Here is a 55,180-nt window from a genome sequence, read left to right as displayed (position 1 = left end):
AAACTCGACACGACGGTTCTCGGTACGACCTTGTTCCGTGGCGTTGCTGGCAAGCGGGCGGGACGCACCGGCGCCCTGGTAATAGATGTCCTGACGAGCGATGCCCGCATCGGCCAGGATCTGGCCCACTGCACGAGCGCGTTGCTCGGAGAGTTTCTGGTTGAATTCAGCAGCACCTGTCGCGTCGGTATGCCCAACTACCAGGATTTTCTTCAGCGCCTTAGGCGTTTGTGGCGCTGAGCCTGGTTGCTTGTCGGCTAACGTGGCAGCCAGGCGAGTCAGTTTCCGACGACCATCGGGTGTCAGCTCGGCCGACCCCACGGCAAACATTTCGGAAGACTGCACCTGCGCTTCGACACCAACGGCTTGCATGCTTGGCGCGGCAGTAGGCGTGGCGGCGACGTTGGCATTCAGCTCGTTGACCTGCATCACCAGGCCTTCTTCTTTAGCCACTGCCTGCAGCTTCTGCACGCGATCGCGGTACAGCAGCGCAACGCCACAACCCGCACCCGCGCCGATCAACGCGCCTTTGGCATAGGCGTTGGCGTCACCTTTGCTCAAGGCAGCAACGGCCACACCCAACACGGCACCGACAGCGCCACCGGCCACACAGGCACTCGTCCCCGAGGACTGACCCATGTAATTATCGACGTGCGCGCAACCACTAAGGCCAACAGCAATCGCAACGGCGAGCGCAGTGGGTCTCAAGACACGATTCAAAAGCATCTGGCAACTTCCATGGAATTACAGGCAAGCAGAAGCCCGAGCGGTGTGCGATTAGCACGGCTCCAGGCGCAGGAATGAGATTTTTTGCGAGGCGAAAGCCCATGTCGGGAATATCCATATAAGTACAGGCATGACGCCGTGACACATCCGTGTCTTTTGGTGTCGCTCAGCGTGCGACGTATCGGGTGAAGCGGGAAAGCCTTTGGGGTGGGGCGAAGCTTCCTTGGGCATGATACTTCGGAATTGAGTGGTGATGGCACTGTGATATGCAGAAAAGCGGTGGAACTGTTCTGTGAATGCGGGTGGGGGGATGCGGTTCCGAATGCTGGAGGGGCAAGCGTGGGGTCGAAACTGTGAAGCCCTCGTCGTTTTGCGAGGGCTTCGTTTTTGTAGGGTTGAAAAGAGAGCTGTCGCTTTTGTTTGCGGCGTTTTAATCAATAGGGTCGAGTTGGTCGAGCGCCCGATTCACTGAGAGTTCTGCAACCATCAGGATCTGGTGAACACCCAGCAGAGAGTTGCGACTTGTCCCGGTCTCACGGTCTGCAACATCCATGGTGATGACGCTGGCGGATGCCAGTGACTCGCTCACGCAGCCCAAAAGGGTTTGGACGTCGATATCCGGGTTGACGATTAACATCGTGGAAGGTGTGCGCGGTGTGGCTTTGATATTGGCGACGCAGGAGTGTCGTTCATTGCAATTGCAGTAAGGGGCTTGTTCGAGCGTTTCAGATTTGGGGTTTTCGGGCTCGGAGGCGTTGCTGTTATTCGGGGGATCAGGTGTCAGCTTGCGCATTTCAAAGTTCCATAAAGGGTGCCATGCCTTTTCTTCCGCTAAGAGAAAAGGGTGGCAGCTGCACGCAGGTTAGCGGACCGGGGAACTTCGCAAAGCCGGTGCGCCCGAAGGCGCCCTGCGTACAGCCACCATCAAACCGCAGGTATGTGGAACACCTTTGGGATGGATGCACGTGCAAGCGAAATACCGCGAGCCGCTAAGCCCGACCACTGATGAGCAGCGGCAGGTCAACGATAGAACTCGGGGTATAGCCGCACAAGCCGGCGGATTCTGGAGTAACCGTAAGCAATGCCGCAAGGTTTTGTAGCTTTCTGGAAGTGACGGGGGGCGGGATTAAACAAACTGCGCTAATCGCGCGGTAGATATGTCATTTGAGAAACTCGGCGAACATTTCTGACAACTAATAAAGAAACTTCCTACGTTTTTTGATTTTCCAGATTATGGATTGAGTGTCGCGTTTTAATCTCTGCGTAAGCGTTCCGGGAACACACCTTCCGAAGCCGCTCCTATAGCACTCGCGTTACTCGTGACTATCCAGAACAAATGTATTGCCCCCAACTCTCTGTTTCCCCACAAACAGGTTGTGTACGTTGGATGCACTGCAACCCCATGAGGACGCCCCCATGCTCAATCGTTTGATATTGCCTTTTGCTTTGCTCTTCACCGTCAGTGCTGCCCAGGCCGCGGATGCCGAAAAGTGGTACCCGTCGAAATACGGAGCCAATGATGAAATCGGCGCGCTTAACCTGCTGAACGCCGACTCGGTGCTTAACGCCGCCAAATTGATCAAGACCGGCAAGACTTATCCGCTGGCCGTACCCATTGACAAGACTCTCCCTGCCTTCCGCCATCGTAGTTTCAACCTGACTAACGTCCAGCCGGGCGAGGCGGGCGGCACGACAATGGGCCCGAACAAATTCACCTTCAATGATGAACTGGTGGTGGGCTGGACAGGCGTTGGCACCCAGCTCAACGGCATCGGCCATATAGGCATCGACTACGTCTATTACAACGGCAATCGCGCCGCCGATTTCGTGACCGTAGAAGGCGTGACAAAACTCGGCATCGAGAAGGTCCCGCCCATCGTTACACGTGGCGTGGTGCTGGATATGACCGCCGTGTACGGCACGCCAATCGTGCCGGAGAAAACCGAATTCACCGTTGCCGACATCCAGAAAGCGCTCGACCTGCAAGGCATTACCATCCAGAAGGGCGATGTGGTGTTGTTCAACACCGGCTGGCTGGAACTGCTGGGCAAGGACAACAAAAAATTCCTCGCCGTAGAGCCGGGCATCGGCATGGCAGCCGCCAAATGGCTGGTGGATAAGCAGATCGTCGCGTTCGGTGGTGACACTTGGGCCTCAGAAATCTACCCGGCCAAAGACGGCCAGGAATTCCCGGTCAACCAGTACATGCTGGCCAAGAACGGCATCTACAACCTGGAACTCATCGACAGCCGCGCGCTGGTGAAAGACAAGGTTTGGGAGTTCATGTTTGTCCTCGGCCAGCCACTGTACAAGGGTTCGACCCAGGTCAACATTAACCCGGTCGCCATTCACTGACAGACCGTACGCCAGGGGATGACGGAAAAGCCGTTCAACTCCCCAATCCCCGATTTGGTGTGGGACAGCCGGGTGTTTGTCTTCACTGGCGTCATGGCCTATGGGCCGCGTAAGGATTGTCAGGCGCTGGTCGAAGAACGAGGGGGGGTGATTGGGGGAGGTGTGAGTAAAAAGGTGCATTACCTGGTGGTGGGTAGCGTGGGTAATGAGCAGTGGCGCCATAGCACTTACGGGACGAAGATCATGAAGGCTGTGGAGTTACGGGAGGCGGGGGCTTCGATTGCCATTGTGGGTGAGGATCATTGGCAAAAGGTGCTGTTTGGTTGAGGTTGGTTTGTTCCAGGTGTCTTGGGTAGGGTAAACCAGTGTTTTGGTCGGCAGATTGGCGGTGGGTTTGATGGCCTCATCGCGAGCAGGCTCACTCCTACAGGGGCGCGTGGGTGGATAGAAATTGATATTCCAGAAACAACAAAGCCCCTGCATTTCTGCAGGGGCTTCGTTTTGTATGGTGCCGGCACCAGGAGTCGAACCCGGGACCTACTGATTACAAGTCGCGGGAGTCGGGCGTATTCCCAGTGTTTGCTCTATCCCTTCCTGTATCCCTTAGTGTTTACGGTGCTTCCAGTGTTACCCTGAGATAATTCGGGGTAACAGGAGATAGTGCCGTGGCAGGTGTTAAAAAGGTGCTTACAGATGCGTTTCTGAGGACGGTAAAGCCAGCAGAAACGCGGTTCGATATTTGGGATGAGGGCAATACCGGTCTGGGCGTGCGCGTTTCCAAGGTCATTAGCTGGTGTTACATGTATCGCCATGAGGGCCGGGTGCGGCGTTTGACCCTCGGGAAGTTCCCCGGAATGAGTTGCCGGGAGGCGAGGCTCGCGTACGCGAAGGCCGCTGAGGCGGTGAAAGACGGCAGGGACCCCGCCGCCGCAAAGATAGCGCTTCGAGTCGAGAACAAGGAGGCGCTGACAGTTCAGGAGTTGTGCACCAGCTACATAGAACGGTACGCGAAGCCGCGTAAACGTTCGTGGCGTGAGGATGAACGGCAACTACTGCGCGACGTGGTGCCCACGCTGGGGCGCACGCTGGCGAAGAATGTTCAACGGCGTGAGATTGTCGCGCTGATAGACAAGAAGGTGGACGCCGGGGCCGGGGTAGCGGCTAACCGGTTATTGGCCGTGGTGCGCAAGATGTTTGCATGGGCAGTGGAGCGGGGCGAGTTGAATGAATCGCCGGTCGCTGGCGTTAGCCGTCAGCATCGGGAACGTAGCCGAGAGCGCGTGCTTTCATTCGAGGAAATCCAAACGTTCTACGCTGCTGTAACCGCGACTGACTGGATTAAGGCGACTCCCCCGGTGCGGAAATCCCTTGGCGTGATGCTTCTCACCGGGCAGCGTAAGGGTGAAGTGCTGGCGATGCGGTGGGAGGATATTTCAAATGAATCCGATGGGTACTGGTGGACTATCCCCGCCGCTGTAGCAAAGAACAGAAGAACACACCGCGTACCACTCGATAACCTGGTACTGGATCTGATCGGAAAGCCCGAGACGGGTAAAACCGGCCCCGTGTTCGAGAGCCTGCGCAAGCCCGGTAGCCCGGTCATCGACACTGCCCCCGCGCACGCCCTCCGCGATGAGTTCGCCCCTGATCGGTTCTTCAATAACTTGGCGCCATTCACCCCACACGACCTGCGCCGCACCGTAGCGACTGCATTGTCATGCCTTGGGTATCCCCGTCTGATCCTGATGAAAGTGCTGAATCACACTGACCCGTCCGTCTCGGCGGTGTACGACCGGTACAGCTACGATCAAGAGAAACGCGAAGCCCTGACGCGATGGGGCGAGATGCTGTACGCGACTCAAGACCCGATGCATGGGTATGACAAGGACACTGGGCAGGAGCTCACCGAGTATCGGTTCGTGGATGAGTGGCGCCGGATGCTGCCCGCGTAGGACACCGCGTGAGCTGCTGGAGAAGGTGCGGGCGCTGATCCCAAGCTGAGGGTGCACACCCAGCAACGCACCGGTCTAGAGCCTTCGCAATAGAAGGACACTCCGCAGTGGGGAGAAGGCTAGCAATAGAATCGCATTTAGTGGAAAGGGAAGGATGACGAGGCAGCTACAAGACACGTATTACAAGGGCTATAGCCGTTTTGTCGTTTGCCTAGTTACTTAGTGGAAGGGAGAGGCTAGCAACGACTCTGCAATAGCTAGTGCCTTGAAGGGAGAGAAGGCTAGTAACCGCTTCGTTCGATCCGCAAGCAATAGATCCGCACTCAACGTCCCAGAGAAAGCGACTGCACTGCGCTGCGGCCCACCCTCTGCAAGAACCACCGACCGAGAGGAAGACCAACGCAAGGAGACCGAAGAATTGACCGAATTAAACACGAACGACCTGGAGCCGATGTTTGCAGATGACCCGATGTTCGAGGCGTCCGCACCGCCGGACGGACTGAACTACATGGAAACGCTGTTCTGGAATGAGCTAGTACAAGGCAAAGCAATCAACATGCAGCTCCTGTCACAGTCGCCTGAGTACAAGCGAGCCGTGGATCTGTTCGCCGGTGAGTCGGGCAAGGCAATGCACAACGGGCAGACGTACTGGCAGCGCCGCCAAGAGCGTGTACGCCAGCGCAGCGCCGAGAACAAGCAAGACGCGGCTGACTTCGGATTGAAGCGCCGCCCGTGGTTGAGTCAGGAAGCCCACACCCGAGTTATCAGCCAAGGCTTGGACGACATTCAAGCGGGCACCCGCCTGCGCACGAACCATTACCTTGAGCGAGTCGGCGTATCCGCTGATGACGCCAGAGCAATCGCCCGGTACGACCGTACCGCCATGAATGAAACCGCGCTTGAGTCGCTGAAAGGGCATGACGTTATGAAGACAGTCGAAACTGGAATGCAGGCAGCAGCAGGCATGCACCACGGCACCACGGCAAGCTGCCTTGGCAAAGTCCGCGACTGCTATCACGCTGGTCTAGGTGTGCTGGCCGCGATTCAAGCCGAGCAGAAACGCATGGCCGCTGAAGTTGCCGATTTGAAAGCAAAGCTCGCTAGCCATGATAAGCGTATCGAGATGGTCGAGGATGGTATCGACTGGAAGACCGAGGCTTTACGGTTGAAGGCGACAGGAAGGAACGCGTCTGAGATTGGTCGGGCGCTGGGCCAGAATCCGGCCACTGTTCGCAAGCATCTGAGTCGTGCCAAGGTGTGACGCTGTCACACTTGTCACACCCCAAAACCGTCGAGTTTCATTGTAAAGAACAAGAGCAGAACTCACTTCCCTGACCCGAGGATACCGAATGAACACCCGCCAAAGCCTTGCACACGATTATGCCGAAAGCCTTACCAGCCTTGCCCAGCCGCTAGCCGTCCTGATTCACTCGATGGAGCAAGAGGGGTGCGTCTCTGCGGAATGCATGGATGCGCAGTACGAGCACCTAACTGCGATCCTGTGTGAGCGGGACAGAGCTGTATGGGCTAGTGCAGGACCGGGGATGACAGCCCGTGAAGTCCAGAACTCAAACGCGTACCTGTTCGACCTGAATGAAGTTGCCAATGCTGAGCTGGTCGCCCTGTACGGAACCGCCGCTTAGCATCCACTGGAGCAAACGTATGAAACGTACACCCGTAGTAATCATTGACGACTCGGGTATCTCACAGGATGCCCAAGCCCGGCGACTCATCGCTGACGGCCTGAGCATCACCGAGTTGCAGTCTGCCTTAGGCTGCTCGGTTGAAACCGCTGTGGAGTACTTCACGGAGCGTAAAGCCGGGTTCATCCCATTCAAGGCCAAAGGCTGACCGGCACCCTTTCTCCGCTATATCCGATTGGTCGTCGGATGTAGCCGCCAGAGACGCGTACTCCTTCGCGGGCTCTGGCACCTATTCGCACGGAAGCCAACGCGGCTTCCTGTTCGCCCTGACCACCTGCTTGATCCCAATCGCTGAATACGCCTGACGTATACCCCGCCGATTGATCGAAACACCCCAGTTCCCGGCTGTCGCTGCACAGCCTGCTGCGCTGTAAACCCCTGATGTACCTATCTATGTCCTACGAGTCAGCGCGTCTAATCGTGCTGTGAGGGCCAGTAACTACCCATAATTACGAGGTAACAGAATGCACTACACAACCGGCTGTGCCGTCCCCGCTGCAAGAATCCAAACCCCATCCCGATTCACTGTCACGTACTCCGTGAATCGCCGGCAGAACCTTGATACCTGCCTCGCCAATGCCGCACGGCAAAGAGCTCAGGACTACGCCCGTGAGAACCTGAAACTCGACTTCGCTGACAAGACGCACTGGCGAGAGCTGGCGGGTGCCCGTGGCATTCATCTCCCTGCATGGTACGTCACCGGTGGCCGCCTCGGTCGATTCGCTGAGCGACTCGGCCTGACCATCCGTGACGTGTACGCCGTAACGGGGTGTCGCTCGTTCCGTGCGTTCGTGGATCAGAACCCGACGTGGCCCCTGTTCGCCCACGTCGGCGTGCTGCTTGAGATTGCCGTGGAACTGGATACGCAAGACTGACCGTCACCGATTCACCCTGGCCCCGGCTCTCACTCTTACAGCCGACTGGCCAACCTCTGCTGTACCAAACCAATCCCGAACAAATCACCTGATAAGGAGGCCCACCTATGGCCGCTAAATCCAGCCTGAACTACACCGAGCGCCGTCGCATCGAGTTCCTCACCAGCCACCTGCGCAGCTCAGCGCGACCCTCTGTGAAGGCCCGCTATGAAGACGAGCTGATGAAGATTCTGGAAGGCAAAGAACTGACCCGAAGCGATTACGCCTTGACCGCGTACTACCTGAAGAATTCAGGAACTGATCCTGAATCTGTCGACGTGTCGGACGCATTCGCCCAAGCGTACCGCGAGACCCCCACTCCGTAATTCCACCCCTGAAAGGAGATTGACCATGACCGCTTTTAATCCTACCGCTGCACAGCTCGCCGCACTGGCGAACCTGTCCGATGACGATCTAATGGCCCCGCTGACCTTCGACGGTGCAGCCCCCGTCCCGTCACCTGTACTTGCACCAGTTCCTGCCGAGCGCCTAGGCGGTGTCCCTGAGGTTCCGGCCTTGGAAGCGCTGCTGGCTCAGGCACGCAAGGTGCAGGACATTTCAGTAGCCGCTGATCTACCAGCACGCACCGCCCGCATCTCTGGCGTCCCGGCTGGCGAGACTGTTTCCCCAAGCATGCGTGCCACTGGCGGACGCTTGAGCGAGGCTTTGCGCACCGCGGCTGGTGAGCATATTAAGTCCGCCGATGATCTTGAGTACGCCTTGCGGGTGCTGGCCGCTCACGCCTTGAACAGCCTCCTGTTGAACCGGCGCAGTGATCTGGCTTTCCGTGAACGCACCGCTGCGGAAACGATCCACACCAACTGGCAGGACCGCTTGCGGATTGCCGCTGTCGGGGAGCTGGCTGCCATCGACGCGGGTCAGCATCTGAGCAGTGAGGAATTCCAGTTTCTGTTGGAGCTAGTAGACACCGGGCGGGCGGGCATGGCCCAGAACCTTGCAGGCCCTGCCGTGAATGTCCCCGCGCTGGTTGCTGGCAGAACCCAAGATTGGCGTGTGATTGCCGGGGAGTGGGCAGATGCCTGCCAGTCCCGAGGGACCGTTGCATTCGAGGGACCGGGCACTGCAACTGCTGGCTGCTCTTACAACGTCGAAGTCCAACCCGGTCTGGGTTGGGTATTGAGTAAATACGTCGGGCAGACTTGGGTGCCGGTTGAAGCCTGCTCCGCTGGTCAAGACCGTGCGGTTGCTGAGCGTCGCCGTATAGCTCGCGATTGCGCCAGCGCAGCACGTCCTGCTCCGGTAATTGGCGCGGGCTTCGCTGACAAGCTCCGGGGCTTGGTGTGAGCACTCATAAGCCTGCGCTCCGGCGCGGGCAGCACCCATCCGCCGACGACCTCATAAAGATGCGTCTCGGGTATCAGGGGTATGAGGCGAGGCTACAGAGCATGCGTGCGATGAAGCCTGCCCGGTACGCCGCTGTCATGTCCGGTGCCAAGACCTTTCTCGATGAAGGCTGGAATTGCACAGAGTGCGGAGGGAATGAGCGGCACACCCGGAACCTGACGTGTCGGGCCTGCAACGGTGCTCGGGTTCCTAGCGTGTTCAAGACACTGCCGAACGGGCAGATCGTGTACGTGCCCAAGGATGAGAACGCCTCGGATAACTGGCAGCAACGGCACCTCAGAACCCAACGGCTACTAGATCAGAAAGCGATCCTGAACCGCTTGGGGTCTGTCGTTGTTGGTCGGTACTGCCTCGCTGGTGGATGCGTGATGCGTGCCGGGTCTGTGGCGCTCGACACCGAACCGCTGATGCTCGCCGTCGATGCCCTGTTGTCTGGTGATCCTGAGCAGTCCCGCGCTGCAATCGAACCGCTTATCCAGCAAGACCGCGAACTGGCGCTGTGCGTTCGCACCGTCGCCCAAGCCCTTGCGGCACCTGAAATGAATCGACCTTAGAGCCTGCCCACTGGGCGGGCCGCACCCATTGGAGAACCAAATGAAAGCACGAATTACAAAGTCCGTCCTGACCGCATTCAAGGACGCATTCAGCCCTGACCTGTCCAGCCCTAGCGGACTGCGCTGGAACCGCTGGAACGGCACTACAGGCACCCGTAGCCGTGAAGCTGGCGACGTGGCTGGTAGCTGCACAAACTCCGGCACGTACGTCGTCACATTGGAGGGCAGCAAGTACCTGGCTGCGGACGTTCTGCTTGCACTGCACCGCGCCCAGCATCGCACCGCTGTGGTGTCGGTATGAGCCGCGCCCGGAGCAAGATGCCGGAGATCAAGCCTTGGCATGAGGAGTTCATGCTGTCGGACACCTCGCCCAGCGGCCTGCGGCTTCTGGTGAACGGTACACCCAGCGTGCTGGCTGGCTGCCCGAGTGAGCCGACTTGGCCTCATGATAAGAGCATGGCGCGGCACTGCATCTGGCCCCGGAATTACTGCGTGTCGGTGATCGTCGGCTGGGAAGGCGAAGACCTTGGCGGATTCACGACGTGGGATATGCAGCTCGAAACTGTCCCTGCTGGCGTTGTCCGTGAAATCCTGCTGGAACACTACGAGCGAGAGCAGCAGATCCAGTTGCTGGAGCAGCACGTACAGCAGCAGATGGAAGTGGCCTAACGGCTGCTTCCCTTTTTCGGCTCCGGGCTGCGACCTAAAAATATTGTATCCACCCGAGGGGGTCCCTCCACTGAAAGCATCGCCATTGCCCCCATAGGGTGGGTCTGGACGCTCCTTAACGCGCGGGCTCAGGTGCGCGTGCACGTACTGATCCTGCGCGGGCGTGCGGTGTTGATCGCGGGCGTGCGCGGACGCGTGCGCTGAACTGCTGGGCTGATGGGCTGATGTTTTACCCAGTGTCATATAACGTCCGTTAAGTGCTACCGCCTGTCGGTGTCTGTAGCTGGTGTCATAAAACCTGCTTGACGAGTAAATGACACCGCTGTACCGTGACACCACATTAGATGACACCAGCACTGGAGACATAGCATGAGCCGCACATTCCTGTATGCCCGGGTATCGACCACTGACCAGACCACTGCTAACCAAGTGCTGGAAGTGCGCAGCGCTGGGTTCGACGTACAGCCCCAGCGTGTCGTACAAGAGACGATCTCGGGTAGCACTTCTGCTGCTGAGCGTCCGGGGTTCATGAAGCTGCTAGAGCGTATGGAGAGCACAGACGTGCTCATCGTGACTAAGCTCGACCGTCTAGGCCGCAACGCCATGGACGTGCGCAGCACAGTAGAGCGACTGGATGCGATGGGTGTCCGTGTGCACTGCCTCGCCTTGGGCGGTGTAGACCTGACCAGCGCAGCGGGCAAGATGACGATGCAGGTGCTCGCTGCTGTCGCTGAGTTCGAACGTGACCTGCTGATTGAGCGTACACACGCTGGGCTTGAGCGTGCAAAGGCAGAGGGCAAGACTCTAGGCCGACCTGCGGCTACCGGCACCACGTCGGCTGTGCAGGCTCAGAAGGCCGCTGGCGTGAGTCAGTCGCAGGCAGCAACTGCGCTGGGCATCAGCCTTGCCACTGTGAAGCGGCATTGGAACGTCGCAGCCTGATGGCACCAAGGGTCGAGCTTTGGCGTGTTCACTTCAAGGAGTGAGCGCGCCCGATGAAGGCACCACTGTGCACCGTCTGAAACAACGGAAGCGCTGGGCAAGGATTGCCGCTCATCTGGATTCGTTGGGTTTGAAATAACCCCAGTGCACCACTGCCAAGCAATGCTGAGAGATTGGCTCAGGGTAGCAAAAACGAGGGTTTGTTACCCCAGATGTTACCCCGGCAGAAACGACAAGGGCCTGCATCGCTGCAAGCCCTTGTTTTGTATGGTGCCGGCACCAGGAGTCGAACCCGGGACCTACTGATTACAAGTCAGTTGCTCTACCAACTGAGCTATACCGGCGTGTTGGGCGACGATTATAGCGATTGGATTGGTTCTGTAAACCCCTGAATTCAGACTATTTTTGCACATGCTTCGTGTCAGGCTCGGCGCAGTGCTTTCTTGAGTTTATGCAGGGCTTTCCAGGTGCGGCTGTTTTGGATGGCGTGCAGCTGCGCTTCGGCCTGTTCGGCGCGTGCCAGAGCGGCGGCGAGGTGGTGTTCGGCGTCGCTGACGGGGTGGCTGAACTTGTGGCCGCGGCATAACTGGAAGTTGTCCAGGTTGCAGGGCGGGATATCGAAAGCGGGTTTGAGGTTCAGGTGTTCGTCGGCCAGGTAGTAGGTGTTGATGCCGTCGAACAGGATGGCGTGGTAGCCGGCATCGGTGACGAGGGTTTCCCAGGTCTGGTTTCGCTCCCAGGGCGTTTCGATGAGGATGATCCACGGTCGCCATTGGGTGAAGTCCATGCCGCGCAGGACGGTTTCTTCGTGGCCTTCGACGTCTATTTTCAAAAAGTGGATTGGCCGGCCATGTGCGTGTTCTTCGCAAATGGACGACAGCGTGCGGGATTTCACGGTGTGGGTTCGAACGTCCATGCCGGCGTCTTTGTGCAGTTGCGCCATGGCCGGTTCCAGGGTCGACAGGCCGGTGCCGGCGATGCCGTAGAAGGTCAGGTCTTGCGCGTTTTCACCGGCGACGCATTGCAGGTTGATGTCTTTGGGGCGCTGTTCGCAAAGCGCTTCGTAGTAATTGGGCATTGGCTCGACATTGATGCCGGTCCAGCCATTGTCGTAGAAGGCTTTGGTCACGGAGTCATGGGCAGGGTCATTGGCGCCGATGTCATGTAGAAGCCGTTCTCTATGTTTCTGAGCGCGCGCCACAGGCGAATGTCTTCGAAATTCTGTGCGTAGGAAATAAACGTCACTGTCGCCTCCTGCCAGTTGGTTTTCTTGTTTTTTGGCTGCGATGTCGGCGCCTGGTTGCTTGTATAGCAAGGGGAGCGGGTAGGCGCAATTTCCTGTTGATGAGGTCCTGTTTTCGGCGGTTATGTCCTTTTCACCAATTGCTTATGCACAACTGGCTTGTCCCGCGCCGGTGCTCATTACTGTTTCTGTGGACCCGTTCTCATTTGATCGCAAATGACTGTTTTACGGGTTTTTTATTCATGTGTACGAAAATTGTACAGTGGTGTTTCAACCCCGAAACAGCCGTATATATTGGATCCACGAATATTCCATCAACAGAGTTATCCACAGGCTGCACAGGTTAAGAGCGTTCACCAAGCAACAGGAAGTTACGCGGTGTGAGGGCGCTTTCGCAGAAGGTTCCGAGCCTGACGGAGTAGCCTTGCTCGAAAAGGAAAAGTGCCCGGTCGAGCACCAGCCAAAGCTCCAGTGGCCGTCGGAAAAGTCCGCGCAACAGCTCCAGGTTGCGCACGTGAGAGAGGCGCTGCCATCCGGTGGCCTCCAAAGCGGACCAGTCCTGATCGCCGATTGTGGATAACTCCTTTAAGGCGGCCAAATGATGGCAGTACTCAGGGAAGGATTTATCCAGCCATGCAGCAGGCAGCGAGGGAGTGGGCAGGTATTCATCAATGCCGCGCAGTTGCCGTTGCAGCAGGTCGAAGGCCAGACGGCGGGCCATGGATGTGTCGCGCTGGCGGCGCACGCGCGCGCCAGCGGTAACGGTTTCGCTGGCGGGCAGTGACAGGTCGTCGAGGGAGAGCCGCAGGCTGGATTGGCTGGCCGCCGAGGACATTGCCTTGTAAGTCGGAAGGTTGATCCGGTTATAGCAGCACGGTGCAACGGCCAATTGTTTGCAGCCCATCGCGCTGGCGAGCTGGATCAGTCGGACGTGCAGATCGCCGCAGGCGTGTAGCGCAACGGGTGTGTGGGACCGATCAAGTAGAGACGCGGTATCAGGGTCGAGTACATCGCGTTCAACGTGCAGCGCATGCAGTTGATGACGCTGGCTGAGTGCCTGGCCGCTGATGACCAGTGCCGGGTCGTATTCCAGGCAGGTGAGTTGTTGCCCGGCTTGCAGCAGGCGTCGTCCCAGATGCCCTTTGCCTGAGCACCAGTCCAGCCAATGTGTGGGCGTTTGCGCGAACGTTAATCGACTGGCGAACGCCTCGATTTGCTGCCATTTACGCCCCGGTACATCGACGTTCAGCCGATGCCCGGCCTCTGCCAATGCTCGAGCCGGCAATTCGGCCACGGCGCTCAGTTCCAGTGACTTCGCGGCTAACGAGGCGAACGGTTCGGGGGCATCGAGAAGAGCAGGGTGGTTGTGTGCGTGTTCCGCTTCGTCCAGGGATCGCTCGCGTAGCCAATGCGCGAGTTCCGGGTAGGACGTTTCCCAAGGAAGCTCAAGATGGGTAAACGGTCGGGGCTTCCATAGCGCTTGATGCTCGATCAGAAAAGCATCCAGCGCCGTGAAGCGGGCGAGTAGGTCCTCGCCCGTCAGCACTTCGCGATCAGCGCCCTTGGCAGGCATCGACGCGCAGCCAGCGCTCCAGCAGCTTGAAGCCGCGAACCAGCACGTAAGCCATCAGCAGATAGAACATGCCTGCGGCCAAGAAGATCTCCACCGGCAAGTACGTCCGGGCAATGATGGTGCGCGCCATGCCGGTCAGTTCCAGCAGGGTCACGGTGCTGGCCAGGGCGCTGGCCTTGAGCATCAGGATCACTTCGTTGCTGTAGGCCGGCAGGCCGATACGCGCCGCACGGGGCAGGATGATGTAGAACATCGCTTTGGCGCGGGACATGCCCAGCGCCCGGGCGGCTTCGATCTCACCCTTTGGAATCGCCTGGATCGAGCCGCGCAGGATCTCGGCGATGTACGCCGCCGTGTGCAGGGTCATGGTGGCGGTGGCGCACCAGAATGGATCGCGCAGGTACGGCCACATCGAGCTGTTGCGTACGGCATCGAACTGCGCCAGCCCGTAGTAGACCAGGAACAGTTGAACCAGCAACGGCGTGCCGCGGAAAAAGAAGATGTAGGCGTAGGGAAATGCGCGCACGTACCAGTGGCGCGACGAGCGCGCGATGCCCAGCGGAATCGCCAGCAACAAACCGGCAATGACGGCAATGGCGACCAGTTCCAGGGTCAGGGTGGCGCCTTGGGCCAGCTTCGGCAGCCACTTGATGATGACTTCCCAGTTCATTGGGTGCTCCTTGCGAAGCCGCGACTGGCGCGTCGTTCCATAAAGTGCATGCCGGTCATGGCGAGAATCGTCAGGCCCAGATACATGAACGCAGCCACCATATAGAAGGTGAAGGGTTGCTTGGACACGGTCACGCCGATTTGCGCGTGACGCATGATTTCTTCCAGGCCGATGACGGAGACCAGTGCGGTGTCTTTCATCAGGATCATGAACAGGTTGCCAAGGCCCGGCAGGGCGATGCGCCACATCTGCGGCATGATCAGCTTGGTGAAGATGCGCCATTTTGACAGGCCCAGGGCTACGCCAGCTTCGCGGTGACCTTTGGGGATTGCGAGGATCGCGCCGCGAAATACTTCCGTGGCGTAAGCGCCGAAGCACAGCCCAAGGGCAATCACACCGGCGGCGAATGCGTTGAGTTCAAGGTCGGGATTGCCGAAGAACTCGCCCAGAGCGCGCATCAGGTTGACCGTACCGAAGTAGATCAACAGCACCCAGAGCAATTCCGGGATGCCGCGCACCAGGGTCGAATAAGTACCGCCAAGCCATTGCAACGGCTTGTACGGGGAAGTCTTGGCCAAGGCGCCGAGCAGACCGAGTACCAGCCCCAGGCACAGGGCCGAGAGTGCCAGTTTCACAGTCATCAGCGCGCCAGCGGCGAGCGCCGGGCCGAATCCGTAGAGGTCGATAATCATGGATTTCTTTTCAAATCGCGGCAGGCAAGGCCGGGGACCGGCGCCGTCAGAGGGCGGCGTCGGTCCGGCAGGTCAGGATCAATAGATGCTGAACGGGAAGTACTTGTCGTTGATCTTCTTGTAGGTGCCGTCAGCCACGATTTCTTTTAGTGCGACGTTCAGTCTCTCGCGAATCGGATCGTTTTTACGCACTGCGATTCCGATCTTGTCGCTTTCTTCCACCGGGTCGCCTTTGAACTCGTAACTGCGGCCGGCGTCGCTTTTCAGCCATTCGTAGTTGACGTATTTGTCAGCCAGGATGCCGTCCAGACGACCGGAGGTCAGGTCCAGGTAAGCGTTTTCCTGAGTGTCGTAGAGTTTGACTTCGACGCCTTCCATGTTGTCTTCCATCCAGGTGCCGGCGAGGGTCGCACGTTGTGCGCCGATCACTTTGCCTTGCAGGGAAGCCTTGTCGGTTTTGAACTCTTTGTCTTTAGGTGCGATGAACTGCAGCTTGTTGGAGTAGTACGGGTCGGTGAAGTCGACGGCTTGCTTGCGTTCGTCGGTGATCGACATCGAGGAGATCAGGAAGTCGAACTTCTTGGCGTTCAGGGCCGGGATGATGCCGTCCCAATCGGACGTGACCACGGTGCAATCGACTTTCATCTTGGCGCACAGGGCGTCGCCGATTTCCTTGTCGAAGCCGACCACGTTGCCGCTGGCATCTTTGTTGTTGAACGGCGGGTAGGCCGCTTCGATGCCCATCTTCAGGGTTTCGGCCATGGCACCGGCGCTGAACGCCAGGGTGACGGCGGCAGCCAGGAAGACCTTTTTGTAGTTCTGCATGCGGGTAGCTCCGTTAGCGGTTGCTGGACATGAATTGTTTGCAGCGCGCCGAAAGCGGGTTTTCGAACACCTGCTGTGGCGATCCTTGCTCTTCTACCAGGCCTTGGTGAAGGAACACCACTTCGCTGGACACCTGACGGGCGAAGCCCATTTCGTGGGTAACCAGCAACATGGTGCGGCCTTCCTCGGCCAATGCGCGGATGACATTAAGTACTTCCTGGACCATTTCCGGGTCAAGGGCGGAGGTGGGTTCGTCGAACAGAATCACCTTGGGTTGCATCGCCAGCGTGCGGGCAATTGCCGCGCGCTGCTGCTGTCCGCCGGACAGTTCTGCCGGGTAGGCGTGGCGCTTTTCGGCGATGCCGACCTTGGCCAGCAGGGCTTCGGCGACTTCGATGGCCTCGGCTTTACTTTGGCCGAGCACGCGGCGCGGGGCTTCGATGATGTTGTCGAGCACGCTCATGTGCGGCCAGAGATTAAAGTTTTGAAACACAAAACCAATCTCGCTGCGCAGGCGGTTGATCTGTTTGCCATCAGCGGCAACCAGTTCGCCGTTCTTGGCGGCTTTGAGCTTGAGTTCTTCGCCGGCCACCAGGATCTGTCCCTGATGCGGGTTTTCCAGCAGATTGATGCAACGCAGGAACGTGGACTTGCCGGAACCGGAGGAACCGAGGATCGAGATCACATCGCCGTCGCGGGCGGTCAGCGAGATACCTTTGAGCACCTCCAGCGAACCGTAGCGTTTGTGCAAGTTGCGGATTTCAAGCGCGGGCGCGGCCTCAGCCATGTGCGTTCCTCATAGTGTGTTGCTCCTGCTGTTGGCGGCCTTCCTGGCGAGGCGGCCAAGCTAGCATAGCGTCTGAATGGCAGCCAACAGCGCTACGGGCGGTAAACGGATGTCGTGTGGCAGGTTGTCGCATCGGTACAGCAGACTGTCGCGCTGCTATCAACCGAACAGCCGTTTGAACACGGCCTGTCGATAAAAAACGCGGTAGCTGTCCCAAAAAAGGGCGCGATGTTGCCAGCTTTGGCGGGGTGTTGGAAGCGTTGATCGGACAAACGTTCCTGATCTGCACTTTTATCGTGCGCCCAGCATTTTTTTAGTGTGTTTCTGGTGCGCCGATTCGTTTCTAAAGTGAGTCGGTGGGTAACGTTCTGGCGAATTGCCATTAATCTCAATAACTTGCGATGACTGTCCGGTCACTCCACAGGGCCCGTGGTTGAAGACTTTGTTACATTTTGGCGCAATTATTGCGTGCAGAATACGGAACGCCCTGTTGGTTTCTTTTTACGAGAAAGGAATGCCACGGCGGGGTGGACGTAATCGCTTCTCCTTACAAAGGTAGTTTCAATGAGCAGTACCCCAAGCTCCAATGGCCTCGAACAGGGGCTCAAACCGCGTCATGTGACCATGCTGTCGATCGCCGGGGTTATCGGCGCCGGGCTGTTCGTCGGTTCCGGCCACGCCATTGCTGCCGCCGGCCCTGCCGTGCTTCTGGCCTACGCCGCCGCCGGTACCCTGGTGGTGCTGGTGATGCGCATGCTCGGTGAGATGGCTGTTGCTTCGCCAGACACGGGCTCCTTCTCCACCTATGCCGATCGCGCGATCGGTCACTGGGCCGGTTTCACTATCGGCTGGCTGTATTGGTGGTTCTGGGTGTTGGTGATTCCGCTGGAAGCGAACGCTGCCGCGACCATCCTGCATGCCTGGTTCCCGAATGTGGCGATCTGGGCGTTTACGCTGGTCATCACCCTGCTGCTGACAGTGACTAACCTGTTCAGCGTAAAAAATTACGGTGAGTTCGAATTCTGGTTCGCCCTGATCAAAGTCATCGCGATCATCGGTTTTATCGCGCTTGGTGTTGCGGCGATTTTTGGCTTTTTGCCGAATAGCCAGGTCAGCGGCGTTTCACATCTGTTCGACACCCAGGGTTTCCTGCCGAATGGCATGGGCGCGGTGTTGGGCGCGATTCTGACAACGATGTTCTCCTTCATGGGTACCGAGATCGTGACCATTGCGGCTGCGGAATCGAAGAACCCAGGTCAACAGATTTCCAAGGCCACCAATTCGGTGATCTGGCGGATCGGTTTGTTCTATCTCGTGTCGATCTTCATCGTCGTGGCCCTGGTGCCTTGGAATGACCCGGTGCTGGCAGCGGTAGGTTCGTACCAGACAGTGCTTGAGCGCATGGGCATCCCGAATGCCAAGCTGATCGTCGACATCGTGGTTCTGGTTGCGGTAACCAGCTGCCTGAATTCGGCGCTGTACACCGCCTCGCGCATGATGTTCTCGTTGGGTAAACGTGGTGATGCACCGGCCATTTCCCAGCGCACCAACAAAAGTGGCACGCCGTATTGGGCCGTTATCCTGTCCACGGCAGCGGCTTTCCTGGCGGTGTTCGCCAACTACGTGGCCCCGGCTGCCGTGTTCGAATTCCTGCTGGCCAGCTCCGGCGCCATCGCACTGCTGGTTTACCTGGTGATCGCCTTTTCGCAACTGCGCATGCGCAAGCAGCGTATGGCTCGCGGTGAGAAAATTGCCTTCAGCATGTGGCTGTTTCCGGGCCTGACTTACGCGGTGATCATCTTCATCGTGGTGGCCCTGACCATCATGCTGTTCCAGGAAGCGCATCGCGTGGAGATTCTCGCCACCGGTTTCCTGAGCCTGTTGGTGGTAGCGGCCGGTTTGTTTGTGTCTCGCCGTCGCAAGCTGCAGAAGCTTGGTGCAGTGGTGTTGACCTGATTCGCGCCGCGTAACCTAAAACGGCCGCTGTCAGTGATGACGAGCGGCCGTTTTTGTTTGTGGCTGTTGTAAGAGCTGATCAGGGATGAACCCAATCCTCTACGCGTAGCCCTGGCACCCTTTCGAATTCCCGCAGATTGTTAGTGACGACAATGAACCCGCGTGAACGCGCATGGCCGGCAATCATGTGGTCGTAAGGCCCGATAGGTGTTCCAGCCTTCGCTAGCTCTGAGCGGATCATTCCAGTATGTGCAGCAGCCTCATTGTCGAAAGGCAAAATCTCAAGGCGAGCGGCCAAACCCTCAACTACCGCGAGGTTTTTTTCGGGAGCTGCTGATTTTTCGGCACCGTAGATCAATTCCATCAGCGTGACCGCACTGATACACAGCTGCCCATTATGGCGATTGAAGGCTTCTCTAACGATCTGGGGCTTGTTCTTGATGGTGAAGATGCAAATGTTGGTATCAAGCATGTATTTGATCATCAGAACGACTCGCGCTCCTGGTCGGTGGGTTCGTCGCGATCAGTCATAAAGTCTGCACTGGTGTTATCTCCGTCGAACCAGCTGTCCCAGGTCTCGTCGGCAGGGGTAATGATTCGAGCCCGGCCGATGGCGACTACGTTGACTCGTTTTACGTCGCTGGGCATCGCAACGGCTTTGGGAAGACGAACAGCCTGGCTTCGATTGCTCATGAAGAGCGTTGTTTGTTCCATTCCGGCCTCCTTGGATCTGCGGGTATATAGAGCCCAAGAATAGTTTTCTATTGGGATATGTCAACGGGATATACGTCACCGCTGACAGGAGGTAACTGGTTTAATTGCCTCTCACAAAAACGGCCGCTGTCAGTGATGACGAGCGGCCGTTTTTGATTTTTGAAAAGGGTGAATTACTCGCCCTTTTCTTCCTCTGCATCCAGCGACTTGCGATAGCTGTCCAGTGCTGTGCCGAAGTCTGTGATGAACTGCGGGTCCGTCAGCCAGGCCTGGGCGGCATCGTGGTCCATGCCGTCAGCCCACATGCGATAGTCGATCAGCATGTCGGCGGCCAGGTGGGTGGCAGCCATGGCTTCGTTGTCGGCGTTTTCCATGTCGAGCAGGTCGGGATGGTCGGTGATGATGCCGGCGAGGTCGGTCAGCAGGGCCAGCAGCATATCGTTGCGGCTGACGGCTTCTGCGTCGCGCATTTTGCTGAACATGGCCAGGGTGTATTCCGGGATCGGCTCGCCCGGTTCGTCCAGGTCATTGTCCAGGTCGTCGTCCAGCGCGGCGGGTTTTCGTCCGTGGATATTGATTTGCTTGGCTTTGATCTTGGCGCGCTTGGCGCGTTTTTGTTGCTTGTTCAGGGAGGCCATGGGAACTCAGTTCGGTGTCTGTGGGTTTTGGGCCGCGATGGCTTCGGATGCCGCCACGTAGTCAATCTGGAAATCCGGGGATTCGATCCACGCCAAGGCACCGGCTTCGTCCACTTCGGTGGACCATTGGCGATACTCGATCAGCGCGGCGATGATGAAGTCTGTCGCGGTTTCTTCGCCTTCCTGCTCCAGCACCAGCGCGAGCAACGGGTGTTCCAGGAACACGGTGCACATGGCTTGCTGGCTGATCTTCTGGGCGTCGATCATTTCTTTGAACAGTTCGGTCAGGTCTACCGATTCGAAGTCGATTCTATCGTCATTCGGATCCAGTTCGACCGGCGCGACCGCCCGTTGGGTGCGGTTCTGCTTGGCCTTGGCTTTGGCGCGGGTGGCGCGTTTTTGCTGCTTGTTGGCGGAGGCCATGGGCGTCGTTCCGTATTTCGTTGAAGGGGCGCATTGGTCAGTGGCGGGGCACTAGCCGTCCCGGAGTGTCAGCGGCCAGTTCGCCGATTTGCAGCCAGGACAATGCAATGGGCCATAGTGTGGCTTGGTATGCGCTGCGAAAAAAGGCGAAATGTCCGACTTCTGTCTGGCCGATGTCTTCGGGGGCGATTCGCAGGTGGGTGTTTGTGCTTTGGGTGAAGTAGCCCAGCAGTCGTTCGATAGCCGGGATCGTGCCATAGGGATCGTCGGTGATGCTGATGGCCAGTGTTTTTGCAGTGACGCGGCCAAAGGCCCTTACGTGGCTGTCCTGACCGCTGGGGCGCTTCTCGTAACGAGCAGTGGGCGTGCTCCAGTCGCGGACGACGCCGGCCGGCGTGTCTTCCAGCCAGCCAAGCCGTTTTCCGGGGAAATAACCGCACAGCATTGTCACTAACGGCATGACCAGATGCCACTTGCCGAACATTCGCCAGCGATGAGCGGGCGCGTAGTCGCGCCAGTAGGCGAATTGCGCGCCGACGGTCACCATGCGTCGAATGAGATGGCCAGACGCTCCCAGGCCCGCTGCACAGCCTCCAAAGCTGTGGGCGACGACGTCGATGGGCTGGCCGGGGAATTCGCGCTGAGCGCGCTTGAGCATCGCCTCAAAGTCCAGGGCGCCCCAGTCGGACCATGAGGCCTTCAGTCCTTTCAGTGACTCGGGTCGTGATTCACCGATGCCGCGGTAATCGAAGGTCATGACGTCGAAGCCATGGGCGCAGAGGTAGTCGGCGAAGCGCGAGTAATGGCGGCAGCGGACGGAAGTGGCGGCATTGATGATGACGACAGGGCGCATCGCGTCAGGAATAGCATGCCGCCAGATGAATCCGCCGAGGATATAGCCGTCTGCGGCGGCCTCCTTGAACGGCTGGGCCGCCGTCGGGGGCCGCTCGATTTGGGTGGAGGCCGGGGGCATGTCCTGCTGCAGATTCATCGGTATCGGACCTTGGCGAGAAGCAACCAACGATAGTCTTCGCGCAGCGGATGGACAATCCGTCAGCTATTCGGTGGTTGAATATGAAGCAACCGCTCCTCAAGCAACGCGCGCTCGCGGTCCAGTTCGGCTCGAAGTTCTTCTTCGCTTGGCAACACCAGTCTGTATTTGCTGGCGAACAGTTGCTCGTTGCCTTCCAGAACCGAATAACGCACCACAGACTCGTCTTTTTGCGCGCAAAGGATGATGCCGACAGTCGGGCCATCCTCCGGGCCGCATCTGAGGTCATCGTACATGCGTACATACATGTCCATCTGCCCGACGTCCTGGTGTGTCAGTTCTCCGCGTTTCAAATCAAAGATGACAAAGCATTTAAGCAAGTAGTTGTAGAACACCAGATCGATATAGAAATCTTTGCTGTCGGTGCTGATACGTTGTTGGCGAGCGATGAAGGCAAAGCCTTTTCCGAGCTCCAGCAGAAACGATTGCAGTTGGTTGATCAACGCTTGCTCGAGCTCGCTTTCCATCACCAGGCCTGCATCAGGCAGGCCGAGGAGCTCCAATACAACTGGATCCCTGATGAAGTCTCGAGGGCTGGCGTTCAACTGCTGGATGTTCGAGGCGGCTTCCTGCATGACGGCAGGGCGATCCCTGCTCGCCAACAAGCGTTCGTAGTAGAGCGTATTGATCTGGCGTTCCAATGCTCGCGATGACCAGTTTTGTACGGCGGACTCTTTCATGTACCAGTGTCGGGCGGGTTCACTGTCGACCCTCAGGAGTCTGCGGTAGTGCGTCCAGCTCAATTCGGAACGCACTGCGTTCCAAATTGGAAAGGTCTGATAGAAGTCCCGCATGTATCTCAGATTACGCTCATCGAATCCTTTCCCGAACTCTGCCGTCAGCACCTTTGCAAGCGATGCCAGTAGATGTTTGCCATAGGCGGCTCGTTGAGCGCCGCCTTGCTCGAACTCGACAATATGCCGCCCGATCTGCCAGCAGGTCTGTACCTGAACCGTGTCAACCGTTCGCAGGACCTTCTGGCGTGCCTCCCGAATCACTTCGCCGAGATTGCTCAGGAGGGAGGTTACATTTGGGTCTTGAATCATGTCCTGACGGGGCGCTTTCATGGATTCTTCCGAGGCTGATGAGCGGGCGTAAAAGAATCGCAGGGCAGGAGCAGAGATCGATGCCGGGCGCGGCTGGTAAATGTGAACGAAGGGACTGAGGGGGTTGCAGGATCGATCCGACGACTTGGCACAGTTTCGGAATTCGACTTGTAGTCCAATTCGCAGTGAGCCCAAGCACTAATCAATCTGGAACCTGAACGTTTAGCGACAAATCTAACAAGGGTAATGATTGAGCTCTACGGAGCTCGGGAGTTGCCATCATGAAACACGGATACTCATTGATTCTTGTGCTCGTCTGCCTATCGATGTTCCCGGTGGCGCTGCAGGCTGCCAGTCTGGAACCTGTCGACAGCTCAGGTGTGCAAGTTCAGCGGCAGGACCAGAATGGCGTTGCCTATCTGTCTGGCGGTATTGGCGAGGACGAGGCTAAGGCGATCCAGCAAGCCACTGGCTACAACCTGCACATGACATTTTCTATCGGCGTGGAGAACAAGTACGTCCCGGACGTTGATGTGGTTATTCATAACGCTCAGGCGCAAACCGTGTTGACCCTGACGCAGGCCGGTCCGCTGGTTTATGTCCAGCTGCCACCTGGCAAGTACACGGTGGCCGCGACGAGAAATGGTGAAGAGCGGCGTGACACCACAGATGTTGGCAGCGGTGCTGCACGCAATCTGGTTTTTCACTGGAATGGCGGTGAGTAGGGAGCGGCAATCATAACGACGCCAGGGAATCGATGATTGCAATGCGCAGAGGGTTGGTTTCCATGCTCAACAGCTTAATGGCCAAGGCGCAACAGACCACGATCAGCATGGGTTTAATCAATCGTGGCCCAACATGTACGGCCGCTCGTGCACCCAGCTGAGCACCGATGAACGCCGCCAACGCCATGGCTATAGCAATCGGCCAGACAATCACGCCTTTGGTGATGAAAACAGACAGAGAGCCCAGATTGCACGAGGCGTTGGCGAGTTTGGTAAAGCTCATGGCTCGCATCATGCCCAAGCCGCAGAGCAGGACAAATCCGACGATGAAGAACGAGCCGACCCCGGGGCCGAATATACCGTCGTAAAAACCCAGGATCGGCGCGACGGTAAACGAAAACAGCAGAATGCCTATTCTCTTGCGTCGATCCTGATTGGCCAGCTTGGGAGAGAACGCAAAATACATGGCCACCAGAATCAGCATGATCGGCACGCACACTTCCAGATAGTGCTTATCAATGTAACTGACCAGCAGCGCACCGCCAGCACCGCCCAAAAATCCGCAAATAACCAGATAACGGCCTTCGCGCCATTCGATCATTCCTTTACGAGCAAAGGTTGCAGTTGCTGAAACAGTTGCCGAGGCGGCCTGAAATTTGTTCGTTGCGATCGCGCTGATCGGGTCCAGACCGGCCAGAACCAATGCGGGCAACGTAATCAGGCCGCCGCCACCTGCTATCGCGTCGAAAAAACCTGCGCAAAATGCGACGAGCGCCAATATGCCAATGACATCCCAAGACATTCGATTCCCTCTATGTAGTTATTGGCCCAGTGCTCACGCGACGGGTCGTTCAAGCGGATGAATAAATCAGCCCTGCAAGAGCAACGGGTCCTCTGACAGAACGATTGGGGAAGAAAATTTTGAAAGACCGAAGAGGCGTACCAGGACTCGTCGGTTGTCTCTGATGACATCGCGGCAGTGCAGGGTCCGGGTGTTATTGATGACCATGGCGGATTCCTGGGCCAGTGTGTATTCGCAGGGAGCTGCTTCGCTCACGCCTTAGCAGAGGGCGCTGTAAGCCGCTTTTACAAAAGGCGAGGCGGTGTCATTGACCGAAAAGCGGTAGGCGTTAAAGCGCGCTGCGAAGCCAGCCTTGTCGTCGAACTCCAAAATCGAAACGTTGTGACCGTCCTCCCCTTTGCCACTGACAAAGGAGTCGCTACGAGTGAAATGGAAGTTGCCGGAGGTCAGTGCAAGGCAGTGGGTGAAGCCGATTTTTTCGAGTATGGAAGTCAGTGGAATGACCCGCGTAGGTTCCTCGGCAGGATTCCACAAGGCTGAGAGTATGAGTGAGGACGGGGAGGGCGAATGTCCGTCTTTTGCATTCACGGCGCACCAGTAAGGTGCCTCGGTATGAGGGCCCAGGGCGAGGCCGGAACGCGAACTCAGCTCTTTGACGTCTGGCTCGGCGCTGATTTTTACGATTCCGCCGCCCTTGAAGTTGGCCACCAATCGAACCAGCTGTCCTTCATTGTCCATGTCGTAGGCGAAGGCGCTGTTATCGACCAGTTTCAACAAGATCTGTTTACGGGCAGCCATGCAAAGGACGTCGTGATTATTCTTCAGGCATGTCAGGTCCGGCAGTTCATTTGGAGGGCTGACAGAAGTGATTTTTTGCAGACCTTCAAAGATCAGAACGCACACCAGTCCATCGGAGTAGGCGTCCAGCAGTTCGCATTGATCCTTGGAAAACGAACGCTTTAATTCAGTGGCCGCCAGTGCCGCTTTGAATCGGGCTCCTTGAGCCTGCGGCCCGCCGAGGGCGGCCAGTTCCTCGGCGCAGCTGTGAAGCGCTGTTGATTGCTGCCTATCAAAATTGAACGTTCTGATTTCTTGTTCGGTAAAAAATCCAGCGGCTTCGACGTCTGGACTGATGGCGTCAGTCATTGTTTACATCCCTGTCGTGTATCTGCTCCCGGTTATGCGGAAGCTCCTTTCCCGATTCTGCCCAATCCGCAAATCAGTGTATGTCGTCCCTTTCCGGTAAAGCAGACGGAGCGCTCCTACAGATCCGTGACGGAGGCTATGTCTGGTTTAACGCCTCGATGGAGGCTGAAACAGCGTCTTGCCAAATCCCAGGCATAAAAAAACCCTGAATCTTGCGATTCAGGGTTTTCGGTATTTGGTGCCAGAGACGGAATCGAACAGTTGGCTGTAGAGCTCGAATTTAAAGGGCTTTAGCAGTTATATTGCGTGAATCTACTCACAAATCTACTCTCTTTTTGAAATGCTGCTCCGAATTGAGGACGCCTGCGGTGGCCGAAATGGGGCTGATTTACTCTGCCAATCCCCGACGAACGGTAAACCCACATTGCCGCAATCATCGAAGGTGCAATGGTGCGGTCACAACGACGCCCTGGATCAATCCCGCCACGCTGAGGCGCTCTTACCACCACCCCGGATCAGGGGAGTGGTTATTCAAGGGATTCTTCTATGGCTGCTCAGTTAGCGATATCTGAAAACTCGTACTCATCATCGACAGTTGAAACTTGCCAGCGGTACCCGCGGATGCGCAGTGTTTCATTTAACCAGTTGAGATCGACAATTGTCCGGTCGTACCAGACCGCCTCTAGATCGCATGGTGTGATCGATTTTTCGATGAAATATCTTTCCTTTAGTCCCATGACTAGTAGCTTGCGTGCCATGTATTGCGGAGTATCTGGAGCATCTCCACCACGTCCAGGCTCATTTTGAGGATGCCCATAGGGTGGTTTTATGTGCGCGCGAGTAGTGAAACCAAAAAGATGAGCCCCGTAGGATTGGCCACCACGTCCACCTCTGCCATCAATTTGGCTTGATTCGCCACCTTGCCCGCCTGCCATGAATACATCGTCCTGCTCGATTAGGACATCGCCACCGGGCTGACCTGGCCCCACGCCTCCGCGTCCACCTTTGCCACCCACTCCCGTGCTCCTGTCACCCTTTACGCGAGCCTTACCTCCCGGGCCGCCATCTCCGATGACCGCTTCGCCGCCGTGGCCTCCGAGGGCGGTGCTATCATCACCTTCGACTTCAGCTTGGCCGCCGGTTCCACCGGTTCCTTGCGTTATTTTTTTCATAGCTTCGGCTCGACATTCTGAGGGCAATATGACTGATAAATTGAAAATCGTACAAGGACTGTCGCTGGCTCAATGGGAGGCATTATTCCGTCCGGGGATACAAGAATTTGCAGCTTCGACATTCATGTTTTCGGGAGAAACGAATGAGCAAGTTCGAATCGGCTTTGGGAATAGTGGTCCTTACACCGGTGAAGGTGAGCGCTCTCCGGTTTTCACTCATGCTGTGACTCTTTCGCCAAGCGTTGCCGCGGAACTCGCTCGAGTGCTTCTCGAACATTTTGCTAAGCCAACGGATGATCCGAGCAAGCCAACTGCAATGATCTAGCCCGCGCCGCCATGGCCACCCTTTGCAACCGATCTTGTCCCTCGGACGGTTGCATTTCCCCCGGCGCCACCAGTACCCCCATTCGCAGCACCTCCGTCCCCGCCTAATGCTTCGTTGTCATCACCAATGCTTGTCGCAGTTCCTCCCTGACCCCCGCGCCCTTGTACAGCTTTGGTTTTGATCACCCGGTATGCGAGCACACCTGAAACAACAAAGATTATTGCCGCCAATATCAACGCGAGAGTCGGGGAGATCCAAGTAACCAAAGCCGGTAGGCCAAACGCGGCAAGCGGTGTCGCGATAAGCAGTAAAACCGGAACATAGAATTCTGCATATGGATGGTTTGCCATCAGTTTTCCCTAACGTGGACGTCTGAGAACAGTCGGGCAATGTGAATGCTGACTGGACCTTGAGTGGTTTAGCATTTTTTCGATTACAGAGAAATTGTAGCTGAGCATCCGGAGTGGCAACTCGGGGACACGCACCATTGGCCTGACCTCCCATTTTGGTAGGGCAGGTGCCGCGATGATCAGAGTTGGTCAGAAAGCGATCAGCTATGGGAGTCACCTATGGTTAAGCGGCCGCTTAGATGAACTCAGCAATATTGGCCACTCGGCTGCTCAGCATTCGTTTCCGCAGAAAACCTTTTGCCTCGGGCGATAGCTCACTCCAATCGAGCAGTTCTATGTTGGCGGTTGTATAGCAACCCTTGGCTTTCATCGCGTCGTAGTTTTCTCGCTTAGTCACGATGTGAACCTTCTCCATGAGGTATATCGCGTCGATGAACTCCTGACAGTTTTCCCCTTTCATCATGTGGCGCGCGACTAATTTGGTCAGTTCGTGCTGAAGCCTGTGAAAATGCTCTAACACAAGCTCGCCTTCCAGGTTGGCCAGCGCGGCACGCGAGACCTTGCCAGTGAACATACAAATCCGGCGTTTCAGCCCAGGCCCGATAATGTGCGTATAGATTCCCCGGACGGCGGTCGAGTTGAAGACCCCGTTTTTAGATGCGTACATCATTACGTCGTAGCATTTGGTGAGCGTATCGTTGAGGGACAGTTGTGATGCCATGGCTTTGCTGTTGTCACGAGCAACTGCTTTCATTTGAGTTTTAGTGCCTTGTCTTGATGGCGGTGTAGAGGCCTACCTGACAGATGCCAGAAATATACCTAGTACCTACAAACGCATTTCCCTGATGACTCGCCGCGGATCAGAACCTCGAGCGAGAGCGCGCCGGGCGTCCTTGGTCAGCTGGTCGAGCGCTTGCTCCTCGAATGCCGCTGCCATTGCGCTGGCCTTCCTGATAATCAGCAGCGCCAGCTCCGGCGGAAACACCACCTTGTTGGCGGGCAGGTAGTCACAGTTGATCGCGGACACGGCTCAGTCCTTGGTGTGCGGCTGAAGCTGGTGCTGTTTGGTAGCGCCAGCTATGACCGGCAGATGTTACCTGTTCCGGCCTGCTGTCAGGTCGTCAGGCGCCCCAGTTAATACTTGATGAGTATCAAGCGCCAGCGCGCAGCTATCACCCTGGAGGCGGCGCGGTGCTTGGGCTTCGGACGATTCTGACGGTATCTGTCGACGGAAATCCGTCTAGTGCCTGTCTAGTATTTCTTGGCGCGCTAAGTATTGCATGCCCCGGTATTTCACCACCTTATTCCGCCGGCCTGGTGCTGTCGATTGATCAAGCATTTACCTTGACGACGCCCTCCAGGATTTTTGACGTGGGTGCTGCTGGCCAAGCTACTCGAATGCTCCCAAAGCCTTATTCCGCCTGGCTTACAGCGCGCCGGTCGGTAGTGTCGTCGTGGGAATCCGTCTTAACCTGTCAAAAATTCCGTCAAGGCTGGTCAAGGTTCTAGCCATTTTGGACGGGGGTGCGCTGCTCTGATCCGGCCCAGCCGCCTGCACGCCAGGTGGGTCGCTGCTTTCCGGGTGCTCGATCTACCGGGGAGGGTCACAATCCGTCCAGAGCCTGTCCAGAATTCGTCTGGGGTTTGTCAGGGGTATGAGACGGTAAAGTCGGCTTCTTTGACGGCCCCCGCACGGGATAATCCTCTGACGCCCACCCGGCGCCGGTTTCGTCTCATGCCTGTCTCACATTCCGTCAAAGTGTGGTCAAAGAGGCAGAGTAGTGTGGACCGTTCCCTCTGATCATTTACCTCAAGTCTTGTGCATTTTTCGAAACAACATCTCTCCATGGCCCAGGGTGTCGCTTCTGGAGCTCGGTGGCGATGCCGTATTCAGTGAAGTGAGCGAAGTAAGCGAGATCGGTGAGCACCAGACTGACTCTGATATCAGAGGCATCTGAATAGCCGCGTTTCTCAAGTTCGGGAAGCAGTTTTGGCATCAGATCAGGAATCAGGCGCTCCAGGCATTCGAGAAAATCATGTTCTTTGTCCATTTCAGTGATCGCGAAAATACTGTGCCCAGAGAACATGTACCCCCCGCCAACAGGGGCATATGTCGTGCCATCTTTAACTTGAACGAATGAGTTGTAGCGTTTTTCGCGCAGTGCTTTGCGCTGCTCTGATGTCAATTTTTCTACCGGTTGCATTCCTTGGAGAGCCCAACATGCAATCGACTCAGGCCAATTCCTGTGTATTGCCTCCACAATCTCAGCGTCCGTCCAATCATCATGGGTGTAAACGCTGATCGCGTAAAAACTGTCTCCGGTTACTCGAGCGAATAGGAGTGGTCCTGTTCGGTTTGTGTACCGGCCCTTCAACTTCGTGCCGAGATGTAAGTGGTACACCCCCCAATCGCTTAGCATCAGGTCCGTTTTACCGACATCATCAATGAACTTGCTCAAATGAGGCGACAGGTCCTGACCTTGAGTGATTTTCTGCTGTAAAGAGTTCCACCCGGCTTGATGCTCAGGAGGGCATGCGAAAATGTCAGCTATGGATATCTGCCTCGGTCGAGCCGGTATGCGTCTCTGCTGAGCATTGAAGTAGTGAACCGGTATGTCCTTATCCAAACCAGACGTGTCCATATCCCATTTATACGTCATTACGCTTTTCAGTAATTCGTGCCAATCGCTTTTGAAGTCCGTTATCAATTTCATCCTTGGAACCCTTCTTGTTTTGGGGCGTGCGCGTTAAGCCGGCATTCTTTTAGCGGGATTCCGCAGAGTCAGAACCTGACAATAATGCGATTGCATGGGGTGTTCCGCAAATGAGCTGGCAAGCCCGTCCTCCGCGACTCCTGGTTTGTTCCGGTATTACCCAGGTTGCCAGTGGAAACCACTGCAAAACCCTGGAAACCACAGTGGAAACCAGCGATTGGCAATCTCAATATTTCTCAACATGTAGGTCGCCCAAGATGGCGCCAGCAAAGCGGTATTGCGAACCGAAAATGCGTCCTGGGCACATCATGGATGCGTACCAACCTCTCTCGTATGAACTAGAGTCTGGCAACATTGAACAAGGAAGAAGCATGGATAAGACGATGGACATAGAATCTCGCATGATCAGTTTCCTGGAAACGCAGGATCATGTGCGACCATTGGATGGCCATGTCGACCAGCCAACGAACGTGAAAATGGCTGATTACCTGTTCTTTCACGGTCGAGCTGTAACTGAGCTGAAGACACTCAAGATTGATCCAAAAGAAAAGATCTTCAGCCAAGCTAAGCCGGCGATGGATTCAGATGACTTTCCGCTTATCTTTGGCGACTACGATCTGGACGCGGCTATCAAGGCGATGCCAGACGGCCAGGCGACCATAAATAGGATTTTCGCAAAGGCCACAACGGTGGTTGAAGGCGTTTGCCGCCAAGCACGAGATCAGATCGAATCGACTAAGAAGCACCTTGGCCTCGACCCAGAGACGCCAGGCATCTTACTCGTGCTGAACGAGGCCATTGAAAGCATCCCGGTCGCTCAGCTAGTGGATCGCTTTAACTTCTGGCTCGAAGGGGGCAGCGAGAAACGATCAGACCGATTTTCACAAATTGATTTCGTTGTGCTCATCCAGACGACTTATCGCGTCAAGGACCGGCAAGACCGAATGGTTCCTGCGTTCATTATTTACAATGAGTGCAACCCCCATCGCCACCATCTAGTAGAAAACGAAATACACGAGTTTATTGAGTCGTGGGCGCAGTCGCAGGGGCACCGCTACACCACCGCACAAAATGTCCAGACCCTAAAGTTCGAGCCTGACCAGCCCCCGGCACCTCCACCGCAAACTAGGCAAGAGCATATTGAGCATCGATACCGGCAAAATCGGTACCTTGAGGGACTGACGGAGGCTGAGTTCATACAGTACGGCTGTAAAGTCATGAGCCAGATGACCTCGATCGCTTTGATTGGTGGCCCCAAACCGTCAGAAGCAACAGCGATGTTGTACTTGGATCAGTTCGCGGAGTTTCTCGAAGAGTGTCGATTGAGGAGTTTCGATCTGAAGAAGGTTACAAGCCGGATGCGGGCACGTCTTTAAACAGCCAGCCAATACGACGGTGCTAGGTTCGCGCGTCGATGGTTGCGAACCATTGGTGCGAACCTCGGATGCGAGCTTGCTGCTGGTACGCATCGGCGGGCGCGTACCGATCGTGCGTACCTGATTGCGTACCATCGGCACACAGCTCGCTCCCACGAATATTCGCGCACTCCAGGTGCGTGAAGACACTCGTGAAGAGTTGCGTTAAATCTTTCTGGGGGAGGGCTTAGCGCATTGACCAGGTGCGCGACGGGCGTGCGCGAAAGACTGCGCGAATACGCGTCGACCCACTACTTGACGCGAACCGTCCATGAGGTTGTTTCGCAAATAGGCGGGGTGCCATTCACTGCTTGGTTCTCCAATCATCTACGATGGTCGTGACGAAGTAGCACCAATCCCCTAAGGAGGTTCTCTGGATGAACGATAAGCACGGCGAATTACTTGATGGCCTCGATTGGTATTGGTCTCGAAAAGTAGAAGCTTATCGAGGTTTTGAATCGTTAAACGCCGCGAGTTTCAGCGGCAACGCCCGCCGATATTATGGTGAGTATTTCTTATATCTTGTCAGCGCAATCGAACTTCTGAGCGATTTTGACAAATCATTCAATGATTGTATCGAAATCGCACTTGATGGATACGGAGGGCAATCGGGTAAGAATAACTTTCAGTACCTTCGGCTCCTACGCCACGCGATGATTCATAGAGGCGCAGACATTACGGGTGCTGGTGTCGAAGTAAATGGCACGATTTGTCCGCTGGCTCCCCCAACGCTTACAGCGATTGGCGGAAAGAGCTTTATACGGTTCTCGCCTTTTTTGACCGTGGTGATTTTTTTCTGTGAGGCCAAGATCGGGCCTGCTATTGAAGATTTTATGGAACGCAAGAGCTTGTGGAATAGAGATCCTGCTATATCGCTTGCAGTGGCATTGGATATGCTGAGAAATATGGAACACGCCTCAGCAGCGACAAAACACCAGATGGAGCAGATGATGAATGACCAGGCAAAATTAGGCGCCTTGTCGTTCAACACGTTTCAAGAGCTTCGAGCCTCATTGAAATCTGGGATGTCTTCAGAAGCTGATTTGCAGGGTCTGCTCAGCGAATCAGTCGCATGGTGGGCGTTTTACCAAAGCAAGCTATAGCGGTACCGGTGGTGCCTCCCTGTATGTATCCATTTCGCAAATCCCAAACCGTGGATACCAGAGTGGAAACCAGCGACTGGCAACCGCTTGCACTGGTAACTTTCCGTGGTAACCAGCGTGGTAAACACTGGCCGGGTTCGCACCAGCTTCGCGTAAGAGGGTGCGAACCAGAAGTGCGAACCTCAGTGCGAACTTGGTGATGGTACGCATCGGCGGGCGCTTACCGATCGTACGTACCTGGCTGCGTACCATCGGCACACAGCTCTCTGCCACGGAACGTTCGCGCACTCCAGGTGCGTGAAGACACTGCGTGAAACCTTGCTGGGCGATGGCTTCGCGCATTGACCAGGTGCGCGACGGACGTGCGCGAAACACTGTGCGAAAACATGCCGGTAGACAGTTGGAGCGGGCCTTCCGTGGGTTTTTTTCGCAAAGGGGCATTAGATGCGTCAGTGACTAAGGGATAGTGGTCATGGTGCTGAAGATCCGGAGCGGTTTTGTATTGTCACGTGTAACTGATTGTCGTCATGCTGCCGTCACGCGTGCCATGCTCGGTTTCAGGAGCCGCGAGCATGCCATCACGCGGGCCACTCTTATGGAAGGACAGAAGTCTATGGCGAACAGACACCTTTACAACAAAGATGCGTTAAGTGAGTTTGGCGAGTTCAACGGGGTCGCGATGTACTCCGCAAGGCCAACTACCATCAGCACCGGAGACCTGATACATGTGGTTTCTGGAAGCGCAGATAAGAAGCAACGTTATTTTTTTCACGGAATTTATCGATATACGAAGGAGGAGGAAACCGATAAGCCGGGGCGGCGTAAATATTTGATCGAGGCGTTTATTCCCCTCGTGCCACCGCTAGAAATTACAAAAACAATGCTTCCTGAGGGGCATACATTTAACACCTTCATTGGAAGCCAAATCACCTCTTTAGAGCTTGTGTGGGACGATTACAAAGCGCTCTACGACGAGATGATAGCTACTAGTGATCAGTACAGATCGTCCTTAGAGAAAGACATTGAAGAAATGACTCGCGACGAATCTAGAGATGCGTCGGTTGCAAGAGAGGTGATGTGTCGGCTAGGCCAAGGTGAGTTCAAGAAAAACGTCATGAGAGTTTGGGGGAGTAAGGCTTGTGCTCTAACTGGCATCGACGTGCCCGAGATGTTGATCGCCTCACACATCAAACCATGGGCCGAATGTGAAGACGGGGAGCACCGAAATGGCTGCAACGGCATTCTTTTGGCCAGTCACATCGACAAACTTTTTGATAGTCATCTAATAACCTTTCGGGAAAGTGTGAGTGGATTTTCCTTGGAGGTTAATCCGAAGTATGCGGCAATGTTGGACAAGCATTTTCAACTAAAAAAAAGGAGGCTTGAGTTAGGGGAAATGAAACCTTCCGATTCGAGAGAAATTGGCACTTTTTTGCGCGTTCATAACAAGGCTTTTGATCTAAAGCGGGGAGCGTAACGCCCTAGCTTTGCTTTAACAGGAAATTGCAATTCGCATAGCCAAACCGTGGATACCTGAGTGGATACCGCTCGATCTGGTCAGCGCCAGCAACTTATCAAAACTCAACATCGGATCGGCGCGACAAAACCTGACATTGGGTCGTGGAGGATGGCAGCGGGAATCGAGGAGAATACCGGCGAGTCGCCGCAAGAGTGATTGCCGGGAAGCGTACTACAGTGAGGTCAAGGAGTTGGTGATTGGTCTTTGCTGCCAGTTACGGGACAAATTTCAAATGCTTCCACTGAGGCTATCATGGCGCTTCCTAGGGGGCGGCTTGAATCTTTGACAACCCCAAATCTCTCTAGATAGGAGCCTTCCGATGGGAATTTTTTTCGAGCCATACCAAGCTGACCGCTGTTGCCTGTGTGGTTCCTCTGAATCCCTAACGGGAGAACACAAGGTAAAAGCTTCTGTTTTGCGAAATATTTTTGGGAAAGATTCTATGGTCATCGGCAGTTTTGATGGCACAAGCACTCCTCGTAGCGCGCAAGGTCCAAAGTCCCAAGCTTTTCATTTCGCGGCTCGCATTTGCGCCTCGTGTAACAGTACTCAAACCCAAGCCCCTGATCACGAGTTTGACCGGTTTCACGCCTTGGTCTCCGAGTTGCTTTCGCAAGGAAAGGCTCCGGAATCAGTATTCAGCTTGCCACAATATGATCTGCACTCCGCGCCGTACCTCAACGTATTCCGATACTTTGCCAAACTCCTGTGTTGTCACGTTGCAGAGTCGGGCGGCCCGCGCCCATTAGCTGTAAGTGAATTCGCCGTAGGCCGAGCAGATAGGAATACCGTATTTTTGCACATTGATGCAGATCCAACGTATGAAACCTTCCATGAACAGTTCGGTGAGCATAAGTACGCTGGGCACGGAGGACTTATCGTGCCTGTAGATTCAAAAACACAGCTTCCTGCAAGCTTCCGAAGTTCACTTACGCTAGGCGCGGTTCGCTATATATTTTGGGTTAGGTTCGGTGCGATGGCCGGAATTGCGCTCCAGGTATTTCATCGTGCTTTCTTCGAAAAGTGCGAAGCGGCATATCGTGAAGCGCTAACAAATCCATTGTCAGATGATGAGCGGCGTCGCCTAGGTATTTAATGCTGCTGGCTGTGGCTTGAATGCTATTGAGCGACCTACCAATTCGCCACTCTGTTAACAATTGTCAGGGGTGGTGAGCGGCGAGTGACTTCGTGACAAAGCCCCTTCTAACGCACGAGCCTACGTTAACCGGCTTGCTATGACTCATCTACAGGCTTCGTATCAATGACGATAACGTTCGTCGATTTTTGCAGGAGTTTTTGAACTTCAGAAGCCGAATAGCCTTTTGCCTGGATCGATTCACCGGTCTCTGTATGAATGATTATTTCTCGGCTTTTTCTTGCCTCAATCCACGCAACCGCAACTTTCGCTATAGCATTCCAAGGCATAGCTTCTGATAGGGCAGTGATCGCTTCAACCAGTCCCGAACCTTGGGGAGTGGTTGAAAACATATGGATGGGCCCGTGGGGGATTTGGGCCTCATCTAAGGCTGCCAAGAATGACCCAGCGCTATGCTTGAAAAGTGTTAAACGGACTGATGTATGTGTTTCTGTGCTCATTCTGTTCTCGTTGGTTGGCTTGAAGTGGCGCGATGTCACCAGTTAATAGATGCTCGAGATCAGGCTGACTGCCTGTTAACAGTGGTCACTGTGGGAGCAAGGGACGTCACGCGGGGTACGTGGCATAGACCTTTGTTGCGATGTAACAGACGAACGAAAACAGCATCGTGAGGTTACGCAGCACGTACATCGTCTTTGTTCGATCAGCCACTTTTTCAACTGCCGCATGCGCAAGCCGGCGCATGGAGGCGTCGTTTAACTGCCCCATCTCTATCATGTGTAGATAGCTTGAGTTGGCGTTTGTCGTGGTGATCGTCGCCTCAATCCGGAGGAATCCGAATACTGCGCTCAGCGCCATCATAAATAGGGTTGCCAGGTACATCGTGGACACGTTCACGCCAATAGGTCCGAAGGGCATGGTCTGCGCGAGATAGGCGCAAGCGGCCATTGAGGCACCCAGAACGAATCGATCAAAGTTCGCAGTCTCAGTGCTCGCGCTTTTGTGGAGCTGAACACTTCTTTCATCCGCACTCATTTTCAACTTCCTTGATTGGTTACCACCGCTGGTTACCGGATGGTTACCAGCGGTGGCATCTATTCCGCCATCATCTTGTCGTGTTTGTAATTACAGTATGAGCACAGACCCTCGAAATGTTGTTCATCCACGCTCAAACCCGTTTCACATACTTTGCATGATTGGTATTCCAATTCTGAAAAGCACACGGCACATTCCCCTTGCTCGACTAGGAATGTTTCCTCTCCGCACATAGGACAGGCCTCTATAAGTGAGTCGCCTCCATCCTTGACGCTCACATAGTTGGCACCTTCCATGCTTTCAGGTAAGGCTGCGGTGATGACGGTTTCATATGAAGAGTTTGACCCACAACTGCTACAAACGAGTTCGATGGCAGCGCCAAGAGCTGTGGGGTCTACAACCTTGATGAGCTGTGAGTCGCAGTCAGGACACCTCATATAATCAATGGCGTCCTCGACTTCGGGGTATGGCCAATCAACAGACTCAAGGCTTTCCTTTGCGGCTTTTAGCTCCGCCTCATAGAGAGACGCCACTCCGAGAAGCAAATCCCAGCACTCTTGGCCTAAGACTTGTACCGGATCTTTTCCCAGATGAGGCTTGCAGAACTGAATAATCAAATGAAGCGCGCTTGCAATAGCCTCCTTCATTCGTTCAACGGGATCTTTGCTGTAGTAGTGCTCGATATTATTTCGAATCTTCTGAAGGTTCTCCAAGCGATGCCATTCGATGCCCTCGACCCCTAGAGACTTCAGCCGATCTCTGATGTCCCTAACCTCGACAGTGTTGTTTCCCGATCCGATCCATGTCGTTTCTCCTGTCGCTGGGTTGATTACTGGAAGGATATTCTTCTTTAGGAGCACCTCTTCTGAACCCTCGGGGCTTAGCTCTTGCAGCTTGCATTTGAAGAGCAGGAGGATGCCAGCATAAAAGTTACGGATGGCCGAGACGGCTCGTCGAGGATCGTCGTCGTGGAAGTCTTCCATACCGATCCAAATCGAATCGACCGCATTTTTCATCATCGACATGGTGTTCTCCGTGAACAAACGAACTTTGTTTTGGTCGAGGTTCTTACCAATCTGCCTGCGATACCGGCTTAAGTGGAGCAATCGCTTGCACGAAATCCTTTCGGTGATACAGACCATATAGTCTCAGTGGGATCATATGGTCTCTGTCGGGGGGTGCCTTTACCAGCTACAAGCAGGGTTTGAGACTCGCCACGCGGCGGTCTGAAATCCAGCTCATGCTGCTGCTGGAAAAGAACTGGACCTTTGTTGACTCCTTGCTGCCGATCACGTCTGCCATTTCTCTGTTGTTTGCGCTCACCACTGACTTGCCGCCGCTCGGCCTCGGCTGAAGACTTACGTTGTAATGAGCCCCAGCCAGTGATTCATTTTGCCAAGCGTATAGAATGCACTCTGCCACCTGCTGTTCTGGTTTAGAAGTGGTGAAGGACTTCAGCGGCCCCTCTGTCCTCATCTCCTGGGGTGAGGTGGTACATCCGCCCAGTGCCATCACGATCACGCCGACTGCGATAATCCTTTGCATTTTCTTCTCCTGGAAATGGGCGAATGTATCACCGGCTGGGCTACATCTGGTCTTCGGCGTAAATGGCGGCACTAATGATCGCGCCACCCCACCGACGCTTGCCGATACAGAGCGGTACCGGGTTACCGGATGCCGTAGTGTTCCTGGCGCTGCCGAACGCGTAGCCAGGCTGATTTTCTGGTGCTGCGCTGGTCCTTAGCCCCCCGGCTTGAGGGCTCAGCATCTGAATTACGCCGCCGATAGCCATCGATGCGCCTGCCGCGCCAACGGCGCCCCACGCCCCACCCGCGGCGAACCCGCCGACACCTCCCGTGGCGATGGTTGCAACAATTATCAGCGCGACACCGATAATCGTCTGCATCATACCGGCGCGCTTACTGCCCTCGATCACGGGCGCAATGATGATGTCGCCAGCACCTTGATAGCAGAGCTCGGCCTCGCTGATGTTCTTCTTGCCCAGAAAAACAGCGAACACAAGGCCTCGAGATTTCGCGTTGGATATGAACCGCTCGAAGCCCGGGATTTGCACGCAAAGCGCCTTGATGGCTTCAGCAGGCGTGCGCACAGCGAGCGGGTACGATTTCCCGAACTGCCGCAACTGACCATAGAGCTTTACGGTTCTGATCGGCGGATTAAGACAGCTGCTCATGCTTTGTCCTCCGCGTAGATTGATGCGGAAATGATCATGCCGCCCCAGGTTCGCTCGCCGATGCAGATCGGGACGGGGTTACCGCTGGCTGTCGTGTTTCGAGCGCTCCCGAAGGCGTATGAGGGTGCGTTTTCGGGGGATGAGCTCTTGGCCAGTCCGCCCTGTTGCGGGCTAATCATTTGGATTACGCCGCCAATGGCCATGGAGGCGCCCGCCGCTCCCACCGCTCCCCAGGCGCCGCCGGCGGCGAATCCTCCGACGCCTCCTGTTGCAATAGTGGCAACCAATATGAGCGCAACTCCTATGATCGTTTGCAATGAGCCTGCTCGCTTACTGCCGGCGATCACCGGGACAATGCGAATCTCCGCGGCCCCTCCCATCGCGAGCTCTTTCCCCCCAATATTCCGGCGATTCCGGAAAATCGCGAATTCGAGACCTTTCCTTTTGGCATCAGCGAGGTATTTCGCAAACCCCGGGTGATTGACGTCGACCGCCTTGACTGCTTCGCGTACATCGCCGGTGGATAGCTCGAAAAAGTGTTCGCGACCGAACAGCTTTCCCGCTGACCCTCCGAGCAGAACACGGGTTTTGTCACCAAAATCTGTTGCCATTGCCATACGTTACCCCTGGGCGCCTTGGGCGCTGTGTTTTGGAGTTTCCATGCCGAGCTGACCAGCTAGGATCATGCGTGCGGCCATTGCATCGTCTCGGATCGCGATTTCTCGCTTCACGTCTGGATTCCAGGCCGAGCAGTGCGTCGACTGGTAAGCCCGTGCGCCGCGGTATTCGATGCGCATGAGTTCGGCCGAGATCCGGGCCTCGTCCTCAGTGAAGAAAGGCCCCTCGATATCAACCCTTTCACCGTCCCGCACGCGCTGAACGTTCCACACGACATACCCGCCAATTGTCCCGGGGTCAGTAGTGAAATCCGTGGTCTTGCACGCTGCGGCGAAGCGTATGTGGTGTGACATGTGTTTCCTCCTTCGACGCCTTGGCGCCATTGATGGGCTGGTGCCCGGTGCTGTTGCTCAATGTCGCGACACGTTTTGCGAATAACGAAAACGTGTCGCGGAATAGGTCGCTTACTTGCCTACGATGCTCAGGGTGGGCGGCAACTTCGGGCCGAACGGGGCACCAGGTGCGAACGGATCGGGCAGCAGGTGCTCCGGGCATTCCCTGATGAAATTCGCGGTCGCGAGTTGGCAGGCGTTGAACAGTGGGCCGTCGTTCCATTCCTGGCCTCGGCGGGCGGCGCTATCCTCGAGCGCATAGGCGAACACCAGGTCGGCAAGGCTGGCCAAACCCTCCTTGCGCGCCGTCTCCCGCTCCACGGTGTTGATCGCGAGCAGATCGCACAGACGATCAAACCCCAGGCCGTTGGCCAGTCCCTCGGTGTCCAGCACCAGCGATCGCCCGAATGCGGCGAGTACCGTGCGCAGGTCTTCCCACTCGGTGCGGCGGTGTTCGGTGGCTTGCTGCTGAATCTCGTAAATCTTGGCGGCAGTGAAGGGTACGTAGTGGCGCAACTTGCCGGCCTCGCGGCGTATTGCCCGGCGCTCGATGCGGATCGAATCAACCCGCGCCCCGAAGATGCGGCAGATCCTCCGTGTGGTGATCAAGCTGGTGCTCATGCTGGCGCCAGGCTTCCTGGCAATGTCCAGCAGGTCGATAACGAGACTGGTGCTCATGGGCGAGCCTCCATAGGTGTGTTGTCGTAGCTGTCGCGCAGGTGGGCGCCAGCCGTGCAATGGCGGCCGGTGGGCGCGTAGCAGGAACGGCAAACCATGATGTGGTTGAGGTATTGGTCGCGGGCGTGGCGCCATTCAGATGAGGCGGTGGCGGCGCTCGCGTGCGGGCCGGCCACGAACTGAGGAGGGAACTCGGCACGGTTGGCCAGCACCAGGCGCGGGCGAGGCCGACTATCCACTTTTGGCGAGTCTGTACCGGTAACGGCTGGCGGCATGTGATCGAGCAGGCCGGAAAGCAGACTCATCGCGCCACCTCGGCCTGATTGCTCCATTGCCAATATGTGTCTCTAGAAAAAAATCGGGGGAACGGGGGAACAGTGGGAACAGCCAATGTTTCCGGGGCTTTCAGAGGGGGATTCTGTTCCCCACGTTTTTTTGTGGGGAACAGTGATAACCAAATGCTCAGAAACGGGGAGCCGCTTATATTCAAAAACATGTTTGTGTTCCCCCTGTTCCCCATACATTCAAAAAGGGGGAACAGCTACAGGCCACGGCTTTACTGGCTGTTCCCCCGTTCCCCCTGTTCCCCACGTTTATAGGTTCCTGTGAACTTGGGCATTCGTAGCTGGTGGAGAGGGTCGTCATACGCCGCCCCCTTCGCTGTCCATGGCTTCTGGGTCGATCACGTACAGGCGCGCCGATCCGCCGGCGGGGATGCGGTACTTTTTGGTTTTGCGGCTATCGCGGTCGGTGTCGCGCTTGGCCAGGGCTCCACCCACCTCAAGCGCCTTGACCACGCGGGTTAGGCCGAACCCGTGGGCTGCCTCGATCAGCGCGGACTTGTTGAACAGATAGAGCCGCTTGCCGGCCACCAGCTCCCAATAACCGGCGCGGTTGAACACCTTGGCGTCCACCTCCGTGGCGTCGACATCGGAGAATCGGCTGCTGCCGTGCTTGTCGATAAAGTCGATGATGCCGGCCAGGATCTGGCGGTCTTCTGCGTTACCGCCACCCACACGGGAGAGCCATTCGCCATAGAGCAAACGGCAGTCGGCGAGGGCGGTGCCCGGCTCCCAAGGCAGCAGGCCGTAGGCGATGGCCATCTCGCCCGCCAGCGCGATCACGGCGAACCGGTCAGCCACGCGGCCGGCCTGGGCGTTGTCCTCGACGAACTGGGCGCGGATGCCGTCAAAGTCATTGAGCAGGCCGGGCTTATCGTCGGCGGCGACCAGGCGCTCCACGAACGCTGGCCCAAGGTGGCCATGGTGGGTGCCGACGGCCACGGTGAGCTGCCGGTGAAAGTCCGCTCCCTCAAGTCCGTGCAATTCGTCAAAGGCCCGGTGTGTACGGGTACCGGCGTTCACATCGACCATGCGCAACTCGGCGCCAGCGTGGGCGGCATTACCGGAAATGGCGGCGTGTTCGGAGAGGGAGCGCTCGCCGCTGGAGAGTGTTAGCAGGCGCCAGCTCAATTTGCCCCGGGCTTCTCGCTCGCGCGTCATGGTGCCTTTACCCTGGCCGTTGGCGAGCGAGTAGGCCATCTCCTGTACCCGCTTGGGGTCGGCGCGCTTGATCTCGTCCAAGGGCAGGATGGTGTCGTTACGGCTCGACGCTTCGATCTCAAGCCCGCCCTTAGTCATGTCCCAACTGGCGGCGAACACGCCCGGGTCACCCCACACCGACGAGCCGATCAGTTGCGCCAGCGACTTGCCGCTCGAGCTGTCGCCCACCAGGTGAACACCGCCACCCAGTACGCCGACCAAACTCAGCAGTGGGCCGGCCAGCGAGCAGCCGATCGCCAGTGTCAGTACCGGATTGCCCGCGCACTTGGCCGCCACCTCCGACTGCCACAGCGCCAGCTCGCCGCGGCGACTGAACAGCACCTGGGCTTTGTTGCTGGCCTGGTACCGAACATTGGCACTGCCTATCGTCCGCCCGGGTAGCACGAACGCTCCCGACTCATGCCAGCCCGGCCGGCAGGTAGTGGCGAACACCTCGGCGGGGTGCTGGTCGAGTAGGTACTCCATGAAGGTGCCGCGCTTCTTGAGGGCGATAATGACGCCCATGCCGAACAGGGCTCGCCGGGCGTCCTCGCCGCTGCCGCCGAAAACCTCCATGGCGATGATCCATTCCTTGATACCGCCCTCAGTGACTAGGCGCAGGAGCCGTCCCTCGTTGCCGTCGTCGCTATTGGTGGTGCGGGCCACAACCGTGACGGGGCTGGAGATCCATTCATCAGTGATAGGCCGGTCGCCTGTATCGCCCTCGGCGTCGTCTTGGTCGGCGGCGGCGCGTTTGAAGCTGTGCCAATAGACACCCGGGCGCAGCTTGCGGCCTTTCTCATTGGTCACCCAATGCTCGTACACCGCCCAGCAGGGACGATCAGGCGCAATGGTCGCGGCATCTGGCCGAAGGTTGATCACGTTGGTGTCAGGCTTGGACATTGGCGAGTTTCCAGCTGGCGAGGTCGTTAAAGTCGGTGAGGTCATCGGGCACGCCTTCTGGCCACTCAGGGAAAGCCACTTGACCGCCCACGGCTGCCGCCGCAGCGTTTGCCGCTTTGCGTCCTGGGTTGCCGTTGGTGAGGCGGTCGTCGTCGCCGGCGATGACGATTGGCTGGCCCGGGTAGCGAGTGCGAAGGCCCATCGCAGCCGGGATCAGGTTGCCGGCGTTCATGGCTGCCGCAACGACGTAGCCGCCGTGCTGGTGGAGGCTGGCAGCCGTCGCCCACCCTTCGCAGATGCAAAGCACAGAACCCGGCTCGATGATGCCCAGCGGCGAGTAGGTGCCCTTCACGCGGCCACCGGGCAAGAAACGCTTGGCGCCGTCCGGGGCAATTCGTTGCAGGTTGACCAAGCGCCCATCCAGGTACAGCGGGATCAGCAGATCGGCGCCGCGCTGGCGTAAGCCGTGGGAGCGAACTCCTTTGGCTGCGAGGTATGGGTGGTCTGGCGCAGCGCGGCGAGCATTGCGCCACCAGTGGTTGGCCTTCTCGGCGGCCTGCTGCTGGCGCCGGTGTTGCTCGGCCTCGCGCTGGCGCCGGGCCTGATCAACTCGCTCGCGGACCTGCGCGGCCTCGCGAGCGTCCACCGGTTCACGACTACACCAAGTGCTGGCGCCACCGGCTTTCCAACTGCCGAATGCGCCGGATGCAATGCCGTCCAGATACAGCACATACCAACCGTTGAGGGAGCCGGGCTTATCCTCCGGCACACGGAACCGGTGGATAGTGCCGTCGGCCAGAGGAAGCCAGTCGAGCTGGCCATACACGGCCTGAAGTGCGTCACGGAACAGGATCGTGGCGTCAGTCATGCGGCCCCCTTCGGTGGGGTGAACCGCTTGGCCAAGCCTTCCAGTTTCTGGTTCAAACGCTCCAGTTCATCGCAGTGGCGGCCCTGGTCGCCTTCCTTGATGCGCAGCTCCAGAAAGCCAATCAGGGTTTCCACCAGCAGCGCATAGCTGGCGCTATCGATGTGCGCGCCTGTGGTGGGCGGCACGCCGCTACCTTTGCGCTTGATCGGGGTCACGTTACCCATGGTGGACCTCCCGGCGATTAGCGTCGGCAAAGGCTCGGCAGACCTGGCCATTGTTCACGCCGTGCCAGTGGGTAATGTCGTCGATTGAATCAACCAGGCAGGCCGTCACTTGGGCGCCAGCACTACGCATAACTACGCGCCCGCACTCGGCGTCGGCCTCGGTCAAGAATGGCCCCAGCAGCGCCTTGGGCACCTTCGGGTGAGTGACGTAAAACAGTTCGGTGGCTTTTTTCGGGCAAGCCGATTCCGTCGACGCAAATGCGCCGTTTTGAATTTTCATGCTTAACCTCTTAGGTCAGGGCGTCGGCGCACTGCGCGGGTGGTTTGAAAACGTCATGCTGGAATTTCCAAATCAGAAACCAGTTCATGCAGATCACGTCTCGCCATATCAGCAATCAGATGGATTGCGGACTGAATCGCGGATTCGCCGAGGTCGTCAATTTGCGGGGCTTCATCCAGATCGCTGGCGCCTTTGTAGGAGCCGTTGTCCATCAGGATCTGCGATAGCTGGGTGACGGTGAGCAGGGAAAAGTCGAGACGATCAACGAGATCGCGGACGTACAGGCTTGGCCGACTCATAGCGCGATCTCCCGAACATCCCGATCGGCGCCCGGGTCGTCTGAGCCGAAAAGAGCCTGATTCAATGCCTTCCTGCTCTCACACCACAGGCCGTACTCAGGGTGGCCGCCCGCTCCCGCAGCATTCGCCCATTCGGGCAGCTCGTTACGCCACCGCATTTCGTTCAAGTGCGTCCACCAGCGGCTCGCGTGGCGTTGCTCATCGATGATCAACTCCGCCAACAAAGCGCGTTGCGTTTCAGTAAGCACAAGGGGTGTCGTGGCGAGGAGAGAGGCATTAGCGATAGTCATTGCGCACCCCCGCTGTCTGTTCCGCTCCGTTTGCCAACTACCCCATAGGAGGCGCCCAGGTGACGATGACGCCAGCAGAAATTGCCACTGAAGATGCGGATCTGCTCGATGTGTCGAGCAATATCGGAAGCAACACCATTTTCCTCACGACACATCATCGGATCGATCAGCGGCACCAGAATTCGCACCAGCTTGTCGAACTCCTCCCGGGCGAAATTCATCGAACACATTTCTTGAGCATTCAGAACGGCGTCACGCAGCACCTCGCCCTCGATGAACACTGCGGCAGGCAGAGTTTGCATATTCATTGCACGTCCCCTTCAACCAGCAGGTGCTCATAGTCCTCAATGAAACAATCCACCGAGTTGGCGTGATCCATGGCAACGAATGCGCCAAGTGAGGCGAGGCGCGACTGGTTAGAGTGCTGCGGGGAGGTTTCTTTGAGGGCGATCAGCAGTGCTTCAAGTTGCTGAAAAACCTCCTGACAGCCCCTCAGATGCTCGAAGGCATCACTGGCAACTCGATGCGCGGAACGGGCGGCGGCAGTCATGCGGCACCTCCGACAGATTCCAGAATGCGGACGATGGCCATGTGGGCGTTGTAACGGGCGAGACGAACAGAAAGGGACGAGTTTGCGCGGAGAGCGCTCAGGGCCATACGGCGGTGGGCAAAGGCGCGAATTGCGGACGGAATGAGGGCGTGTTTCACGGGTACGGCTCCTAACGTTGAGGAGCCGCCACTACCTGCTGCAAAACAGAGTTGGGTGGCGGCTGTGCGCAGGTTTGCAGACCGGGACGTTAGGAACCCGGCGCGCTCGAAAGCGCCCCACGCACAGCCACCATAAAACGAAATAGCAGCCATGAAAAAAGCGCCAGCTTTCGAGACGGTGGCGCTTATGCGCCTAACGATGTTCGGGCTGCAAAACCCGGTCGCTGAATTTGCAGCGACAGGCAAACCATACCGGCCCCTACGATTGCTTGCAAGGGTAGTTATCGACCTGCCAGCGGTAACCATGGGTGGATTGGTCATGCGGCCTGCCCTCCAATGCGTTTGTCTTGCAGTTCACGGACGTAGGCCAGCAGCTCAGCCTTGCGGGTGGCGAAGTCCTTGCCTTGGCCAATAAGCAGCACGTCGCGAACCTCAACCAGTGTCACCAAAGCCAGCTCCGTGTCGTTGAGCTGGTCACGGTTCCTGCCGGCGAACACCCCTGTGATGACCTCGTTAATTAGCCGGGCCTCGTTCATGAAGTGATGCCGCTGGGGTGTCTTGCCCTTGGCCGCGATGGTGATCGACAGGGCGTCGCAAAGACCGCGGTAGCCGACGGCTGATTGCTGACGAGCGTGTTGCCATGCGCCTTGGTCGCCACGTATTAGTGCGTCGATCTGTTCATCACACCAAATCTCAAAGTCGACAGAGAGCCAACGGGCGAACTTCACCGCCAACTTTGGATGCAGCCAGGTACCGCTGAATGCGGTATTGCCGCGTCGTGTCGTTACCAGAGTAATGTGTGATTTCCCCACATTACTTTTTTCCATGCGCTCGGTAAGCCGATCTAAGTATTCCTTGGTCGACTCGAGGCGAAGCCATTGCGCCGGCTCTTTACCGAATCGAGTGGCTGCTTCAGTTGCATTGATCCAGCCGTCGGCGTTGAAGGTGACGGCTTGGCCCTGGTAGTCGAAGGGAATTATTTTCGAACTCATGCTGTCACCTCGGCCGGTGGGTTAGTGCTGAGGTAGTAGAGAGCCATGCCACGATGCGAGCGGCCTTGATCGTCAGTGAGCGTGAGGCGCTGCGTCATGATTCGGTGGCCCATATCGCGCAGCTCATTGATACGAGCACCTGGTCGAACTATGTTCAGCTCGCGCATGGCGGTGAAGGTGTCAATCGGGCCGGCTTGCAGGCGCTCCAATAGTCGAGCGCGTTGTGCCGATCCGCTGGTATTCTCTACGTGAGTATTTTCTTGGTTGGCCTGTTGGTCAGCCATTTTTTTTGTCTGCATTTTATGCAGCCTCCACTCGGCTTTCCGCGATGCGCGCTTCGCACCAGCCCAAAATCTCAGCCTCGATCCAGACAACCGACTTCGGTCCCAGCACCACCTGTTTAGGGAAGGCGTCAGCGGCTATGCGTCGATAAATCTCCGAAGTTGAGAGTGTGGTAAGGGCTTTGACTTCGGCCAGTTTGATAAAGCGACGAAGGGTGTTAACACTCATGGGCTTTTCTCCAGACACAAAAAAGCCCGCACGGTGGCGGGCTAGAAATGAAAAACCCCGCTCACAATGGCGGGGTTATTGGTGTCAGTGGAATTGTTCAGGCGAAAAAAAACCGGCTTAAAGGCCGGTTGTCTATCTCTTTGATGCAATTACCACACACTAGGGCCAAAAATACTCTAAACCCTACATCCCATGCAATACCTATTCTTCCCGTTCCTCCCCTGCTGTCTTTTTACTGAGGCCGATTTGATCGTTTTCACCTGCGCGCTGCCCACGCCTGGCACGCTCGACAAATTCTAAATGTCGAACCGGTGGAGTCTTTCACTCGACCAGAGTCTTTAGCTGTTGTTTGCTTGTGGCAGGAATTACAAAGCATCTTGCGTCCACGACTTGATCGGGAAATGAGGTTTTCTGGACGGCAGTCGAAGTGGTCGCCGTTGATTGGTTCTACACGCATGCCACTTACGCGCTTTCCGTTGGCGATGAGGTCAGCAAGCGGATAGCTCTCCATCGGATATTCGCCTGCAAGCTCTAGGCTGATCGTCGGCTCTGAGTAGGGTGAGCCTTTGCAAAGATCGTCTGCCAGACCTTCCATCCACTCTTGGTGGGTGCCTGGTGAGCCGTGATCGGTCGCCGCATACTCTTTACTCGCATTAGGTAGGCTTGAGAATGCAGCATTTGGTGGGGGGTGGTGGCGTCCCTTCCAGCCGGTTTTTACGGTTATGCGAACGCCCAGTCTGTCTGTCGGCTGAATACCTTCTTCAAGTACATGCCACCGCTGTGGTTTTTTCGTTTCATTTGGTAGTTGATCAAGGCGACTAAGAAAAACCCATCGCCCCTCAAAGTTAAAGAATCCATAGAGCATGAGTTCCAAAAGACGTCCGACCGGGGGAGCATTAAACTCGATCTTTTGGCGAGCTCCTCCGCGCTTTGCGATTCCGGTGACAACATATTTTTGTCGATTGTGGGAGGGGGGATTTAAAAAGCTACTGGGAGCGGGGTAAACGAAAATCTTGTCTAGGGTTTCGATAAATTTCGACTCGTGCTCTGGGGTGCTCAGATCGTGTCCCTGTGAGCCGAACAAGCTCCACCACTCATGAGCTGCCCAATGTCTGAGTTTTTCTTTTAAGTGCTCGCTGATTCGATTGTCGATAAAGGCAAAGTCTTGAGGGCTCAGGTTGCAAACCTCCTTGGCTTTCTTCTTACACCACTGCCTATCCTTTTCCCATTCGGAATGGTCATACGTCATGATTTTGCCCGTTTGATGCTGACTACATTGGCGCCGGCGCACAGGGCGTCGATTGAGTCGGCCCACGCCTGCATCATTTCACTCCGCTGTGACACATAGGCCGCATGATTGTAAGTGCCGCGTATTTCGTCGCTGTCACCGTGGGCCAGCTGGCGCTCGATCCAATCCTTGTTGTACCCGCGGCCATTTAACTCGGTGCTGAGCAAATGGCGGAAACCATGGCCGGTCTGCCGGCCTTCGTAGCCCATCACTCGCAGTGCTTTGTTCACCGTGTTTTCGCTCATAGGGCGATCAGGGTTGGCGCCCGCAAAGACCAATGAATAGCGCCCGGTGAGCTCTTGGAGCTGGCGGAGAATGGCAACGGCTTGGCGGGGTAGAGGGACGATATGAGGGCGGCGGGCTTTCATGCGTTCGGCAGGAATTGTCCACAGAGCGGCATCCAGGTCGAACTCTGCCCAGGGTGCTTGGCGAAGTTCGCCAGGGCGAACGGCCGTTAGTGCCAGCAAGCGAATGGAGTGCCGGGTCAGTGAATGGATGTTCGCGGCTTCGCTCTTGGCCAAGAGCTCGGGCAATTCGGCAAAAGTGATGTGCGGGTGATGACGGGCAGCTTTCGTTGGCGCAGCTACCACGTTGAGGTCGGTGGCCGGATTGACCTCTACGACGCCCTTAGCCAGCCCATACCGAAATATCTGGTGTAGCCATTGGCGGATCTTGCCGGCGGCATTCAGTGTGCCCCTGGCTTCCACCTTGCGCACCAGCTCCACCAGATCGGGCCGGGTGATTGCTTTTACCGGGCGGGCCCCAATACCCGGAATCAAATCATTCTCCAGATACAGCTTGGCCTTGTAGGTAGTGCTCTCAGCCCAGCGGGGAGCATTGTAGGCAAACCACTCTCGCGCCAGCGTCTCGAAAGTCAGCCCCTCGACCTTCTGCGCTTGCTTGGCCGTTTTCTTCTGCTCGCCGGGGTCGGTGCCCTCAATCAGTAGCTGGCGCGCTCCATCGCGAAGCTGACGGGCTTTCAGAAGGGTGACCGCAGGGTATGCGCCGAGCGCCAACATCTTCGCGCTGCCGTTGAAGCGGTAACGATAACGCCACAGCTTGGAGCCGGTCGTGGTTACTTCAAGGCATAGGCCATTGGCGTCGGTCAGCCGGTAAAGCTTGTCCTTCGGCTTGGCGGTGCGGATGGTGGTATCTGAGAGTGGCACGCAGCCTCCTTGCAGGCCGCACCAGCCGGGCTTTTGCCGCGGAGGTGTGAGTAGATTTGTAGACCGAACTGGATCTACTCACGAATCTACTCACATATGTTTGGGCTTACAAGGGAACGGTTGGGAACCGTAGAAAGCAAAAAGCCCGCACGAGGCGGGCTTCTTGTGTGCTTCCGGGTGTGCTTGGCATCACCTGGAAACGAAAGGTGGTGCCCAGAGACGGAATCGAACCGCCGACACGGGGATTTTCAAAACCTGTGAAAGCCCTGCCGCATTGGAGAAACGCCTGGAGTTCCTGGCCCGATCTGAAAAGCGGGGCGGTCATTTCCGGCCAGAAACGGGCCAGATGGCTTCAAAACCCTCCGGACGCTCCGGAGGAGCACCGGAGCGTGGTGGGCGATTGAGGCTAGCTTTTGACGCACCGCGCGTACCGCGTGACAAAGAGAGAGTATTTTATTCGTCAGTCAAATTTTCGAGAAAGGCGGCGATATTGTTCGTAGATCCATACCGAAAGCGCGTACTCGGCCTCGGTTAACAGTGATCCTTCACTCGGGTCCTCATACTGCGATCTCTTAGCCCTCTTAATAGCATTGAGCAACCCTTCGTCTGCGTACTGAATTTGTTCTATTGCTAGTTTTGAGATTTTGGAGAGTGGGAAATCATCACCATACTCAACCTCCGAGCTCTGAAACTCTTGCTTGTCGAAAAGAGCACGGAATGCCATGCGTATGCCGGTTTTGTATCGCTTGTATGCACTGAGTTCTTCGAATGCATTTTTCAGTCTTTGACTGAAGCGACGGGCACCGACTCCTGTCACTGTGGAGATGTGGCAATCGAGTAATAGCGTTCGGAGAGGGCCATAGAGATGGTTGTACTTTAGTTTTTCTCGCTCAGCGGTGCGGATCCGGTTTGCGATGACCACCGCGATCAACTGGCTGGTGAGCAGACATAGCAGTAGTACTGACACAACAAAAAAGCCTAGCGGTAGCCAAGGCTTCAGGTTTGACGGTAGCAATCCTTGAAAATCAGGAACGAACCATACCATTGCAATAGAAAGGCAAATGCCTGCTAGGAGCCATGCGGGTATGGCTTTGAGACTCTCGATGGCCTTCAGTGTTGTCTCAACTCCACCAGTCATTCCCTGCTCCAATGTCGAAATCAAAATGATAAAGCCCCACGGGCATCGTATCCCGAACAGGTCGATTGCCTTACTAACGCGCACACTTTGTACGCAAGTTCATGGCTAGAGCTGAAAGGCATTGGTGAATTTGCCCATTTAAAAAATGGCTAGTCCAATCCGTAGTAAACCGATTGGAGCTTAATGCTGAGCTCTGGCAGGAGCTGTTTTAGATCTCCGTACGGGTTCTCGTCAAAGAAAAAAATGATCACTTCGCTTTCTCTGACGCCCTTGTTAGAAAGCTTGCCGGGTTTCAAATCGTAATTCGTACTGATATCGGCTGCTAGCTGGCGCAACGCTTGTAGGCGTCGCTTTTTATGGGCAACGGTGTCAGGTCGATCCATGGGAATGGCCGCGTACTGGTTGACTCGCAGATAGGTTCTCCCTGCGCGCGAATCCACTCTCCAAAATAATGTCTCGTTTTTGCCTTCGTAGTAACCCTCACGCCGACAAATATCTAGCTGAGTCCACGGTGTGCCGTTCATGTTGACGCCTTTCTTGAATTTCAAAAAAGGGTCACTGTTCTTGAGCTGGTCGTAGAGCTCACCGATGAGGTGCCGTTGACCTATAGCGCTTTGAAACGCGGTTGGGCAGGAGATGGCTAAACTCTCGAATACCTTTTCTTCCCGAGAAATCCAGGCGTCTTTCAGGAACGCGCAGTACTGATCGATGATTGGGTGGTATGGCGCTAAAAAGCCAATCGCTTGATGGAAATCATGGGCAGATATCAGCTGATAGCCCTGTAGGTTCTGCCGCTCCCAGGTGTCGATATAGCCGATTTTAAAGTAGATGTACTTGTCGCAATCCGGGAAGCGCTCCCGATAACGATTGAGTTGATCAGAATGAAAGGTGGATGAGGTTTTGTTCTCGAACAGAATGCTACGGGCTGTGTTGTTGACTTCAAAGCTCAAGATTAAATCGACGTTGCCAGATTGGAGCACCGGTTCAATTTTTACGGGCGTTTCGCCTTCGGCAATGAGCCCCAGAGCTTGAAATACCTGGGAACGGTAACCCGCGATGTCTGGGTTGACTTCCAATTCCTTGAAAAACCAAGCTAGAAAAGCATCCGTGCTGAGTTCCTTCGCGGCGTACATGAACAGATTATTCAACGTTTCCTCCTTGTCTTCCTGAGCCATGATTTGAACAGATGTGGAGTTTTGAGGCCAGGTGAGGGCCGAGTATGTCGCGTGACTTTCATTCGGCGACTCACATGGAGAGAAGGTGGCAGGTCGACCCCAGAAGCACGCTGGTGAGATGAGGGGTGGGCGTATTCGCAACGCGCTATCCATCCCCCTCTCGGGCTCCTACAAGCTTACTTCTTGAATAAATAGTCACGGTGCCAGGCAAGGTAAACACGATGGCGCGGTTCTATTTGGCGCAAGCGTAGATGTGGCGACACATTAAGTGCACTGCAACTTTGCTCGTCTAGTTGGTTGCTGATGAGAATTTGGCCGTCGTCGTTGAAGCTGATCAGCCCTTGGTCGAAGGCTAGATCGAGGTTTGGGGTTAACAGCAGCCCGTTAAATGGATCGAGTCGTTCATATGATGTGGCTGCAAACCAAGGCTTAGCGTGGGAGGCACGGAGCATATTCAGATTTGCGCAACCTGTAACTGAGCAACTGCCCCAATAATCAATCAGGGCAGCGCGGTACATGCCTTGGCCAATACGTGCCTTGATTATGGCTTCACGCTCTGTTTCGGTTAGCGGAAGCAGTGAGTCCTGCGTGGGGGCCGCTTGCCTACCAGCCACCGACGTTGCGTTACTTGCGGAATCAAACGACCGTTGTGCCGTAAGCCAGTCCACAAACTCATCGAGCGCTGCTTCATGCTCAAAACCTAGCTCGATACCATGGGGTTCGGGCACCTGGCCTGGCTTTCGGCCATTCCGAGGTTGATCATTTATTTTTTTAGGAAACGCCTCCATGTTGCTACTGAAGGCCAGAAGGTACTTACCAAAAAAAACGCCAGCAATTGTTCTTAGCTCTGCAAGCTGGTCAGAAAAACTTGGATGGATGATCAAAGGGACTTTTTGAATCGGATTCAGACTAACACTCTGCTTCAAATAAACCGGATAAGGTGCTAGCACATGATCAAAACGCATGACCTTGCCATCAGAGACACTCTGCTTTACATGGAAAAATCCGCGTCTTTCAAGGGAAATCTTTACATCTCGGATACTCAATAATTTACCCATAAAGCTCACTCTTCAATTCATGCGCACCTTAGCGATAACACCGTGCCGAGGATACCGGAGGAGTACCGGAACGGGTGGGGGCGACACGCCGCGCGTACCGCGTGACATTTGAGCAAGCAAGAAATGCTTTCCAGTGGTCGTACCGCGCTAGGCGCTTGTAAAGGGCACATTCTCATCAGCATTCCCCCACCGAATCCGACTACTTTTGCCACATGCCTTCGCGGCGGCCGAGATCGACTAAAACTGAGCGATGATTTTGGCCTTCACCGTATTAAATTCTTCGTCGGTGAGGGCTCCCATCGCACGTAGGTTTGCGAGCTTGGTGAGCGTATCTAGCGGGGACTCTTGCTGAACTTCTACCCGAGAGGATGATGATTGGCGTTGTGTGTTGAGTTCCTGTAACCACCGGTTAGCAAGCGTGGCCATTACAGAAACGGTTGCTTTCTGGCAATTGTCAATTGTGAGAACTCTACTACCTAAGTCAACCATGATCTTTCCTAGCAGAAACCCCTGGGATGAGGAAACAGCTTGAACGCGATCGTGGCGGATGCTTTGAGTATCTACTGAGTTGGTCAGCATAGCGCAATCCAAGAATAGAAACCGCTGATCGGTGAGAACAGCCAGCCAAGTATTGCTGCCAAAGTCGGACGAGTTAGAGCTATCTGAGTGCTTGACGATCCCAGATGTTAGTGCGAACACAACCTCCTCAGCTTCAAGATGGTTGGTTAGCACCTTTATTTCTTTTTTTGTTCCAAACGAATCAAGTCTTACGTCGTTTAGTTCGCAAATGGCCTCCCAGTCTGCTTTACGTGTTAGTTCTGCGTACTTCTCTAAATTTTCCAAATCAATTTCCTTAATCGTAGATTTATTCCTGGGCGTCAAACCGCCAATAATCCATAAGGAGGTATTTTTCCAGACCTCCCCACTCCGCAAGGTGCGACGATAGCCCAGTGCCATCTGGTCGTCTATGGCGGCCAAGACTCGATTGATCGTGATCTCCACAAAACATAAAGCCAATAGCTCTACGTGGGTACGCCAGAGTCACGCGTCGGGCATCGAGTTGAGTTCGGATCTTGGGAGACGAAAAATAGCAGTCATTATTAGTATGATTATTTAGAATTTAAATTATTATTTTAATTCAATTTTGGAATTAGAAATCGAAGATGCGTACCGTCTTTTCGCCTATAGCTCCTGGGCAGAATGAGTCAACTCCGATTTCCGTCGCGACGACAGCGTTGGAACCCTGGCGGTGGATTCGCAATCGGTCATCACGTCCACCTCTGCGCTGACGCTGACTTGAGGGCATTGGGAACGCCTCTTCGGGGTCAGTGGGCAATTTTCAGGACGATATTCGCCTTTTCGAAAAAATATTTTGGATTTTTTTTCGTTCGATATCAGCAAGAGTGCGTTCAATTTCGCCCTATAGCTCCAGGGGCAAACAAGATGAATTCATCCTGCCCAGGAGTTATAGGGGTTTTCCGTAAAAGATGGTTTTCAGCCTATAAGTCCTGGAGAGAACCAGTTTCGCTTCTATTAAAAGTGGCTGAAAGTTAGTGTTTGATGTACTGGCTGGCAAATTAGCCCCCTTGTAAAAGTTAATCGGCTTGATAGTATTGGTCTCAAGCGGTCAAGTGTCAGTTGCAATTTGCCCGTCGCAATATCTGTACGCAATTGTCTGAATAAGTACTTAGCTGATACAGGTTGTGGGCCAACAGGTCCGGGCAATCTGCATCCTAAATTCAGTAAGGCTACCGCTCTTTAATAATTTAAGGTTGGAGACTTTGATATAGCCTCAGCAAGGTTCTATATATCATAGTTGTGTGGCGCTGGCAGCGCTAGATAGTGCGCTTGGCGCTTTATTTAGGTCTTGGAATGTCAGCGCATAAAGCGCTTGCTTACATATGTAAGTATGGCAACAACAAACTCGAAATTATATAAGGAATTAAAATGTCTGCTTCAAAGCCTTTAAAGCAAGTCGAAGTCAGAGATTCCGTTGTGGAGGGCCTGATTGTCATCAGATACCCTGCGACAGGGAACTCGACGTATTATGTTCGTGAAGCGACGAAAAGTCGCCGGCGTATTAAGTTGGGAACTTCCAGCGACTTGACCCTCAAGCAGGCACGACGAAAAGCTGCTGAGGTACTGAGCGCCGAATACAGTCCATGTTCGTTGACGCTGGCTCAGGTATTTGAGGCGTATGCGAGGTCTGGCGAGTACAGCGGCAAGCGCTCGATAAGCCGGGAACGCAAGCGCTTTGAAAAATTGGTTGAACCCATACTGGGCAGCAAAAGTATCAGAGCCATTAACGTAACGGACGTGCAAGCTGTCATGGCTGCCTTGAACTCATCGTTGAGTGATGCGACCCGGAATCGATACTTGGCCATGTTACGGTCAATTTTCCGATTCTCCATTGCGCAGGGATTTAGCGACAAGGACCCGAGTCGCAGCATCAAGTTGCGCAGAGAGGTGCCGGTAAAGCTGTATGAGGTCACTGATGAGTTCGTCGGCCGTCTGCGTGACGCGGTGCGCTGGTTAGAAAAAAACGATCCAAGTACCGCGTGTCTTGTCGAATTGCTACTGCATACTGGCATGCGAATAGGCGAGGTGCTGCCGTTGCAGTGGAGTGATGTTAACTTTTCGACTCGGCAAATCACCCTC

64 protein-coding genes, 1 tRNA gene and 2 pseudogenes (2 of these 67 only partly in view) are annotated in these 55,180 nt (G+C 55.9%); 21 read left to right on the top strand and 46 right to left on the bottom strand.

Going from position 1 to position 55,180, the window contains the following annotated elements; translation table 11 throughout:
* Both H7698_RS14135 and H7698_RS14130 read right to left on the bottom strand, forming a co-directional pair.
* Positions 1-639, bottom strand: partial view of an OmpA family protein gene (locus tag H7698_RS14135; protein ID WP_194691774.1) — the 5' end (the start) only. Its footprint begins 825 nt before the window's first position; only the first 639 of its 1,464 coding nucleotides appear in the window; it begins with the start codon at positions 637-639; its stop codon lies beyond the left edge, outside the window.
* A 517-nt stretch (positions 640-1,156) separates the two neighbouring features.
* Positions 1,157-1,519: a DUF6124 family protein gene (locus H7698_RS14130; protein ID WP_194691773.1), complete on the bottom strand. Its 363-nt coding sequence runs from the start codon at positions 1,517-1,519 to the stop codon at positions 1,157-1,159.
* 623 nt (positions 1,520-2,142) lie between these two features.
* On the opposite strand from H7698_RS14130, the gene H7698_RS14125 reads away from it, so the two are divergent.
* From H7698_RS14125 to H7698_RS14065, 13 genes and pseudogenes are all read left to right on the top strand, one after another.
* A complete protein-coding gene (locus H7698_RS14125) occupies positions 2,143-3,081 on the top strand; it encodes a cyclase family protein (RefSeq protein ID WP_194691772.1) in 939 nt (312 codons plus the stop codon).
* A 21-nt stretch (positions 3,082-3,102) separates the two neighbouring features.
* Positions 3,103-3,408: pseudogene (locus H7698_RS14120) on the top strand (BRCT domain-containing protein); the annotation flags it as partial.
* Positions 3,409-3,746: 338 nt separating this feature from the next.
* Positions 3,747-5,033 carry a tyrosine-type recombinase/integrase gene (locus H7698_RS31730; protein WP_050483079.1) on the top strand — a complete coding sequence of 429 codons (1,287 nt, stop codon included), beginning with the start codon at positions 3,747-3,749 and terminating at the stop codon, positions 5,031-5,033.
* A 418-nt stretch (positions 5,034-5,451) separates the two neighbouring features.
* A complete protein-coding gene (locus H7698_RS14110) occupies positions 5,452-6,294 on the top strand; it encodes a hypothetical protein (protein WP_194691771.1) in 843 nt (280 codons plus the stop codon).
* Positions 6,295-6,382: 88 nt separating this feature from the next.
* Positions 6,383-6,676, top strand: a complete 294-nt coding sequence (locus H7698_RS14105) for a hypothetical protein (protein WP_194691770.1) — start codon at positions 6,383-6,385, stop codon at positions 6,674-6,676.
* A 19-nt stretch (positions 6,677-6,695) separates the two neighbouring features.
* Positions 6,696-6,884 carry a hypothetical protein gene (locus tag H7698_RS14100; RefSeq protein ID WP_194691769.1) on the top strand — a complete coding sequence of 63 codons (189 nt, stop codon included), beginning with the start codon at positions 6,696-6,698 and terminating at the stop codon, positions 6,882-6,884.
* Positions 6,885-7,275: 391 nt separating this feature from the next.
* On the top strand, positions 7,276-7,611 hold the full coding sequence (locus H7698_RS14095; protein ID WP_328803735.1) for a hypothetical protein: 336 nt from the start codon (positions 7,276-7,278) through the stop codon (positions 7,609-7,611).
* Positions 7,612-7,718: 107 nt separating this feature from the next.
* The gene (locus tag H7698_RS14090; protein WP_235992841.1) at positions 7,719-7,976 is read left to right on the top strand and encodes a hypothetical protein; all 258 of its coding nucleotides are present in this window, start codon (positions 7,719-7,721) and stop codon (positions 7,974-7,976) included.
* 25 nt (positions 7,977-8,001) lie between these two features.
* Positions 8,002-8,955, top strand: a complete 954-nt coding sequence (locus H7698_RS14085) for a hypothetical protein (RefSeq protein WP_194691767.1) — start codon at positions 8,002-8,004, stop codon at positions 8,953-8,955.
* Positions 8,956-9,056: 101 nt separating this feature from the next.
* A complete protein-coding gene (locus H7698_RS14080; RefSeq protein ID WP_235992839.1) occupies positions 9,057-9,569 on the top strand; it encodes a hypothetical protein in 513 nt (170 codons plus the stop codon).
* A 40-nt stretch (positions 9,570-9,609) separates the two neighbouring features.
* A complete protein-coding gene (locus H7698_RS14075) occupies positions 9,610-9,870 on the top strand; it encodes a hypothetical protein (protein WP_150757542.1) in 261 nt (86 codons plus the stop codon).
* Positions 9,867-10,238 (top strand): hypothetical protein, encoded by a 372-nt coding sequence (locus tag H7698_RS31355; protein WP_235992837.1) that lies wholly within the window; start codon positions 9,867-9,869, stop codon positions 10,236-10,238. Before H7698_RS14075 ends, H7698_RS31355 begins: the two co-directional genes overlap by 4 nt.
* A 369-nt stretch (positions 10,239-10,607) precedes the next feature.
* Positions 10,608-11,180, top strand: a complete 573-nt coding sequence (locus H7698_RS14065) for a recombinase family protein (RefSeq protein WP_194691765.1) — start codon at positions 10,608-10,610, stop codon at positions 11,178-11,180.
* Between the two features lie 268 nt (positions 11,181-11,448).
* On the opposite strand, the gene H7698_RS14060 is transcribed toward H7698_RS14065, so the two are convergent.
* The 7 genes and pseudogenes from H7698_RS14060 to H7698_RS14030 form a co-directional block, all read right to left on the bottom strand.
* Positions 11,449-11,524 (bottom strand) — tRNA-Thr (locus tag H7698_RS14060).
* 77 nt (positions 11,525-11,601) lie between these two features.
* Positions 11,602-12,425: pseudogene (locus tag H7698_RS14055) on the bottom strand (FkbM family methyltransferase).
* Between the two features lie 341 nt (positions 12,426-12,766).
* Entirely contained in the window at positions 12,767-13,996 is a 1,230-nt protein-coding gene (locus tag H7698_RS14050) for a methyltransferase (RefSeq protein WP_194691764.1), read from the bottom strand.
* Positions 13,977-14,666, bottom strand: coding sequence for an ABC transporter permease (locus H7698_RS14045; protein ID WP_194691763.1), 690 nt, complete (start codon positions 14,664-14,666; stop codon positions 13,977-13,979). Before H7698_RS14045 ends, H7698_RS14050 begins: the two co-directional genes overlap by 20 nt.
* Positions 14,663-15,358: an ABC transporter permease gene (locus tag H7698_RS14040; RefSeq protein ID WP_162436989.1), complete on the bottom strand. Its 696-nt coding sequence runs from the start codon at positions 15,356-15,358 to the stop codon at positions 14,663-14,665. Before H7698_RS14040 ends, H7698_RS14045 begins: the two co-directional genes overlap by 4 nt.
* 78 nt (positions 15,359-15,436) lie before the next feature.
* Positions 15,437-16,183, bottom strand: coding sequence for an ABC transporter substrate-binding protein (locus tag H7698_RS14035; RefSeq protein ID WP_194691762.1), 747 nt, complete (start codon positions 16,181-16,183; stop codon positions 15,437-15,439).
* 13 nt (positions 16,184-16,196) lie between these two features.
* Positions 16,197-16,970, bottom strand: coding sequence for an ABC transporter ATP-binding protein (locus H7698_RS14030; RefSeq protein ID WP_162436987.1), 774 nt, complete (start codon positions 16,968-16,970; stop codon positions 16,197-16,199).
* Positions 16,971-17,534: 564 nt separating this feature from the next.
* Here H7698_RS14030 and gabP point away from each other — a divergent pair.
* A complete protein-coding gene (gene gabP / locus H7698_RS14025) occupies positions 17,535-18,926 on the top strand; it encodes a GABA permease (protein ID WP_194691761.1) in 1,392 nt (463 codons plus the stop codon).
* 79 nt (positions 18,927-19,005) lie between these two features.
* Here gabP and vapC read toward each other — a convergent pair whose 3' ends face one another.
* The 6 genes from vapC to H7698_RS13995 all read right to left on the bottom strand — a co-directional run bounded on the left by vapC (position 19,006) and on the right by H7698_RS13995 (position 22,819).
* Positions 19,006-19,410, bottom strand: a complete 405-nt coding sequence (gene vapC, locus H7698_RS14020; protein ID WP_194691760.1) for a type II toxin-antitoxin system tRNA(fMet)-specific endonuclease VapC — start codon at positions 19,408-19,410, stop codon at positions 19,006-19,008.
* Complete coding sequence (vapB, locus tag H7698_RS14015) at positions 19,410-19,640, bottom strand: type II toxin-antitoxin system VapB family antitoxin (protein ID WP_194691759.1); 231 nt, start codon at positions 19,638-19,640, stop codon at positions 19,410-19,412. Before vapB ends, vapC begins: the two co-directional genes overlap by 1 nt.
* Before the next feature lie 173 nt (positions 19,641-19,813).
* Positions 19,814-20,278 (bottom strand): hypothetical protein, encoded by a 465-nt coding sequence (locus tag H7698_RS14010; protein WP_194691758.1) that lies wholly within the window; start codon positions 20,276-20,278, stop codon positions 19,814-19,816.
* Positions 20,279-20,284: 6 nt separating this feature from the next.
* Complete coding sequence (locus H7698_RS14005; protein WP_162436984.1) at positions 20,285-20,701, bottom strand: hypothetical protein; 417 nt, start codon at positions 20,699-20,701, stop codon at positions 20,285-20,287.
* 37 nt (positions 20,702-20,738) lie between these two features.
* Positions 20,739-21,692 carry an alpha/beta hydrolase family protein gene (locus tag H7698_RS14000; protein WP_194691757.1) on the bottom strand — a complete coding sequence of 318 codons (954 nt, stop codon included), beginning with the start codon at positions 21,690-21,692 and terminating at the stop codon, positions 20,739-20,741.
* 62 nt (positions 21,693-21,754) lie between these two features.
* Complete coding sequence (locus H7698_RS13995; RefSeq protein WP_194691756.1) at positions 21,755-22,819, bottom strand: PDDEXK nuclease domain-containing protein; 1,065 nt, start codon at positions 22,817-22,819, stop codon at positions 21,755-21,757.
* Between the two features lie 260 nt (positions 22,820-23,079).
* Here H7698_RS13995 and H7698_RS13990 point away from each other — a divergent pair, with 260 nt between their 5' ends.
* Positions 23,080-23,523, top strand: coding sequence for a carboxypeptidase regulatory-like domain-containing protein (locus H7698_RS13990; RefSeq protein ID WP_194691755.1), 444 nt, complete (start codon positions 23,080-23,082; stop codon positions 23,521-23,523).
* Positions 23,524-23,533: 10 nt separating this feature from the next.
* On the opposite strand, the gene H7698_RS13985 is transcribed toward H7698_RS13990, so the two are convergent.
* The 3 genes from H7698_RS13985 to H7698_RS13975 form a co-directional block, all read right to left on the bottom strand.
* Positions 23,534-24,325 carry a TSUP family transporter gene (locus tag H7698_RS13985; protein ID WP_194691754.1) on the bottom strand — a complete coding sequence of 264 codons (792 nt, stop codon included), beginning with the start codon at positions 24,323-24,325 and terminating at the stop codon, positions 23,534-23,536.
* 258 nt (positions 24,326-24,583) lie between these two features.
* A complete protein-coding gene (locus H7698_RS13980) occupies positions 24,584-25,471 on the bottom strand; it encodes a hypothetical protein (RefSeq protein ID WP_235992834.1) in 888 nt (295 codons plus the stop codon).
* 554 nt (positions 25,472-26,025) lie between these two features.
* Complete coding sequence (locus H7698_RS13975) at positions 26,026-26,643, bottom strand: hypothetical protein (protein WP_194691753.1); 618 nt, start codon at positions 26,641-26,643, stop codon at positions 26,026-26,028.
* A gap of 28 nt (positions 26,644-26,671) precedes the next feature.
* Here H7698_RS13975 and H7698_RS13970 point away from each other — a divergent pair, with 28 nt between their 5' ends.
* Entirely contained in the window at positions 26,672-26,968 is a 297-nt protein-coding gene (locus tag H7698_RS13970) for a hypothetical protein (protein WP_194691752.1), read from the top strand.
* A 585-nt stretch (positions 26,969-27,553) separates the two neighbouring features.
* Here the strand turns inward: H7698_RS13970 and H7698_RS13965 are convergent.
* The 3 genes from H7698_RS13965 to H7698_RS13955 all read right to left on the bottom strand — a co-directional run bounded on the left by H7698_RS13965 (position 27,554) and on the right by H7698_RS13955 (position 30,032).
* The gene (locus H7698_RS13965) at positions 27,554-28,072 is read right to left on the bottom strand and encodes a hypothetical protein (protein ID WP_194691751.1); all 519 of its coding nucleotides are present in this window, start codon (positions 28,070-28,072) and stop codon (positions 27,554-27,556) included.
* 72 nt (positions 28,073-28,144) lie between these two features.
* Positions 28,145-28,345 carry a hypothetical protein gene (locus H7698_RS13960; RefSeq protein WP_194691750.1) on the bottom strand — a complete coding sequence of 67 codons (201 nt, stop codon included), beginning with the start codon at positions 28,343-28,345 and terminating at the stop codon, positions 28,145-28,147.
* A 778-nt stretch (positions 28,346-29,123) separates the two neighbouring features.
* Positions 29,124-30,032, bottom strand: coding sequence for a hypothetical protein (locus H7698_RS13955; RefSeq protein WP_194691749.1), 909 nt, complete (start codon positions 30,030-30,032; stop codon positions 29,124-29,126).
* 371 nt (positions 30,033-30,403) lie between these two features.
* On the opposite strand from H7698_RS13955, the gene H7698_RS13950 reads away from it, so the two are divergent.
* From H7698_RS13950 to H7698_RS13935, 4 genes are all read left to right on the top strand, one after another.
* A complete protein-coding gene (locus tag H7698_RS13950; RefSeq protein ID WP_194691748.1) occupies positions 30,404-31,408 on the top strand; it encodes a hypothetical protein in 1,005 nt (334 codons plus the stop codon).
* 416 nt (positions 31,409-31,824) lie between these two features.
* Complete coding sequence (locus H7698_RS13945; RefSeq protein ID WP_194691747.1) at positions 31,825-32,550, top strand: hypothetical protein; 726 nt, start codon at positions 31,825-31,827, stop codon at positions 32,548-32,550.
* 472 nt (positions 32,551-33,022) lie between these two features.
* On the top strand, positions 33,023-34,027 hold the full coding sequence (locus tag H7698_RS13940) for an HNH endonuclease (RefSeq protein WP_208525697.1): 1,005 nt from the start codon (positions 33,023-33,025) through the stop codon (positions 34,025-34,027).
* A 361-nt stretch (positions 34,028-34,388) separates the two neighbouring features.
* The gene (locus tag H7698_RS13935) at positions 34,389-35,165 is read left to right on the top strand and encodes a hypothetical protein (RefSeq protein WP_194691746.1); all 777 of its coding nucleotides are present in this window, start codon (positions 34,389-34,391) and stop codon (positions 35,163-35,165) included.
* A 137-nt stretch (positions 35,166-35,302) separates the two neighbouring features.
* Here the strand turns inward: H7698_RS13935 and H7698_RS13930 are convergent, their stop codons facing one another.
* The 25 genes from H7698_RS13930 to H7698_RS13810 form a co-directional block, all read right to left on the bottom strand.
* The gene (locus H7698_RS13930; RefSeq protein ID WP_194691745.1) at positions 35,303-35,665 is read right to left on the bottom strand and encodes a hypothetical protein; all 363 of its coding nucleotides are present in this window, start codon (positions 35,663-35,665) and stop codon (positions 35,303-35,305) included.
* A 106-nt stretch (positions 35,666-35,771) separates the two neighbouring features.
* Positions 35,772-36,200 (bottom strand): hypothetical protein, encoded by a 429-nt coding sequence (locus H7698_RS13925; protein ID WP_194691744.1) that lies wholly within the window; start codon positions 36,198-36,200, stop codon positions 35,772-35,774.
* Positions 36,201-36,259: 59 nt separating this feature from the next.
* Entirely contained in the window at positions 36,260-37,225 is a 966-nt protein-coding gene (locus H7698_RS13920) for a hypothetical protein (RefSeq protein ID WP_194691743.1), read from the bottom strand.
* Positions 37,226-37,785: 560 nt separating this feature from the next.
* Positions 37,786-38,394, bottom strand: a complete 609-nt coding sequence (locus tag H7698_RS13915; protein WP_194691742.1) for a tail assembly protein — start codon at positions 38,392-38,394, stop codon at positions 37,786-37,788.
* Positions 38,391-39,011, bottom strand: coding sequence for a tail assembly protein (locus H7698_RS13910; protein ID WP_194691741.1), 621 nt, complete (start codon positions 39,009-39,011; stop codon positions 38,391-38,393). Before H7698_RS13910 ends, H7698_RS13915 begins: the two co-directional genes overlap by 4 nt.
* A 3-nt stretch (positions 39,012-39,014) precedes the next feature.
* A complete protein-coding gene (locus tag H7698_RS13905) occupies positions 39,015-39,365 on the bottom strand; it encodes a hypothetical protein (protein WP_194691740.1) in 351 nt (116 codons plus the stop codon).
* Positions 39,366-39,476: 111 nt separating this feature from the next.
* Positions 39,477-40,082 carry a hypothetical protein gene (locus H7698_RS13900; RefSeq protein ID WP_194691739.1) on the bottom strand — a complete coding sequence of 202 codons (606 nt, stop codon included), beginning with the start codon at positions 40,080-40,082 and terminating at the stop codon, positions 39,477-39,479.
* Positions 40,079-40,387 carry a hypothetical protein gene (locus tag H7698_RS13895; RefSeq protein WP_194691738.1) on the bottom strand — a complete coding sequence of 103 codons (309 nt, stop codon included), beginning with the start codon at positions 40,385-40,387 and terminating at the stop codon, positions 40,079-40,081. Before H7698_RS13895 ends, H7698_RS13900 begins: the two co-directional genes overlap by 4 nt.
* Before the next feature lie 336 nt (positions 40,388-40,723).
* Positions 40,724-42,526 carry a DUF927 domain-containing protein gene (locus H7698_RS13890; RefSeq protein ID WP_194691737.1) on the bottom strand — a complete coding sequence of 601 codons (1,803 nt, stop codon included), beginning with the start codon at positions 42,524-42,526 and terminating at the stop codon, positions 40,724-40,726.
* A complete protein-coding gene (locus H7698_RS13885) occupies positions 42,513-43,394 on the bottom strand; it encodes a toprim domain-containing protein (RefSeq protein ID WP_194691736.1) in 882 nt (293 codons plus the stop codon). Before H7698_RS13885 ends, H7698_RS13890 begins: the two co-directional genes overlap by 14 nt.
* Positions 43,391-43,618, bottom strand: a complete 228-nt coding sequence (locus H7698_RS13880; protein WP_194691735.1) for a hypothetical protein — start codon at positions 43,616-43,618, stop codon at positions 43,391-43,393. The genes H7698_RS13885 and H7698_RS13880 overlap by 4 nt, the downstream gene beginning before the upstream one ends.
* Positions 43,611-43,898: a hypothetical protein gene (locus H7698_RS13875; protein WP_194691734.1), complete on the bottom strand. Its 288-nt coding sequence runs from the start codon at positions 43,896-43,898 to the stop codon at positions 43,611-43,613. Before H7698_RS13875 ends, H7698_RS13880 begins: the two co-directional genes overlap by 8 nt.
* Before the next feature lie 53 nt (positions 43,899-43,951).
* Positions 43,952-44,197, bottom strand: a complete 246-nt coding sequence (locus H7698_RS13870) for a hypothetical protein (protein ID WP_194691733.1) — start codon at positions 44,195-44,197, stop codon at positions 43,952-43,954.
* Positions 44,194-44,487, bottom strand: a complete 294-nt coding sequence (locus H7698_RS13865) for a hypothetical protein (RefSeq protein ID WP_194691732.1) — start codon at positions 44,485-44,487, stop codon at positions 44,194-44,196. Before H7698_RS13865 ends, H7698_RS13870 begins: the two co-directional genes overlap by 4 nt.
* Positions 44,484-44,789 carry a hypothetical protein gene (locus H7698_RS13860; protein WP_235992832.1) on the bottom strand — a complete coding sequence of 102 codons (306 nt, stop codon included), beginning with the start codon at positions 44,787-44,789 and terminating at the stop codon, positions 44,484-44,486. The genes H7698_RS13865 and H7698_RS13860 overlap by 4 nt, the downstream gene beginning before the upstream one ends.
* A 2-nt stretch (positions 44,790-44,791) precedes the next feature.
* A complete protein-coding gene (locus H7698_RS13855) occupies positions 44,792-45,037 on the bottom strand; it encodes a hypothetical protein (RefSeq protein ID WP_194691730.1) in 246 nt (81 codons plus the stop codon).
* 475 nt (positions 45,038-45,512) lie between these two features.
* Complete coding sequence (locus tag H7698_RS13850; RefSeq protein ID WP_194691729.1) at positions 45,513-46,187, bottom strand: KilA-N domain-containing protein; 675 nt, start codon at positions 46,185-46,187, stop codon at positions 45,513-45,515.
* Positions 46,184-46,486 (bottom strand): helix-turn-helix domain-containing protein, encoded by a 303-nt coding sequence (locus H7698_RS13845; protein ID WP_194691728.1) that lies wholly within the window; start codon positions 46,484-46,486, stop codon positions 46,184-46,186. The genes H7698_RS13850 and H7698_RS13845 overlap by 4 nt, the downstream gene beginning before the upstream one ends.
* Position 46,487: 1 nt before the next feature.
* Positions 46,488-46,697, bottom strand: a complete 210-nt coding sequence (locus tag H7698_RS13840; RefSeq protein ID WP_194691727.1) for a helix-turn-helix transcriptional regulator — start codon at positions 46,695-46,697, stop codon at positions 46,488-46,490.
* Between the two features lie 256 nt (positions 46,698-46,953).
* The gene (locus tag H7698_RS13835) at positions 46,954-47,946 is read right to left on the bottom strand and encodes a hypothetical protein (RefSeq protein ID WP_194691726.1); all 993 of its coding nucleotides are present in this window, start codon (positions 47,944-47,946) and stop codon (positions 46,954-46,956) included.
* Positions 47,943-49,151, bottom strand: coding sequence for a tyrosine-type recombinase/integrase (locus H7698_RS13830; protein WP_194691725.1), 1,209 nt, complete (start codon positions 49,149-49,151; stop codon positions 47,943-47,945). The genes H7698_RS13835 and H7698_RS13830 overlap by 4 nt, the downstream gene beginning before the upstream one ends.
* 460 nt (positions 49,152-49,611) lie before the next feature.
* Positions 49,612-50,289: a hypothetical protein gene (locus H7698_RS13825; protein WP_194691724.1), complete on the bottom strand. Its 678-nt coding sequence runs from the start codon at positions 50,287-50,289 to the stop codon at positions 49,612-49,614.
* A 149-nt stretch (positions 50,290-50,438) separates the two neighbouring features.
* A complete protein-coding gene (locus tag H7698_RS13820; protein ID WP_194691723.1) occupies positions 50,439-51,437 on the bottom strand; it encodes a hypothetical protein in 999 nt (332 codons plus the stop codon).
* 203 nt (positions 51,438-51,640) lie between these two features.
* Complete coding sequence (locus H7698_RS13815; RefSeq protein WP_235992830.1) at positions 51,641-52,522, bottom strand: HNH endonuclease; 882 nt, start codon at positions 52,520-52,522, stop codon at positions 51,641-51,643.
* Between the two features lie 237 nt (positions 52,523-52,759).
* Positions 52,760-53,500, bottom strand: a complete 741-nt coding sequence (locus H7698_RS13810) for a PH domain-containing protein (RefSeq protein ID WP_194691722.1) — start codon at positions 53,498-53,500, stop codon at positions 52,760-52,762.
* Positions 53,501-54,469: 969 nt separating this feature from the next.
* On the opposite strand from H7698_RS13810, the gene H7698_RS13805 reads away from it, so the two are divergent.
* On the top strand, positions 54,470-55,180 hold the 5' portion of the coding sequence (locus H7698_RS13805) for a tyrosine-type recombinase/integrase (RefSeq protein ID WP_194691721.1). 393 nt of this gene lie beyond the right edge of the window; the window shows 711 of its 1,104 coding nt (coding positions 1-711); its start codon is at positions 54,470-54,472; the stop codon falls past the right edge of the window.

Origin of the sequence: Pseudomonas sp. p50(2008) (assembly GCF_015351605.1) — a bacterium.
In the GTDB taxonomy this organism is placed as follows: Bacteria; Pseudomonadota; Gammaproteobacteria; order Pseudomonadales; family Pseudomonadaceae; genus Aquipseudomonas.
This window is presented reverse-complemented; position numbering and strand designations above follow the sequence as displayed.

Coding starts and splice junctions, on each gene's coding strand:
- H7698_RS14085 (WP_194691767.1), top strand. CDS start 8,002: ATGACCGCTTTTAATCCTACCGCTGCACAGCTCGCCGCACTGGCGAAC.
- H7698_RS13840 (WP_194691727.1), bottom strand. CDS start 46,697: ATGAGTGTTAACACCCTTCGTCGCTTTATCAAACTGGCCGAAGTCAAA.
- H7698_RS13975 (WP_194691753.1), bottom strand. CDS start 26,643: ATGAAAAAAATAACGCAAGGAACCGGTGGAACCGGCGGCCAAGCTGAA.
- H7698_RS13900 (WP_194691739.1), bottom strand. CDS start 40,082: ATGAGCACCAGTCTCGTTATCGACCTGCTGGACATTGCCAGGAAGCCT.
- H7698_RS14105 (WP_194691770.1), top strand. CDS start 6,383: ATGAACACCCGCCAAAGCCTTGCACACGATTATGCCGAAAGCCTTACC.
- H7698_RS13935 (WP_194691746.1), top strand. CDS start 34,389: ATGGGAATTTTTTTCGAGCCATACCAAGCTGACCGCTGTTGCCTGTGT.
- H7698_RS13860 (WP_235992832.1), bottom strand. CDS start 44,789: ATGCAAACTCTGCCTGCCGCAGTGTTCATCGAGGGCGAGGTGCTGCGT.
- gabP (WP_194691761.1), top strand. CDS start 17,535: ATGAGCAGTACCCCAAGCTCCAATGGCCTCGAACAGGGGCTCAAACCG.
- H7698_RS13865 (WP_194691732.1), bottom strand. CDS start 44,487: ATGACTATCGCTAATGCCTCTCTCCTCGCCACGACACCCCTTGTGCTT.
- H7698_RS13815 (WP_235992830.1), bottom strand. CDS start 52,522: ATGGGTAAATTATTGAGTATCCGAGATGTAAAGATTTCCCTTGAAAGA.
- H7698_RS13985 (WP_194691754.1), bottom strand. CDS start 24,325: ATGTCTTGGGATGTCATTGGCATATTGGCGCTCGTCGCATTTTGCGCA.
- H7698_RS13910 (WP_194691741.1), bottom strand. CDS start 39,011: ATGGCAATGGCAACAGATTTTGGTGACAAAACCCGTGTTCTGCTCGGA.
- H7698_RS14075 (WP_150757542.1), top strand. CDS start 9,610: ATGAAAGCACGAATTACAAAGTCCGTCCTGACCGCATTCAAGGACGCA.
- H7698_RS13885 (WP_194691736.1), bottom strand. CDS start 43,394: ATGACTGACGCCACGATCCTGTTCCGTGACGCACTTCAGGCCGTGTAT.
- H7698_RS13875 (WP_194691734.1), bottom strand. CDS start 43,898: ATGAAAATTCAAAACGGCGCATTTGCGTCGACGGAATCGGCTTGCCCG.
- H7698_RS31355 (WP_235992837.1), top strand. CDS start 9,867: ATGAGCCGCGCCCGGAGCAAGATGCCGGAGATCAAGCCTTGGCATGAG.
- H7698_RS13855 (WP_194691730.1), bottom strand. CDS start 45,037: ATGACTGCCGCCGCCCGTTCCGCGCATCGAGTTGCCAGTGATGCCTTC.
- H7698_RS14035 (WP_194691762.1), bottom strand. CDS start 16,183: ATGCAGAACTACAAAAAGGTCTTCCTGGCTGCCGCCGTCACCCTGGCG.
- H7698_RS13835 (WP_194691726.1), bottom strand. CDS start 47,946: ATGACGTATGACCATTCCGAATGGGAAAAGGATAGGCAGTGGTGTAAG.
- H7698_RS14030 (WP_162436987.1), bottom strand. CDS start 16,970: ATGGCTGAGGCCGCGCCCGCGCTTGAAATCCGCAACTTGCACAAACGC.
- H7698_RS13970 (WP_194691752.1), top strand. CDS start 26,672: ATGACTGATAAATTGAAAATCGTACAAGGACTGTCGCTGGCTCAATGG.
- vapC (WP_194691760.1), bottom strand. CDS start 19,410: ATGATCAAATACATGCTTGATACCAACATTTGCATCTTCACCATCAAG.
- H7698_RS14040 (WP_162436989.1), bottom strand. CDS start 15,358: ATGATTATCGACCTCTACGGATTCGGCCCGGCGCTCGCCGCTGGCGCG.
- H7698_RS13925 (WP_194691744.1), bottom strand. CDS start 36,200: ATGAGTGCGGATGAAAGAAGTGTTCAGCTCCACAAAAGCGCGAGCACT.
- H7698_RS13890 (WP_194691737.1), bottom strand. CDS start 42,526: ATGTCCAAGCCTGACACCAACGTGATCAACCTTCGGCCAGATGCCGCG.
- H7698_RS13895 (WP_194691738.1), bottom strand. CDS start 40,387: ATGAGTCTGCTTTCCGGCCTGCTCGATCACATGCCGCCAGCCGTTACC.
- H7698_RS13945 (WP_194691747.1), top strand. CDS start 31,825: ATGAACGATAAGCACGGCGAATTACTTGATGGCCTCGATTGGTATTGG.
- H7698_RS13850 (WP_194691729.1), bottom strand. CDS start 46,187: ATGAGTTCGAAAATAATTCCCTTCGACTACCAGGGCCAAGCCGTCACC.
- H7698_RS13870 (WP_194691733.1), bottom strand. CDS start 44,197: ATGAGTCGGCCAAGCCTGTACGTCCGCGATCTCGTTGATCGTCTCGAC.
- H7698_RS14090 (WP_235992841.1), top strand. CDS start 7,719: ATGGCCGCTAAATCCAGCCTGAACTACACCGAGCGCCGTCGCATCGAG.
- H7698_RS14065 (WP_194691765.1), top strand. CDS start 10,608: ATGAGCCGCACATTCCTGTATGCCCGGGTATCGACCACTGACCAGACC.
- vapB (WP_194691759.1), bottom strand. CDS start 19,640: ATGGAACAAACAACGCTCTTCATGAGCAATCGAAGCCAGGCTGTTCGT.
- H7698_RS13905 (WP_194691740.1), bottom strand. CDS start 39,365: ATGTCACACCACATACGCTTCGCCGCAGCGTGCAAGACCACGGATTTC.
- H7698_RS14045 (WP_194691763.1), bottom strand. CDS start 14,666: ATGAACTGGGAAGTCATCATCAAGTGGCTGCCGAAGCTGGCCCAAGGC.
- H7698_RS13980 (WP_235992834.1), bottom strand. CDS start 25,471: ATGACTGACGCCATCAGTCCAGACGTCGAAGCCGCTGGATTTTTTACC.
- H7698_RS14125 (WP_194691772.1), top strand. CDS start 2,143: ATGCTCAATCGTTTGATATTGCCTTTTGCTTTGCTCTTCACCGTCAGT.
- H7698_RS13915 (WP_194691742.1), bottom strand. CDS start 38,394: ATGAGCAGCTGTCTTAATCCGCCGATCAGAACCGTAAAGCTCTATGGT.
- H7698_RS13965 (WP_194691751.1), bottom strand. CDS start 28,072: ATGAAAGCAGTTGCTCGTGACAACAGCAAAGCCATGGCATCACAACTG.
- H7698_RS13880 (WP_194691735.1), bottom strand. CDS start 43,618: ATGGGTAACGTGACCCCGATCAAGCGCAAAGGTAGCGGCGTGCCGCCC.
- H7698_RS14100 (WP_194691769.1), top strand. CDS start 6,696: ATGAAACGTACACCCGTAGTAATCATTGACGACTCGGGTATCTCACAG.
- H7698_RS13845 (WP_194691728.1), bottom strand. CDS start 46,486: ATGCAGACAAAAAAAATGGCTGACCAACAGGCCAACCAAGAAAATACT.
- H7698_RS13990 (WP_194691755.1), top strand. CDS start 23,080: ATGAAACACGGATACTCATTGATTCTTGTGCTCGTCTGCCTATCGATG.
- H7698_RS14080 (WP_235992839.1), top strand. CDS start 9,057: ATGCGTGCGATGAAGCCTGCCCGGTACGCCGCTGTCATGTCCGGTGCC.
- H7698_RS14005 (WP_162436984.1), bottom strand. CDS start 20,701: ATGGCCTCCGCCAACAAGCAGCAAAAACGCGCCACCCGCGCCAAAGCC.
- H7698_RS13950 (WP_194691748.1), top strand. CDS start 30,404: ATGGATAAGACGATGGACATAGAATCTCGCATGATCAGTTTCCTGGAA.
- H7698_RS13825 (WP_194691724.1), bottom strand. CDS start 50,289: ATGACTGGTGGAGTTGAGACAACACTGAAGGCCATCGAGAGTCTCAAA.
- H7698_RS13930 (WP_194691745.1), bottom strand. CDS start 35,665: ATGAGCACAGAAACACATACATCAGTCCGTTTAACACTTTTCAAGCAT.
- H7698_RS14000 (WP_194691757.1), bottom strand. CDS start 21,692: ATGAATCTGCAGCAGGACATGCCCCCGGCCTCCACCCAAATCGAGCGG.
- H7698_RS13955 (WP_194691749.1), bottom strand. CDS start 30,032: ATGAAATTGATAACGGACTTCAAAAGCGATTGGCACGAATTACTGAAA.
- H7698_RS13995 (WP_194691756.1), bottom strand. CDS start 22,819: ATGAAAGCGCCCCGTCAGGACATGATTCAAGACCCAAATGTAACCTCC.
- H7698_RS13920 (WP_194691743.1), bottom strand. CDS start 37,225: ATGTCGATGATGAAAAATGCGGTCGATTCGATTTGGATCGGTATGGAA.
- H7698_RS14010 (WP_194691758.1), bottom strand. CDS start 20,278: ATGGCCTCCCTGAACAAGCAACAAAAACGCGCCAAGCGCGCCAAGATC.
- H7698_RS14050 (WP_194691764.1), bottom strand. CDS start 13,996: ATGCCTGCCAAGGGCGCTGATCGCGAAGTGCTGACGGGCGAGGACCTA.
- H7698_RS14130 (WP_194691773.1), bottom strand. CDS start 1,519: ATGCGCAAGCTGACACCTGATCCCCCGAATAACAGCAACGCCTCCGAG.
- H7698_RS13940 (WP_208525697.1), top strand. CDS start 33,023: ATGGTGCTGAAGATCCGGAGCGGTTTTGTATTGTCACGTGTAACTGAT.